The following is a 57,480-nucleotide window of genomic DNA, read 5'->3' as shown; positions in this document are numbered from 1 at the left end:
AAGGCTTTCCTCGAAAAGAGCGGCAAAGCTTTCTTCGAAGGCGGGGGTGGCGTTGGACATGAGGGATAAATCCGGGACCGCCGTGCGACGGCAAAAAAGTGAGATTAAGAAAAAAAGCGCCTGGGCTCACGCCCCTGCGCGCGGCACATCAACCGGCGGCCAGCCCCCGATCCCGCACGAGATCGAGCACGAAAGCCACGGCACCCTCGACGTCCAGTTCGGTCGTATCGAGCAGCACCGCATCCGGCAACTTCACGAGCGGCGCAACGGGCCGTGCCGCATCGCGCGCGTCACGTTCCCGAAGGTCGTCCAGAAGACTTTGCATGTTAGCAGGCAAACCCTTTTCGATCAACTGCTTATAACGGCGCTCGGCACGCGCCTCGGCCGTCGCGGTCAGGAAGACCTTGAGCTGCGCATCCGGGAATATCACCGAGCCCATGTCGCGGCCGTCGCCGACCAGCCCGGGCGCCACGCGATAATCGCGCTGACGGCCGAGCAAGGCTTCGCGCACCGCCGGCAGCACCGCGACCTTCGAGGCGCCCACCGAGCAGGCTTCGCTGCGGATGTCGGTGCTGATGTCGTCGCCGCCGAGCAGCACCCTGCCATCCTCGAAGCGCGCCGGCAGGCGGGCGGCGATCGCCGCGACGCCCGCTTCGTCGTCGAGCGCGACGCCGGCGCGCATCGCCGCCAGCGCGACGATGCGGTACAGCGAACCGCTGTCGAGCACCTTCCAGCCGAGCGCGGCGGCGACGCGCTCGGCCACCGTGCCCTTGCCCGATGCCGACGGACCGTCGATCGCGATCACCGGCACCGGCCGCGTCACCCCGCCGAAAGCATCGAAATAGCCGGGGAAAGTCTTGTTGACGCATTTCGGATCGTTGATCCGCACGCGGCAGCCGCCCAGGCTCACCAGCGAGAAGCACATCGCCATGCGGTGGTCGTCGTAAGTGTCGATCGCCGCCGGCAGCAGGCGCGTAGGCGGCGTCACACGCAGGTAGTCCGCGCCCTCCTCGATTTCGGCGCCGACCTTGCGCAATTCGATCGCCATCGCCGCGATGCGGTCGGTTTCCTTGACCCGCCAGCTGGCGATGTTGCGCAGCCGGCACGGACCGTCGGCGAACAGCGCGGCGACCGCCAGCGTCATCGCCGCATCCGGGATGTGGTTCAGATCGAGATCGAAAGCCTTCAGCACGCCGGACTCGGGCGCCGAAGCCTCGATCCAGTTGTCGCCCATCGTGATCCGCGCGCCGAGCTGCGCCAGCGCCTCGCTGAAGCGGACGTCGCCCTGGATGCTGCTGCGGCCGACGCCTTCGACCCTGACCGGCCCGCCGCCGATCGCGCCGGCGGCGAGGAAGTACGAAGCCGACGAGGCATCGCCTTCGACGAACACCGCGCCCGGGCTGCGATAGCGGGCCCCGCCCGGCACGATGAAGCGCTCCCAGCCCTGCTGCTCGACCTCGACGCCGAAGCGCGCCATCAGATCGAGCGTGATCGCGATGTAGGGCTTGGAGATCAACTCGCCGACGACTTCGACCGTGGTCTGCACCCCGGTCAGCGGCAAGGCCATCAGCAGCGCGGTGAGGAACTGACTGGAGACGTCGCCCCGCACGCTGACCACGCCGCCCGGACTGATCGACGCCGGCTTGATGTGCAGCGGCGGATAGCCTTCGTTCGCCGTGCAGCTGATGTCGGCACCGAGCTGGCGCAGCGCCTCGACCAGGTCGCCGATCGGACGCTCGTGCATCCGTGGCACGCCCGACAGCCGGTATTCGCCGCCGGACAGCGCCAGCGCCGCGGTCAGCGGCCGGAAGGCGGTACCGGCATTGCCGAGGAAAAGCTCCGCGGCCTTGACCGGAAACGGCCCACCGATACCATCGACGACGTAGTCGAGCGTGTCGCCCTTGCGCTGCCAGCGCACGCCGAGCGCCTGCAGCGCCTCCAGCATGCGTTCGACGTCGTCGGACGACAGCAGGTCGCGGATCTGGGTACGGCCTTCGGCCAGCGCGGCGAGCAGCAGCACGCGGTTGGAGATGCTCTTGGAGCCGGGCAGGCGCACGCTGCCGCTCGCGCCCAGCATCGGGGACAGGTCGAGGAATTCCATGTTTCGTCTCTTATTGACGCAGCCCTTGAACAGGCTGCTTTCGAAAAGCCGGGTAGGATGGGTAGAGCCGCCGGCGAAACCCATCGCCTCGATGACGACTCCGTTTTAGCCATTGATGGGTTTCGCTGCGCTCTACCCATCCAGGCCGGAAGTGGGGACACAGCCGCCCGATCATTCCGCCGTCTGCACCGGCAGGCCTTCGGCCCAGGCGTTGCGGGCACGCCGGGCGCGCTCGAAGACGGCTTCGAGCGCATCGCCATCGCCCGCCGCGAGCATCTGCCGCAGGCTGGCCAGTTCGCCGAGATAGGCATCCAGTTCAGTCAGTAGCGCCACTCTGTTGGCGACGCAGATGTCGCGCCACATTTCCGGGTGGCTGCCGGCGATGCGGGTGAAATCGCGGAAACCGCTGGCCGCATGCGAAAACAGCAGTTGCGCGTTGTCGCGCCGTGCCAGGTCGTCCACCAGGCCGAAGGCGAGCAGATGCGGCAGGTGGCTGACGGCGGCGAACACGCTGTCGTGGTCCTGCGGCGTCATGTCGACCACGCTGGCACCGCAGGCCTGCCAGGCCGCCCGCACGAGCTCGACCGCATCGGCCCGGCTGTCGGGCAACGGTGTCAGCACGACCTTGCGCTTGACGTAGAGATCGGCGAAGGCAGCATCCACGCCGCTCTTTTCCGCGCCCGCGATCGGGTGTGCCGGCACGATCTGCAGCAGCTGCGCACCGAGGTGGCGCTGGATGGCTTCGATCACGTCGCGCTTGGTGCTGCCGGCATCGGTGACAACCGTCCCGGCGTCCAGGTGCGGCGCCATCGCCGCCATGATGGTATCCATCTGCCCCACCGGCGCAGCCAGCAGCACCATGTCGGCACCGGCGAGCGCCGTGGCCCAGTCATCGGCGATTTCGTCGATGACGCCCAGCTCCAGCGCACGCTCCAGCGGCTCGCGCCGCCGGCCGATGCCGACGATGCGGCCGACCGCCCCCGCACGCCGCAGGCCGAGCGCGAACGAGCCGCCGATCAGGCCGACACCGCAGATGACGAGCTTGCCGATCAGCGGCGAGGTCTCGCGGCCTTCCATCAGGCCAGCGCCCGCTTCAGCGCGGCGATGAAGCGGGCGTTCTCTTCCGGCAGCCCGATCGACACCCGCAGCCAGTGCGGCATGCCGTAGCCGGCGATCGGGCGCACGATCACGCCCTGCTGCAGCAGTGCATGATTGACCCCGGCGGCGTCGCCGACCTTGAAGGTGACGAAGTTGCCGGCCGACGGAATCCACTCCAGCCCCAGCGCGACGAAGGCGTCGGTGAGTTGCTGCATGCCGCGCCGGTTCAGCTCGGCCGACTGCTCGATGAACTCCTCGTCGTCCAGCGCCGCTCCGGCTGCCGCCAGCGCGACGCTGGAAACGTTGAAGGGCTGGCGCACCCGGTTCATCAGGTCCGCCACTTCGGCATGCGCGACGCCGTAGCCCACCCGCAGACCGGCCAGGCCGTAGGCCTTGGAGAAGGTGCGCGACACCAGCAGGTTGGGAAAGCGCTCGATCCAGGCGATGGCATCGTAGCGCTGCGCCGGCGCCAGGTATTCGGTATAGGCCTCGTCGAGCACCACCAGCACGTCCTGCGGCACTTTGTGCAGGAAAGCCTCGATGTCCCTGCCCGACAGGAAAGTGCCGGTCGGATTGTTCGGGTTGGCGATGAAGACGATGCGGGTATCGGGCGAGATCGCCGCCGCCATCGCATCCAGGTCGTGGCCGAAGTTCCTCGCCGGTACTTCGACGCCGCGCGCACCGCGTGCCTGCGTCGCCAGCGGATAGACGGCAAAGGCATGCTGGGCATACACCGCCGAACAGCCGGGGCGAAGGAAAGCCTGGGTGGCGATCTCGAGGACGTCGTTGGAACCGTTGCCGATCACCAGTTGCTCGGGCTGCACGCCGAGCTTGCGGCACAGCGCCGCCTTCAATGCAAAGGCGCCGCCGTCCGGATAGCGCGCCAGATCGGTCAACGCCATGCGCGCGGCATCGCGGGCACGCGTGCTCATCCCCAGCGGATTCTCGTTCGATGCGAGCTTGACGATGCTCGATTCGGCAAGACCCATCTCCCGCGCCAGCTCGGAGATCGGCTTGCCCGGCTGGTAGGGCATGATGGCGCGGATATGGTCCGGGGCACGGCTTGCTACGCTCATGGCTGTCTCCTTGATGGCACGTGGCCTCGTTCGTCGAATGCTCGGGGCGGATTCAGGGTGTCAGATCGCGGCGATCGGGTAGGAGCCGAGCACCTTCAGGAAAGCGGCGCGATCGGCCAGCTCGGCGAGCGCGGCGGCGACCTCGGCATCTTCGCGGTGGCCGTTGATGTCGGCGTAGAACACGTATTCCCACAAGCCTGACTGTGCCGGGCGCGACTGCAGCTTGGTCATGTCCACACCGTGGCGCGCGAGCGGTTCCAGCAAGGCATGGATCGCCCCCGGACGGTTCGGCGCCGAGAACACCAGCGAGGTGCGGTCGCTGCCCGAAGGCCCCGCGTCGTGATTGGCAATGACGAGGAAGCGCGTGGTGTTGTTGGGATCGTCCTCGATGTTGGGCGCGAGGATGTTCAGGCCGTACAGCTTGGCCGCCGCCTCGCCCGCGATCGCGCAGGACTCGGCATCCTCCGCCGCCAGCCGCGCCGCCTCGGCGTTGCTCGCCACCGGGATGCGCGGCAGGTGAGGCAGGTTGCGGTTGAGCCACTCGTGGCATTGCGCCAGCGACTGCGCATGCGAATACAGGCGCTTGGCGGCGCCGATGCCGTCGGCACGCGACATCAGTTGCTGATGGATGCGCAGCCTGACTTCGCCGCAGACCTTGACCGGGCTCGCCAGCAGCAGGTCGAGCGTGATATTGACCGCGCCCTCGGTCGAATTCTCGACCGGCACGACGCCGTAATCGACGTTGCCGGCTTCGACCGCGCGGAACACGTCCTCGATCGTCGCCATCGGCATGAAACCCGGCGCGGAACCGAACTGCTTGCGGCTGGCGCTCTCGGAAAAAGTGCCGGCCGGGCCGAGATAGGCGACGCGCTGCGGATGCTCCAGCCCCAGGCAGGCCGACATGATCTCGCGGAAGATCGTCTTCACCGCGTCCGCCGGCAGCGGTCCGGGGTTCAGTTCGGCCAGGCGGCGCAGCACCTGGGCTTCGCGCTCGGGGCGATAGAACGGGGCATTGCCCTGCTTCACTTCGCCCACGCGCTGCGCGCAGCGCGCACGCTCGGACAGGCGGGCGAGGATTTCCTCGTCGAGGCGGTCGATTTCGTTGCGCAGCTTCAGCAGTTCGTCGCTCATGCTCGGTCCTTCGGTTCAAGCCTTGCGCGCGGCAAAATCGCGCATGAAGTCCACCAGCGCCTGCACCCCGGCCAGCGGCATCGCGTTGTAGATCGACGCGCGCATGCCGCCGACCGACTTGTGGCCCTTCAACTGCATCAGGCCCGCGGCCTTCGACTCGGCCAGGAAAGCGTCGTTGAGCGATTCGTCCTTCAGGAAGAAAGGCACGTTCATGCGCGAACGGCAGGCCGGATCGACGCGATTCTCATAAAAATCGCTGCCGTCGAGGAAGTCGTACAACAGCTTCGCCTTGGCGACGTTCTGCGCCTCCAGCGCAGCCACGCCGCCCTGGCGCTTGATCCACTGGAACACCAGGCCGGCGATGTAGATGCCGTAGGTCGGCGGCGTGTTGTACATCGAGGCGTTCTCGGCCACGGTCCTGAAATCGAAAGCGGCCGGGCAGTGCGGCATCGCGCGGCCGAGCAGGTCCTCGCGCACGATGACGATGGTCAGGCCGGCCGGGCCGATGTTCTTCTGCGCGCCGCCGAAGATCAGGCCGTATTTCGACACGTCGATGGCGCGCGACAGGATGTGCGAGGACATGTCGGCGACGACCGGCACTTCGCCACGACCGATCCGGGCCAGATCGGGCTCGAAGGGATATTCGACGCCGCCGATGGTTTCGTTGGTGCAGGTGAAGAGGTAGGCCGGATCGACCGACAGCTTCCAATCCGCCATCGGCGGCACGGTGGTGAAGCCGCTCGCTTCGGAAGTGGCGGCGATGTTCACCTCGGCGTACTTGCGCGCCTCCTTCTGCGATTTCTGCGACCAGGAGCCGGTGACGACGTAGTCGGCGACCCGCTTGTCGCCGATCAGGTTCATCGGGATGATCGCATTCGCCGCGATCGCCCCGCCCTGCATGAACAGGATGCGATAGTTGGCCGGCACGGCCAGCAGTTCACGCAGATCGGCCTCGGCCTGCACGGCGATCGAGGTGAACTCCTTGCCGCGATGGCTCATCTCCATCACGCCCATGCCCGAACCCTGCCAGTCGAGCATCTCCTCGGCGGCCTGGCGCAGCACTTCCTCGGGCAGCACGGCCGGGCCGGCGCTGAAGTTCCACACCCGGCTCATCAGGCGTCTCCCTGTTCGTCGGCCGCCGGCGCTTCGCCCTGGCCGTCGTTGCCGTCCCCGTCGGCAGGCTCCCCGGCTGCAGCAGCCTCGCCTTCGTCTTCCGCGCGCATGCTTTCGTCGGACTCCGACTCCGCCACTTTCTCGATGCTGGCGAGGAAAGTACCGTCGTCGAGGTTGATCAGGGTCACGCCCTGGGTCGAGCGGCCCATCTCGCGGATGCTCTCGACGCCGGTGCGGATCAGCACGCCGCCGGTCGAAATCAGCATCACCTCGTCGCCCGGCTCGACCAGCACCGCGCCCACCAGCTTGCCGTTGCGGTCGGAGGTCTGGATCGCGATCATGCCCTTGGTGCCGCGGCCGTGGCGAGTGTATTCGGCCACCGGCGTGCGCTTGCCGTAGCCGTTCTCGGTCGCGGTCAGCACCGACTGCGATTCGTCCTTGGCCACCAGCATCGCGATCACCGCCTGGCCGTCCTCCAGCATCATGCCGCGCACGCCGCGCGCTTCGCGGCCCATCGGCCGCACGTCGGTCTCGGCGAAGCGCACCGCCTTGCCGGCGTCGGAGAACAGCATCACATCGCATTGACCGTCGGTGATGGCGACGCCGATCAGGTGGTCGCCGTCATCCAGGTTGACCGCGATGATGCCGGCCTTGCGCGGGTTGGAGAAGGCGGTCAGCGCGGTCTTCTTGACCGTGCCTTCCGAAGTCGCCATGAACACGAAGTGCTCCTCGTCGAACTCCTTGATCGGCAGCACGGCGGTGATCTTCTCGCCTTCGACCAGCGGGAACAGATTGACGATCGGCTTGCCGCGCGAGTTGCGCGTCCCTTCGGGCACTTCGTACACCTTCAGCCAGTAGCAGCGGCCGCGGCTGGAGAAGCACAGCACGGTGTCGTGGGTGTTGGCGACGAAGAGATGGTCGATGAAGTCCTCGTCCTTCATCGAGGTCGCCTGCTTGCCGCGGCCGCCGCGGCGCTGGGCGCGGTAGTCGGCCAGCGGCTGGCGCTTGAAGTAGCCGGTGTGCGACAGGGTGACGACCATGTCTTCCGGCGTGATCAGGTCCTCGATGTTGATCTCGGCGGTGTTCATCACCAGTTCCGAGCGGCGCGGATCGCCGAACTGGTTGCGGATCGCGCTCAGCTCCTCGACGATGATCGCGGTGATGCGCTCGGGACGGGCGAGGATGTCGAGCAGGTCGGTGATGATGTCCATCACTTCGCGGTACTCGCCGACGATCTTGTCCTGCTCCAGCCCGGTCAGGCGCTGCAGGCGCAGTTCCAGGATGGCCTGGGCCTGGGCTTCGGACAGGCGATAGCCCTGCGCCGACAGGCCGAACTGCGGATCCAGCCCTTCCGGCCGGTAGCTGTCGGCCATCGCCCGCGACAGCATCTCCTCGACCAGCGGCGAACGCCAGGTGCGCTCCATCAGGCCGCGCTTGGCATCGGCCGGCGTCGGCGCGGCCTTGATCAGGGCGATGATCTCGTCGACGTTGGACAGCGCCACCGCCAGGCCTTCGAGGATGTGGCCGCGGTCGCGCGCCTTGCGCAGCTCGAAGATGGTGCGGCGGGTGACGACCTCGCGGCGGTGCTCGAGGAAGCACACCAGCATCTGCTTCAGGTTCAGCAGGCGCGGCTTGCCGTCGACCAGCGCCACCATGTTCATGCCGAAACTGTCCTGCAGCTGGGTGTGCTTGAACAGCTTGTTCAGCACCACCTCGGGCATCTCGCCGCGCTTGAGCTCGACCACCAGGCGCATGCCGGACTTGTCGGATTCGTCGCGGATCTCGCTGATGCCTTCGATCTTCTTTTCGTTGACCAGCTCGGCCATGCGCTCCTGCAGGGTGCGCTTGTTGACCTGGTAGGGCAGTTCATCGACGACGATGGCTTGGCGGTCGGTCTTGCCGATCGGCTCGAAGTGGGTGCGCGCGCGCATCACCACCCGGCCGCGGCCGGTGCGGTAGCCTTCATGCACGCCGTGCAGGCCGTAGATCAGGCCGGCAGTCGGGAAGTCGGGCGCCTTGACGATGTCGATCAGCGCTTCGATGTCGGTATCCGGCTCTTCCAGCAGCTTCAGGCAGGCATCGACGATCTCGCCCAGGTTGTGCGGTGGGATGTTGGTCGCCATGCCGACCGCGATGCCGCTCGAACCGTTGATCAGCAGGTTGGGGATGCGCGCCGGCATGACCAGCGGCTCCTTCTCCGAGCCGTCGTAGTTCGGGCCGAAGTCGACCGTTTCCTTGTCGATGTCGGCCAGCAGTTCGTGGCCGATGCGCGCCATGCGGATTTCGGTGTAGCGCATCGCCGCGGCATTGTCGCCGTCGACCGAACCGAAGTTGCCCTGGCCGTCGACCAGCATGTAGCGCAGCGAGAAATCCTGCGCCATGCGCACGATGGTGTCATACACCGCGGTGTCGCCGTGCGGATGGTATTTACCGATGACGTCGCCGACGATGCGCGCGGACTTCTTGTAGGCACGGTTCCAGTCGTTGGACAGCTCGTGCATCGCGAACAGCACTCGGCGGTGCACCGGCTTGAGGCCGTCGCGCGCATCGGGGAGTGCGCGGCCCACGATCACGCTCATCGCGTAGTCGAGGTAGGAGTGCCGCATCTCCTCTTCGAGGCTGATCGGCAGGGTTTCCTTGGCGAACTGGGTCATGCTCGAAGGCGGCGAAAGCCGCGTGAATCAAAACGGTCAATGCTACCACGAGCCCCTGCCCTACAGCCGCAGACGAGCCCAAAGGAAGCACACTTCCGTCAGGAGCACAACGAGCAGAGGCGCGAAGAACACGCACCGGAAGGTCATGCAGCCGTAGTCATCCATACAGCTGCGCACATGACAAATATATCCGTCACATGCATTGCAGAGCCAACAAGGAGGAGCGTTACCCACTCCCCCTCTTCCTGCGCAGCCACCGGAGCCCCTTCAGGCTCCAGTGGCCAAATGGGCGATCAGTTGAGCTTCAGTTCGCCCTTCATCACTGCCCAGTGGCCCGGGAAGGAGCAGAAATAGGTGTACTTCTCGCCGGCGGCGAGCTTGGAAACGTCGAACGTGACCGAATCGGTTTCGCCACCGCCAAGCAACTTGGTGTGGGCAACGATGCGGGCATCGCCATCGACGAGGTAGTCCTTGGCCGGACCGGCCTTGGCGCTGTCGGCAGCCAGATCCTTGACGTCGGCGTCCTTCGCCAGCACCCAGTTGTGGCCCATGGCAGCCTTGGCCAGCTTGCCGACGTGCTTCAGCGTGACGGTGAATTCCTTGCAGCTCTTGTCGACCACGATTTCCTTGGTGTTGAACTGCATCATGTCGTTGCCTTCGATGGTGGCCTCGCAGGCGGCCCAGGCCGGCGCGACGGCAGCGGACAGCAGAACGCAGGCGGCAACTTTCTTCAGTTTCATCGATATCTCCTATGGTTTCCTGGCGAGCAGGAAGGGACTCAACTGTAACAATGACACAGGCAAACGCCGGGTATCACGTGGAATTCCGGAATGGTGAAGGCCCGTCGAACCGACCGCCTTCAACTTGGAACGAGAACCAGTCCGGACGGGCTATTGTGCGCCAGCGCGCAGCCTGCCGCAATGGCTGCTTCTTCACCAAAGGTTTCCTCTTGAAATCGAATCGCCCGCCCCAACATGCCGGCCAGGAACAGCCATCAACAGGGAGCAAGAACCCATGCAGGACCCGAGCCAGAATCCGAATGCCATACCGGAAACCGAACAGCCGAGCGCTCCCGCAGCGGCCGCGCCGGACACCGCAGAAAATAAGCCGGACACCATGCCCAGCCTGGAGGAAAGCCTGCGCCAGGCCGAACTGAAGGCCGCCGAGCACCACGACGCCTGGCTGCGCGCCAAAGCCGAGACCGAGAACGTCCGACGCCGCGCGCAGGAGGACATCGTCAAGGCCGGCAAGTTCGCAGCCGAAAAGTTCGCCGGCGCGATGCTGCCGGTCAAGGACAGCCTCGAAGCCGCACTCGCGGTGGAGAACCAGACCCTCGAAAACCTGCGCGAAGGCGTCGAACTGACGCTCAAGCAGCTCGTCGCCGCCTTCGAAAGCGCCAACCTGACGGAAGAAAATCCGCTCGGCCAGAAGTTCGATCCGAACAAGCATCAAGCGATCAGCACCGTCGAAGCGGATGCCGAACCCAACACCGTCGTCACCGTGCTGCAGAAGGGCTACCTGCTCAACGAACGCGTCATCCGTCCGGCGCTGGTGATGGTCGCCAAGGCGAAAGGACAGTAAGAGCAGCCGCCCCCGCGGGCAATCTGCGCGCGGCGGCTTGAAACTCTGCCGCGCCACCCCATATTCGAACCAGACCGGACGGCGACGCCGCTCCATCACCTCATTCAGACACAAAGGAACTTTCATGGGCAAGATCATCGGCATCGACCTCGGCACCACCAACAGCTGCGTTTCCGTGATGGAAGGCGGCAAGCCGAAGGTCATCGAGAACTCCGAAGGCGCGCGCACCACCCCGTCGGTGGTCGCCTACGCTGAAGACGGCGAAATCCTGTGCGGTGCGCCGGCCAAGCGCCAGGCGGTCACCAACGCCAGGAACACCCTGTTCGCGATCAAGCGCCTGATCGGCCGCCGCTTCGAAGAGAAGGAAGTGCAGAAGGACATCGACCTGATGCCCTTCGCCATCACCAAGGCCGACAACGGCGACGCCTGGGTCGAAGTGCGCGGCAAGAAGATCGCGCCGCCGCAGGTGTCGGCCGAAGTGCTGCGCAAGATGAAGAAGACCGCCGAGGACTATCTCGGCGAGGAAGTGACCGAAGCCGTCATCACGGTGCCGGCCTACTTCAACGACAGCCAGCGCCAGGCCACCAAGGACGCCGGCCGCATCGCCGGGCTGGAAGTCAAGCGCATCATCAACGAGCCGACCGCGGCCGCGCTCGCCTTCGGCATGGACAAGAAGCCGGGCGACTCCAAGATCGCCGTCTATGACCTCGGCGGCGGCACCTTCGACATCTCGATCATCGAGATCGCCGACCTCGACGGCGAGCACCAGTTCGAAGTGCTGGCGACCAACGGCGACACCTTCCTTGGCGGCGAGGACTTCGATCAGCGCCTGATCGACTACATCGTCACCGAATTCAAGAAGGAACAGGGCGTCGACCTCAAGAACGACGTGCTCGCGCTGCAGCGCCTGAAGGAAGCAGCCGAGAAGGCCAAGATCGAGCTGTCCTCCGGCCAGCAGACCGAAGTCAACCTGCCCTACATCACCGCCGACGCCTCGGGACCGAAGCACCTGGCGGTCAAGATCACCCGCGCCAAGTTCGAGGCGCTGGTCGAGGATCTGGTCGAGCGCTCGATCGAGCCCTGCCGCGTCGCGCTGAAGGATGCCGGCCTGAAGGTATCCGACATCGACGACGTGATCCTGGTCGGCGGCCAGACCCGCATGCCGATGGTGCAGGAGAAGGTCAAGGAGTTCTTCGGCAAGGAGCCGCGCAAGGACGTGAACCCCGACGAAGCCGTGGCCGTCGGCGCCTCGATCCAGGGCGGCGTGCTGCAGGGCGAAGTCAAGGACGTGCTGCTGCTCGACGTCACCCCGCTGTCGCTCGGCATCGAGACCCTGGGCGGCGTGATGACCAAGCTGATCCAGAAGAACACCACGATCCCGACCAAGGCCTCGCAGGTGTTCTCCACCGCCGACGACAACCAGAGCGCGGTGACCATCCACGTGCTACAGGGCGAGCGCGAAATGGCTTCCGGCAACAAGAGCCTGGGCCAGTTCAACCTGTCCGACATCCCGCCGGCGCCGCGTGGCATGCCGCAGATCGAGGTCACCTTCGACATCGACGCCAACGGCATCCTGCACGTGTCGGCCAAGGACAAGGCCACCGGCAAGGAGAACAAGATCAAGATCCAGGCCAACTCCGGCCTGTCGGACGACGAAGTCGAGCGCATGGTGCGCGACGCCGAGGCGCACGCCGAGGAAGACAAGAAGGCGCACGAACTGGTCGATGCCCGCAACCAGTGTGACGCGCTGGTGCATTCGACGCGCAAGGCGCTGGGCGAATACGGCGACAAGCTGAGCGACGACGACAAGGCCAAGATCGAAGCCGCGATCAAAGATGCCGAAGAGGCGATCAAGGGCTCCGACAAGGACAGCATCGAAGCCAAGAGCCAGGCCCTGGCGATGGCCGCGCAGAAGCTCGGCGAACAGATGTATGCCCAGGCCCAGGCCGAGGGCGGTGATCAGGCCGGCGCCCAGTCGTCCGGCAGCAAGGCCGACGACGCCGACGTGGTGGATGCCGAATTCACCGAAGTGAAGGACAAGAAGTAATCGTCATTCTGGCGAATCCTTCGCGGCCGAGCCCCGCCGGAGCCCTGCTCCGGCGCCGGCTCGGCCTTTGCTTGAGACCAGACTGAGCGAAGCACCATGTCCAAAAGGGATTACTACGACGTTCTCGGCGTCAACCGCGATGCCGGCGACGACGAGATCAAGAAGGCCTACCGCAAGCTGGCCATGAAGTACCACCCGGACCGCAATCCGGACAACAAGGACGCCGAGGAGAAGTTCAAGGAGGCCAAGGAGGCCTACGAGATGCTCTCCGACCCGCAAAAGAAGGCCGCCTACGACCGCTACGGCCATGCCGGCGTCGACCAATCGATGGGTGGCGGCCAGGGCTTCGAAGGCGGCTTCGCCGATGCCTTCGGCGACATCTTCGGCGACCTGTTCGGCGGCGGCCGCGGCGGGCGCTCGAACGTCTATCGCGGCGCCGACCTGCGCTACAACCTCGAGATCACGCTCGAGGAGGCTGCGCGCGGCGCCGAGAAGACGATCCGCATCCCCACCGTCGAGGAATGCGGCACCTGTCACGGCAGCGGCGCCAAGCCCGGCACCCAGCCCAAGACCTGCCCCACCTGCAACGGCCACGGCCAGGTGCGGGTGCAGCAGGGCTTCTTCTCGATCCAGCAGACCTGCCCGAAGTGCCACGGCAGCGGCAAGATCATCCCCGACCCCTGCCGCGACTGCGGCGGCGCCGGCCGGGTCAAGAAGCACAAGACGCTGGAAGTGAAGATCCCCGCCGGCATCGACGAAGGCATGCGCCTGCGCCACGGCGGCCACGGCGAACCGGGTGTCAATGGCGGCCCGCCGGGCGATCTCTACGTCGAGATCCACATCCGCAAGCATGCGGTGTTCGAGCGCGACCACGACGACCTGCACTGCGAGATGCCGCTGAGCTTCACCACCGCGGCGCTCGGCGGCGAAATCGAGATCCCGACGCTGGAAGGCATGGCCCGGCTGAAGATTCCGGCCGAGACGCAGAGCGGCAAGGTCTTCCGCCTGCGCGGCAAGGGCATCAAGAACGTGCGCAGCCACGTGCATGGCGACCTGCTCTGCCACGTCGTGGTCGAGACGCCGGTCAAGCTCACCGAACGCCAGAAGGAACTGCTGCGCGAATTCGAGGAGATCTCCAGCGGCAACGCCGACCGCCACAACCCGAAAGCCAAGTCCTGGATGGACAAGGTGAAGGACTTCTTCGGCACCTGAGCGGCAGCCGCGACGATGGGCCTTGTCGGCCCATCCGCCCGCACGACTCTTCCGGCGGCGCCCGTTCAGGCATGAAAATGGCCTGCCATCTTCCGGATGGCAGGCCATTCTTTCGTCATCGGGGCTGCTCCGCCCCGACAGTACCCCGCTCAGGCGCGACGCCAGGTCGTGCCGCCGGCACCGTCCTCCAGCACGATGCCCGCTTCGGCCAGTTCGGCACGGATGCGGTCGGCTTCGGCGTAGTCCTTGTTCTTCTTGGCCGCCGCACGCGCGGCAATGCGCGCTTCGATCGCCGCCGCATCCAGCCCGCCGGCATCCGGTGCTCCCGCCTGCAGGAAAGCCACCGGATCGCGCTGCAGCAGGCCGAGCACCGCACCCAGTGCCTTCAGCTGCCGCGCCAGCCCCGGCGATACGCTGCGATTGACCTCGTTGGCCAGTTCGAACAGTACCGCCATCGCTTCGGCCGTGTTGAAGTCGTCGTCCATCGCCGCGCGGAAGCGCCTCGCATGAGCTTCGTTCCAATCGACTTCGCCCTCGCCTTCGGCCGGCACGTTCTTCAAGGCCGTGTAGAGCCGCGTCAGCGCACTGCGCGCATCCTCGAGATGCGCATCCGAGTAGTTCAGCGCGCTGCGGTAGTGGGCGCGCAGGATGAAGAAGCGCACCACTTCGGCGTCGTACTTCTGCAGCACCTCGCGGATGGTGAAGAAGTTGCCGAGCGACTTCGACATCTTCTCGTCATCGACACGCACGAAGCCGTTGTGCATCCAGTAATTGACGAAGGCGTGGCCGTGCGCGCCTTCGGACTGGGCGATCTCGTTCTCGTGGTGCGGGAACTGCAGGTCCATGCCGCCACCGTGGATGTCGAAATGGTCGCCGAGCAGTTCGGAGCTCATCGCCGAGCATTCGATGTGCCAGCCCGGACGGCCGGCACCCCAGGGCGAATCCCACTTCACCTCGCCCGGTTCCTCGACCTTCGCATGCTTCCACAGCACGAAGTCGAGCGGATCGTTCTTGTCCTGGGCGACATCCACCCGCTCGCCGGCACGCAGCTCGTCGAGCGACTTGCCCGACAGCTTGCCGTAGCCGTCGAACTTGCGCACCGCGTAGCAGACGTCGCGGTTGGCGGCGACGTAGGCCAGGCCTTTCTGCTCGAGGCGCGAGATCAGGCTCTGCATCTGGACGACGTAGTCGGTGGCGCGCGGCTCGTGGTCCGGGCGCAGCACGCCGAGGGCATCGGCGTCCTCGTGCATCGCGGTAATGAAGCGGTCGGTCAACTGGCGGATCGACTCGCCGTTCTCCTGCGCGCGGCGGATGATCTTGTCGTCGATGTCGGTGATGTTGCGCACGTAGTTCACATCCAGCCCGCTGGCCCGCAGCCAGCGCGCCACCATGTCGAACACCACCATCACGCGCGCATGGCCGAGGTGACAGAAGTCATACACCGTCATGCCGCACACGTACATGCGGACCTTGCCGGGCTCGATCGGGGTGAAGACTTCCTTGCTGCGCGTCAGGGTGTTGTAGATGGAAAGCATCGGCGAATGGAAAAACGGTGGGGAGGATCGGTTGAAAACCGGTTCGCCGGCGGCGCAATTGTGAGGGGGGGTGCTTGTTGCTAGAATCCCGCGTCACCCAGGCGCCGGGCCGGCAGTCGAAGGCCGCAAATATACCACGGCCGCAATGCCTGCCATTTTCCCGGCCGCCACGACGTCCGCCGCCCATCCGGCCCCATGGCCGCGCACCGGAGATTCCATGAAAAAGCAGCTGATCGCCTTTGCCGCGCTGGCATCGACCGCCCTGACCAGCCTCGGCGCCCTCGCCGCCAACCCGATGGTCGAACTCAAGACCAGCCAGGGTGCAATCGTCGTCGAAGTCTTCGCCGACAAGGCGCCCAAGTCCGCCGAAAACTTCGTCCAGTACGTCAAGGACGGCTTCTACGACGGCACCGTGTTCCACCGCGTCATCGACGGCTTCATGGTCCAGGGCGGCGGCTTCGATGCCGACATGAAGCAGAAGAGCACCCGCGCGCCGATCGAGAACGAAGCCAGGAACGGCCTCAAGAACGAACGCGGCACGCTGGCGATGGCCCGCACCGCCGATCCGCATTCGGCCAGCGCGCAGTTCTTCATCAACCTGGTGCCCAACACCTTCCTCGACTATCCCTCGCGCGACGGCTGGGGCTACGCGGTGTTCGGCAAGGTCGTCAAGGGCATGGACGTGGTCGACAAGATCGCCAAGGTGCAGACCGCCAACCGCGGTTTCCACCAGAACGTGCCGGTCGAGGCGGTCGTCATCGAGAACGCCAGCGTGCTCGAGAACGCAGCGCCGAAGAAAGTGGGCAAGTAAGCGAGCCCGCATCCCCAACAGCTTTCCCCAGGAGAACAGCACATGGCAGTCAAGCTGCACACCAACCACGGCGTCATCACCCTCGAACTCGACGCCGATAAGGCGCCGCAGACCGTGGCCAACTTCATCGCCTACGTCGAGGCCGGCCACTACGACAACACCATCTTCCACCGCGTCATCGACGGCTTCATGATCCAGGGCGGCGGCTTCACCCCGGGCATGGACCAGAAGCCGACCGGCGAGCAGATCAAGAACGAAGCCGACAACGGCCTCAAGAACGAGCGCGGCACCATCGCCATGGCCCGCACCCAGGCGCCGCACTCGGCCACCGCCCAGTTCTTCATCAACGTCGCCGACAACGACTTCCTGAACTTCCGCTCGCCCGACCTGCAGGGCTGGGGCTACTGCGTGTTCGGCAAGGTCAGCGACGGCATGGACGTGGTCGACGCGATCCGCAAGGTCAAGACCGGCTCCAGCGGTTTCCACCAGGACGTGCCGAAGGAAGACGTGATCATCGAGCGCGCCGAAGTTGTCTGACAGCCAGGCCGATCAGCGGGTCCCCGGGGACTCGCTGGCCCGCATGCCGGCAGCCTTCCATGCGGGGCTGCCGGCATTGTTCATTTCGGACCTGCACCTGGCCGAGGACGCGCCCGACACTGCCGCAGCCTTCATCGAGTTCCTGCAGGGGCCGGCACTCGAGGCCGCCAGCCTGTTCATCCTCGGTGACCTGTTCGAATACTGGGCGGGCGACGACGATCTCGACGACGGTTTCAATCAACGGATGTGCGCCGCCCTCCGGGCCGTGTCGGACGCGGGTGTCGCGGTATTCTTCATCCGCGGCAATCGCGACCTGCTGGCCGGCGAAGGTTTCGCCCGGGCCGCCGGCCTCACGCTGCTGCCCGATCCCTGCCTGCTCCGCTTCGACCGGGCCGTCGACGCACCCGCCCTGCTGCTGAGCCACGGCGACGTGCTATGCACCGATGATCTCGCCTATCAGGCCTATCGCCGCCAGGTCCACGACCCCGCGTGGCAGCGCGACTTCCTCGCCCAGCCGCTGGCCGCGCGCAAGGCCTTCATCGAAAGCCTGCGCCGGAAGAGCGAGGCCGCCAAACAGACGAAAGCCATGGAGATCATGGACGTCAATGCCGACGCGGTCGCCGCCCTGTTCCGCACGACTGCGGACGCAGTGCTGGTGCACGGCCACACCCATCGTCCCGCACGCCATGTCCATGTCGTCGATGGCCGGCAGCGCATCCGCTGGGTGCTTGCCGACTGGCACGGCGAAGCACGCTGGCTCGCCTTCGACGGCCGGCGGTTCACCACTGAAGCCGGCACGCCGGACTGAGCAGATGCTGCTGCGCTAGTTCCGCTGCGTCGGCCCGGATTCCGGGGCCGAAAACGGCGAACGGGGCATTCGCCCCGTTCCTGTCAGTTGCCCGTCACGTCCCGGCCGTCAGGCGCCCGCTGCTCAGCGCCACCCGCACGACGCCACCGCATGGGGCGCCACCCGGCTCAGGCTTGCAGCCCGCGGGCGAGATCCGCCTTCAGGTCCTCGACGGCCTCCAGCCCCACCGCGACGCGCAACAGGCCGTCGCCGATGCCGGCCGCGGCGCGCGCTTCCGCTGTGATGCGGCCGTGCGTGGTCGTCGCCGGATGGGTGATCGTCGTCTTGGTATCGCCGAGGTTGGCGGTGATCGACATCAGGCGCGTCGAATCGACCACTCTCCATGCCGCCTCGCGCCCGCCCCTGACGTCGAAGCTGACGATGGCGCCGCCCGATTTCTGCTGGCGCATCGCCAACTCGTGCTGCGGGTGCGACGGCAGGCCGGGGTAATAGACGCGGGCCACGCCGGGCTGGGTCTCGAGCCAGCGGGCCAGTTCCAGCGCCGCGGCCGACTGCGCTTCCATGCGGATGCGCAGGGTCTCCATGCCCTTGAAGATCACCCAGGCATTGAACGGCGACAGCGTCGGCCCGGCCGTGCGCAGGAAGCGGAACACCTCTTCGGTGATCGCCTTCCTGCCCGCCACTGCGCCGCCCAGCACGCGGCCCTGGCCGTCCAGGTACTTGGTCGCCGAATGCACGACCACGTCCGCGCCGAGTTCCAGCGGACGCTGCAGCGCCGGCGTGCAGAAGCAGTTGTCCACCGCCAGCAATGCGCCGGCTTGGTGGGCGATCTCCGCCACCGCGGCGATGTCGACCACTTCGGTCAGCGGATTGGACGGCGTCTCGATGAAGAACAGCCGGGTGCGCGGCGTCACTGCCTTGCGGTAGGCATCGAGGTCGGTCGCCGGTACGAAAGTGGTTTCGATGCCGAACTTCGACAGGATGCCGCCGAACAACTGCTGGGTGGCGCCGAACAGGCCGTTGGAGGCAACGATGTGATCACCGGCCTGCAAGGTCGCCATGACCAGCGACAGGATCGCCGACATGCCGGACGCCGTCGCCACGCAGGCTTCGGCGCCTTCGAGCGCGGCAAGCCGCGTCTGCATCGCGGTGACGGTCGGGTTCGAGAAGCGGGCGTAGACGTTGCCTTCCTCCTCGCCGGAGAAACGCGCCGCCGCCTGCGCCGCATTCTCGAACACGAAGCTCGAGGTCAGGTACATCGCTTCGCCGTGTTCGCCGAACTGGCTGCGTTCGATGCCGGAGCGGATCGCCAGCGTATCCGGATGAAGGGGAAGGTCTTCAGGGAGCGTCATTGCAGTTATATCGGTTCAGTTGTCGGAGCCGGAAGCGAGATTGAGGTCGAGCTGGCCGCCCTCGTCGTCGTGGAAGTCGCCCTTGGAAGGCTTGCCCTCGCCGCGCTGGCTCTCGACGCCGTTCAGGTATTCGGCGGTGATGTCACCGGTCACGTAGCAGCCGTCGAAGCAGGACGTCTCGAAAAAACTGAGCGCGGGATTCAACGCCCGCACCGACGCCTTCAGATCGTCCAGATCCTGGTAGATCAGACCGTCGGCGCCGATTTCGCGGCAGATTTCCTCTTCGGTGCGATCCGATGCGATCAGTTCGCCGCGCGTCGGCATGTCGATGCCATAGACGTTGGCATGGCGTACCGGCGGCGCCGCCGAGGCGAGATAAACCTTCCGCGCGCCGGCTTCCCGCGCCATGTTGACGATCTCCTTGCTGGTCGTGCCGCGCACGATGGAGTCGTCGACCAGCAGCACGCTCTTGCCCCTGAACTCCTGGTGGATGGTGTTCAGCTTCTGGCGCACCGACTTCTTGCGCGTCGCCTGGCCCGGCATGATGAAGGTCCGGCCGATGTAGCGATTCTTGACGAAGCCTTCGCGGAACGGCAAGCCCAGGCGCTCGGCCATCTGCAGCGCCGACGGCCGGCTGGAGTCCGGGATCGGGATCACGACGTCGATCTCGACGTGCGGCATCGTGCGCTTCATCTTGTCGGCGAGGTATTCGCCCATCTTCATGCGCGACTCGTACACCGACACGCCGTCGATGATCGAATCGGGCCGCGCGAGATAGACGAATTCGAACATGCACGGCGCCTGCACGGTCTGCTCGGCGCACTGGCGGCTGTGGAAGTTGCCATCGGTGTCGATCAGCACCGCCTCGCCCGGCGCGACGTCGCGCAGCAGCTTGAAGCCGAGCACGTCGAGCGCCACCGACTCGGACGCCACCAGCCATTCGGTGCCGGCCTCGGCCTCGTTGCGGCCGATGACCAGCGGACGGATGCCGTAGGGGTCGCGGAAGGCGAGCAGGCCGTAGCCGGCGATCATCACCACCACGCCATAGGCGCCGCGGCAGCGGCGATGGACGCCGGCGACGGCACGGAACACCGCCTCCTCGTCGAGCTTCAGGCCGTTACAGGCCGCCTGCAGCTCGTGCGCCAGCACGTTCAGCAGCACTTCGGAATCGCTGCTGGTGTTGATGTGGCGCAGGTCGGACAGGAAGATCTCGCGCTTGAGCGCGTCGGAATTCGTCAGGTTGCCGTTGTGCGCCAGCAGCAGGCCGAAGGGCGAATTAACGTAGAAGGGCTGCGCCTCCGAGGCGTTGTAGGCCGAGCCCGCAGTCGGATAACGGACGTGGCCGATGCCCCAGTTGCCTTCGAGGTTGCGCATGTTGCGCGTACGGAACACGTCGCGCACCAGGCCCGAGCCCTTGTGCATGTGGAAGCGCCCGCCTTCGGCGGTGGCGATGCCTGCCGCATCCTGTCCGCGGTGCTGCAGCACCTGGAGGCCATCGTACAGAAGCTGGTTGACCGGAGAGGTCGCGACGACCCCGAGAATTCCGCACATGAGGATTTCGCCTATCTGAATCGAATCTTGTCGGCCACCACGTCGGGCAGCCAGGGTTTGGCGGCAAGAACCGCCGTTTCCAAGGGTGGCGAGAACAAAGCCTGCGTCCACCAGGGTTCGCGGGACAGGCCGGCGAGGCCACCGATCAGCACGACCACCAGCGCCACCAGCAGGCCGCGCGCGATGCCGAACAGCGCGCCGAAGAAGCGATCGGTCGCGCCCAGGCCCGCAGCACGCAGCAGCTCGCGCAGCAGGTAGCGGACGAGCGCGGTCAGGACCAGCACTCCGACGACGACCAGCGCGCCGCCGGCCACCTGCCGCCACAAGGGTTCGGCGATGAGTCCGGCGAAGACCTGGGCCGCCTGTTCGTTATAGCGCCAGGCGGCGAAAAGCGCGAGCACCCAGGCCAGCACGGCCATGACCTCGCTGACCAGGCCGCGCCACATGCCCACTGCCGCGGACAAGGCCAGGATGCCGAGGAACACGTAGTCGAATACCGTCATGCGGAAACCGTCAGCGCGGCGTGATCACGGTACTGAAGCCCAGCGCCCGCAGTTGCTCGGCCGTCTTGTCGGCGGCGCTCCTGCCGGTGATGGGGCCGACGCGCACGCGGGTGACGTTGCCTGCCTTCTCGGTATAGGCGGCGAAACCCTGCTTCTTGAGATCGGCAGCAATGCGCGAGGCCCTGGCGGCATCGCCGAAGGCACCGATCTGCAGGATGAAGGTTTCGCCTTTCGGCGCCTGGGCCTTCGGCACTTCACGGCCTTCGATCGCGGCGCGCGCGCGCGCGGCTTCGGCCGCTTCATCGGCAGCGGGCCGTGCCGGTGCAGGCTTGGGCGTTTCGGGCTTCGGTGCCGCGGGCTTCGTGGCCGGGGCGGCCGGCGATCCGGTGGCCGGCACTCCGGTGGCCGGCGCCTCTGCCCTGCTTTCGGGTTTCGCCGGCGCAGGCGACGGCGCTTCGACGACCGGCGGCGGGGACGGCGGAGCCTGTTCCTCCGGCGCGGGCGTGGCTGCAGCCGCGGGCGACGGATCTTCCGCAGCCGCATTCGGGCGGACCTGGCCGGCAGGTGCGTCGCGGTCCGGAATCGTGATCTGGATGTCGCCGCTGACCGGATGCGGCTCCTGCTCCATCATCATCGGCAGGATGATCGCCGCCAGCAGTGCAAGTGCGATCGCACCCACCAGCCGGCGCCGGGCGCGTTTCTTGATGTCGAGGTTTTCTGCGTCGCTCACGAAACGATCTCGTCAGTGTCTGCCCGCTTTCACCGCGTCGAGCACTTCGGCAACGGTCAGGAAGGAGCCGAAGACTGCGATTCTATCACCCTCCCCCGCCTCCTGCTGCGCCGCAGCATAGGCATCTTTCGGCGAAGGAAAGCAGCGGATGCCGGCTTCGACGCCCGCCATGTGCAGGCGCAGCGCCAGCTCCTCGGCCTTGAGGCCGCGCGGGCCGGGCAGATCGGCAAGCAGCCAGTGGTCGATCCGGCCCTTGAGCCGCGCCACGACGCCTTCGACGTCCTTGTCGCCGAGCATGCCGAGCACCGCCCAGGTTTCCGCATGGAAACCCATGCTCCCCAGGTTCTCGGCCAGCACGCCGGCCGCCTGCGGGTTGTGGGCGACGTCCAGCACCACCGCCGGACGGCCGGGCAGGACCTGGAAGCGGCCCGGCACCTCGACCAGCATCAGGCCCTGGCGAATGGCCTGCATCGATACCGGCATGCGGTCGCGCACGGCGTCGAGCACCGTCATCACCGCAGCGGCGTTGAGCAGCTGATTGGCGCCACGCAGCGCCGGATAGGCAAGGCCGCCGCGCTTGACCAGCGCGCCCCGTGCAGGCGGAGCCTGGTAGCGCCAGTAGCCCCACTGCTGGCGGTCGCCGCCGAAGCCGAAATCGCGGCCGCTGATCCACAACTGTGCGCCGATCGCCTCGGCATGCTCGAGCAGGCTGGCCGGCGGCTGCGGATCGCCGCACACGGCGGGCCGGCCGGCACGGAAGATGCCGGCCTTCTCGAAGCCGATCGCTTCCCGGGTGTCGCCGAGGTAATCCATGTGGTCGAGCGCGATGCCGGTCACCAGCGCGCAGTCGGCGTCGAACACATTCACCGCGTCCAGCCGGCCGCCCAGGCCGACTTCGAGGATGACGACGTCCGGCGCCTGCCTGCGGAACACTTCCCAGGCGGCCAGCGTGCCATGCTCGAAATAAGTCAGCGGCGTATCGCCGCGGGCGGCTTCGACCGCGTCGAAAGCCTCGACCAGGGCCTCGTCGGCGACGTCCTTGCCATCGACGCGGACACGTTCGTTGTAGCGCAGCAGATGCGGCGAGGTATAGCAGCCGACGCGGTAACCTTCCGCCAGCAGGATGGCCTCCAGCATCGCGCAGCACGATCCCTTGCCGTTGGTGCCGCCCACCGTGATCACCAGCGCATCGGGATCGGCTCCGAGCGCGGCACGCACCTGCGCGACACGCTCCAGGCCGAGCTGGATGGCCTGCGCATGGCGCTGCTCGAGCAGTTGCAGCCAGCCGGCCAGCGTGCGCGGCGAAACGGCAGTGGACGAAGAAACCATCAGGCAGCCGAGGCGGCGGGCTGGCGCAGCAACAGGCAGAGCAGGCGCGCCAGCTCCTGCCGCATCTCGCGGCGATCGACGATCAGGTCGATGGCGCCCTTCTCCAGCAGGAACTCGGCGCGCTGGAAGCCTTCCGGCAGCTTCTCGCGCACCGTCTGCTCGATCACGCGCGGGCCGGCAAAGCCGATCAGCGCGCCCGGCTCGGCGATGACGACGTCGCCCATGAAGGCGAAGCTCGCCGACACGCCGCCCATGGTCGGATCGGTCAGCACGGTGACGAAAGGCAGCCTGCGCTCGGCCAGGCGCGTGATCGCCGCCGTGGTCTTGGACATCTGCATCAGCGAGAACAGGCCTTCCTGCATGCGCGCGCCGCCCGAGGCGGTGATGCAGATGAAAGGCAGGCGCTGCTCATAGGCGGCCTTGGCGCCGCGAACGAAGCGTTCGCCGACCACCGAACCCATCGAGCCGCCGAGGAACTCGAACTCGAAACAGGCCACCACCACCGGCACGCCGCCGATCAGCCCCTGCATCACGACCATCGCATCGGCCTCGCCGGTCTCCGATCCCGCTGCCGACAGGCGCTCGGGATACTTGCGCGAGTCCTTGAACTTCAGCGCATCGACCGGCCGCACTTCGGCACCGATCTCGACGCGACCTTCGATGTCGAGCAGCATGTCGAGACGCTGGCGCGCGCGCAGCCGGTTGTGGTGCCCGCACTTCGGGCATACGCCCTGGTTGCTGTCGAGGTCGGAGCGATAGAGCACGGCTTCGCATGCGCTGCACTTGCTCCACAGTCCTTCCGGAATCGTCGACTTGCCGCGCCCTGCGCTGTCGCTGCGCTTGATCTTCGGCGGCAGCAGCTTTTCCAACCAACTCATGATTTCACTCCTGTTGCCGGCTCGATGGCATCGAGCGCTTCGCGGATGCCGCGCATGAAGGCGTGCACGCGTGCGACGGCTTCGCCTGCCGGGGCCTGCTCGATTTCCTCGATGATCCGGCTGCCGATGACGACCGCGTCGGCAACGGCGCCGATGCGCCGGGCACTCTCGGCATCGCGGATGCCGAAGCCGACGCCGACCGGCATGCCGACCGCGGCGCGGATCTGCGGAATGCGGCGCGCGACCTCGTCGATGTCGAGCTTGCCGCTGCCGGTCACGCCTTTCAGCGAGACGTAGTAGATGTAGCCGCTGCCCGCCGCGGCGACGTCGGCAAAACGCTGCTCGGTCGAGGTCGGCGCCAGCAGGAAGATCGGATCCAGGCCGGCGGCCTTGGCCGCGCGGGTGAAGCCGGTGCATTCCTCGGGCGGATAATCGACCACCAGCACGCCATCCACGCCCGCTTCGCTGGCCGCGGCGACGAAGTTTTCGACGCCCATGGCTTCGATCGGGTTGGCGTAGCCCATCAGCACCACCGGCGTCTCGGCGTTCCCGGCGCGGAAGGCGCGGACGGTGTCGAGCACCTTGCGCAGGCTCATGCCCTGCTCCAGCGCGCGTTCCGAAGCACGCTGGATGGTGGGGCCGTCGGCCATCGGATCGGAGAAGGGCACGCCCAGCTCGACGATGTCGGCGCCGCCTTCGACCAGCGCACGCATCAGGGGCAGGGTCAGCGCGGGCTCGGGAAAGCCGGCGGTGACGAAAGGAATCAGCGCCTTGCGGCCTTCGGCCTGCAAATGCTGGAAAACGGTCTGGATTCTTGACATGTCACGTCTCGATCACGCAGCGGGCCGCAAGGCGGCCCGGGGGAGGTTCAGAACTGGATGCCGGAACGTTCGGCGACGGTGTGCATGTCCTTGTCGCCGCGGCCCGACAGATTGACCAGCAGGATCTTGTCGCGCGGCAGCGTCGGCGCCAGTTTGGCCGCATGGGCCAGCGCGTGCGAGGACTCCAGCGCCGGGATGATGCCTTCGTAGCGGCACAGGTCGTGGAAGGCCTGCAGCGCTTCGGCATCGGTCGCGGCGACGTACTCGGCGCGCTTCGAATCCTTCAGCCAGGCGTGCTCGGGGCCGACGCCGGGGTAGTCCAGGCCGGCGGAAATCGAATGCGTCTCGATGATCTGGCCGTCCTCGTCCTGCATCAGGTAGGTACGGTTGCCGTGCAGCACGCCGACGGGCGCATCGGTGGTCAGCGGCGCCGCGTGGCGGCCGGTTTCCAGGCCGTCACCCGCCGCCTCGACGCCGACCAGGCGGACGCCTTCGGCACCGATGTAGGGGTGGAAGATGCCGATCGCGTTGGAGCCGCCACCGACGCAGGCGATCACGTAGTCGGGCTGGCGCCCGGCCATCTCCGGCATCTGCACCAGGCATTCCTTGCCGATCACGGTCTGGAAGTCGCGCACCAGCAGCGGATAGGGATGCGGCCCGGCCACGGTGCCGATGATGTAGAAGGTGTCGGCGACATTGGTGACCCAGTCGCGCATCGCTTCGTTCAGCGCATCCTTCAGCGTCTTCGAGCCGGACTCGACCGGCACCACGGTGGCGCCGAGCAGCTTCATGCGATAGACGTTGGCGGCCTGGCGCTTGACGTCCTCGGAGCCCATATACACCACGCACTTCAGGCCGTAGCGCGCGGCGATGGTCGCGGTGGCGACGCCATGCTGCCCCGCGCCGGTTTCGGCGATCACCCGCGGCTTGCCCATGCGGCGGGCCAGCAGCGCCTGGCCGATGCAGTTATTGACCTTGTGCGCGCCGGTGTGGTTGAGATCTTCGCGCTTCAGGTAGATCTGCGCGCCGCCGAGCGTCTCCGACCAGCGCTTGGCGTGGTAGATCGGGCTGGGACGGCCGACGTAGTGCTTGAGCTCGTATTCGAACTCGGCCATGAAGGTGGGGTCGGCCTGGCTCGCGGCATAGGCCTCGCGCAGCTCGGCCAGCGCCGGCATCAGGGTCTCGGCGACGAAGATGCCGCCGTGAGGGCCGAAATGCCCGCTTGCGTCGGGAAACTGGTAAGGCATGTCAGCCATCTGCTTGTCGAACTCCATCGATGAATGCGGCGATCCGGGCCGCATCCTTGATTCCCTTGCCGCTTTCGACTCCGCTCGAGACGTCGACCGCCCACGGCCGGAGGCGCCGCACCGCTTCGGCGACGTTGTCCGCGTCGAGCCCGCCGGAAAGCACGAGCGGCCGCCCGAAGCCCTCAGGAATCAGCGACCAGTCGAAAGTTTTCCCCCCGCCGCCATAGCCCTCGACGAATGCGTCGACGAGAATCCCGCTGGCGCGCGGATACGAAGCCGAGAATTCTACCAGATCGACCCCCGGCCGCATCCTCGCAGCCTTAATCCAAGGCCGGCCATGGGCGGCGCAATCGGCCTCGCGCTCGTCGCCGTGGAACTGCAGCAGTTGCAGCGGAACCTTGTCGAGCACGGCGCGAACATCGTCGCCCGAAGGGTTCACGAACAGGCCGACGCCAGTGACGAAAGGCGGCAGCAAGGCCGCGAGCTCGGCAGCCTGATCGATGCTCAGCGCGCGCGGGCTGGGCGGATAGAAGACGAAACCGATCGCATCGGCGCCGAGTTCGACGGCGGCACGCACATCCTGCGGACGCGTCAGGCCGCAGATCTTGATTCGGGTACGAGGCATTCAGATGAGGGGGAGCTGAGGCAGCGCGATGATACGCCCATCGCCGGGCAGCGGCCAGCGCGGCGGATAGGCCACACCGCACAGATACAGGCCGTCCGCCGAGAACATCGGTGCGGCGCCACTGCGGTCGCGTGCATCGAGCTGGGCGCGCAGCCACTCTGGCGGGTAGCGCCCCTTGCCGACATAGACCAGCGCGCCGACCAGGTTGCGGATCATGTGATGCAGGAAGCCATTGGCGCGGAAATCGAACAGCAGGTACTCGCCCTGGCGGACGACGCGGACTTCACGCATGACGCGCACCGGCGTCTTCGACTGGCAGCCAGCGGCGCGGAAAGAGGAAAAGTCGTGCGTGCCGACCAGGCATTCGGCAGCCTCGGCCATCTTCAGTTCGTCCAGCGGCGCATGGAACCAACCGACGCGCCCGGCCAGCATCGCCGGACGGGTCGGGCTGTTGTGCAGGATGTAGCGATACTGCCGCTCATAAGCGAGAAAGCGGGCGTGGAAATCCTCGTTCACCGCCACCGCCCAGCGCACGACGACTGCAGGCGGCAGCAAGGCATTGACGCCGCGCACCCAGGCCGTCATCGGCCGCAGGGCCGCGGTGTCGAAATGGGCGACCTGGGCGCTGGCATGGACGCCGGTATCGGTGCGCCCGGCGCAATGCAGGCGCACCGGCGCGGCGGCGATTTCCGCCAGAGCCCGCTCCAGCACATCCTGCACCGTGCGGCCGTGCGCCTGGCTCTGCCAGCCGCAGAAGGCATCGCCGGCATATTCGATACCGAGCGCTATGCGGCCCATGGCAGTCCCCACGACAACGCCGCCAGCCCCAGCAGCCCCAGTGCTGCGGCAATGGCGACATCCAGCGGTCCCAGGCGTTCGCGGACGAGCCTGACCGGCTGCAGCTCGCCATCGTCACCAGCGTCGCGCAGCCAGTCCTTCCAGTGCGTCGCGCTGCCGCGCGGCGAAGCCTCGACGAAGCGCAGCACCAGCATCAGCCGCAGGGCCAGATCGCCGGCACGCAGGCCGATCACGGAAAAGGGGCGGCTCAGGCAGTAGAGCCCGCCGACCAGGCGCTCGACCGGCAGGCGTTCGAGCAGCAGCGCCACGGCGCACACCACCGCGATCAGGCGCCCGCCATGGACCAGGGCTAGCATCATCCCCTCGCGGCTGGGCGAAAGCCGCGGCCAGGAGGCGAACATCGCTTCGCCCGGCGTGAACCAGCCGAACAGCAGCACGATGGCGAACATCAGCACCCGTACCCGGCGCAGCAGGCGCAGCGCCCTGTCACGGGCGAAGCCGAGCGCGAGCGCCAGGCTGGCGGCGACCACCCAGGCCAGCACTCCGGGGGCGAGAAACTGCACCGACGCCACGCCGGCGAACCACAACGACAGCAGAAGTCCTGAATGCATGCCTGCAATGAAGAAGCCCCCGGCGGGGGCGAAGAGTAAGCAATGTGCCTAGGGCGCATCAGCCTGGGGCGCATTTTGCCTGCAGGCGCTTCCTGCGGCAATTAGAAGCGAGCACCGGCCCAAACGGCTCCACCCGCCTCAGGCCTCCAGTTTCCTGCCGCGCCGTCCGCGTTTCATCACGCAAGACTTCGGGCTTGGCCCCACCCCGCCCTTCCGTTTCGCGCTCAGCCTGAGCGGACTTCCAATGCATTGCACATCCGAGCGACACGCGGCCCTTCCTCGCAGGCCTCCAGCCTCGTCGGCCCTGCGTTCCCCGGGCAGCATGGATTTCGTCTGATCTGCCCTAATTTCTGCGGCGGGTGCAAAAGAATTTCGGCCGAAAACCGAAATACCGCTCAAACGCCGTGCTGAAATTGGCCGGGTGGGCATACCCCACGGCATAAGCAGCCTGGGCGACTTGCGAACCCGCTTCCAATAGCTGCCTCGCACGTTGCATTCGCATGTCCAGTAGCGCCTGATACGGTGTCGTGCCATAGATTTCGCGGAATCCCCGCTTGAGCTTGAATTCGTTGACTCCCACCGAGATGCACAGATAGGGAATGGTCAGCGCACGATCCATTTGGCTGTACATCAGGTCGTGCGCCTGCCTGAGCTTCTCCATATCGGTTGGAGTCCATCGCGCCGAAGACGAAGGGCTTCCGGCCAGCGGCCCCAGGACGCGGAGGTGTTCGCCAACCAGACTGAGCGCGGCAATATGCGCATCCAGGTGCGAAACGGCCCCCGGGTCGGCCAAGGAACGCACGAGCGGCAGACACCACGGGGAGATGGCGCGCTCACCCAGTGCGCACACCCCCATACGTTGAGGCAGTAGTGCGTCGGGTGTGCCCAGGTAGCGCCGCAGCGCGGTTTCACCGACGGCCAGCCGTAATTGGCGTACCGGGGTGTTGGCGGCAAATTGGCGCTCGCCTTGGCAGGAGGCAAAGACCGAAAGCGTCGTACGGCCTTGACGAAAACGCAGACGCGTACCCCCACGCTCCACGTAAACGGACTCTCCGGCAAGCCCGAAGGTGATGACCAGCGTCGGGCGAGCATCAGTCTGATCGGTTTTCTCGGTCAGATCCTTGGCAGGACAACAAAACGAGCGCACCAGGGTCAGCCCGTCATCCAGTGGCAGGCGTTCGATGCGGCATTCCTCGATGAATCGAGGCATCGATCGGCCTTTCGTACCACCAGCGCCCAAGCCCTGGTCAGTGGCATCTGGTCGAGCTGCCATCACGAGCGCTCCTCTTCCCTCCGTCCTGCATACGTATTGCTCCCGAATCCAGATAATTCTATATGAGAATCATTTTCAATTGAAGATAGGATTTCCCAAATGTAGATGTAGAACTTTTGGAGGGAAACAATGGAATCACTCGCATTGCATCGAGTGACGGCCGCGGTACTGGTGCTGTGGCTCGGCAGTTCATCGACTTGCGCCCAGGATATGGTCGAACTGCCCACCGTCACGGTCACCGTCGACAAGCGAGCCCAGTCGCTTGAAAGTGTCCCTGCCAGCGTTTCGGCATTCGAGGGCGAGGATCTGGAGGCGGCCGGCATCGACAGTCTCGAAGGCGTGGCGCGGATGACGCCCGGTTTCACCTTCCAGGCATCGGGGCAGTCCGGCCTGCAGCCACCTGTGATGCGTGGCTTGACGGCCAACATCATGGGGTTTTCGTCCTCGGTCGCGCTGGTGGTCGATGGTGTTCCGACCTTGCGAGGCCAGGGTTTCGACGACAACCTGCTGGGCATCGAACGCGTAGAGGTGCTGCGCGGGCCGCAGTCCACGCTGTACGGGCGCAATGCCGAGGCCGGTGTGGTCAACATCGTCACGCGCAAGCCGGGCAACGATCCTCATGCCGTCGTTTCCGCCGAGATCGGAAGTCGGGAAAAACGCGCGCTGCGCTTCGATGCGAGCCGCGCGTTGGTGAAGGACACCCTCTACATCGGCGTCGCCGGCGAGTTCTTCGCGCAGGACGGCTTCATCGATAACACCTTCAATGGGGGCAAGGAGGACGATCGCGAGCGCCGCAATGGCCGCCTGGCGTTGCGCTGGACGCCCAGCGAGCGAACCGATGCCACCCTCCGCTATGCCCGGCGGGAATACCGCGACGCAGGCTCGCTATGGGGATCGGTCACCGCGCCGCGGACGACGGTTCGATCCGGAACCGACAGTTGGAATGAATCGACGGCACGCACCGTGTCGCTCGACGTATCGCACGAACTGGCGCCCGACCTGCGCCTGCGCTCGATCTCGGCCAACAATGAATTCATCGACCGCATCCTGCAGGACATCGACTATATGCCGGTGGACATGCTGCAGGTGGGGCGCAACCACCATTTCCGAACCTTGTCGCAGGAGTTTCGTCTCGAAGGCCGGCTTGGCCAGGCGCAATGGCTGGCTGGATTCTACGCAGACCGCGATGACCATGATCTGAGCTTCGGGCAGAAGATCCCGCTGGGTTCGACCACGACCTCCGCCACGCAGAAAGGCAACTCGGCTGCGTTGTTCACTCACTGGACCGTCCCGTTGAAGGAGCGGTGGACGGTCACGGCGGGCGGCCGTTTCGAGCGCGACGAAGTGCGCTTCTCCCTGGAGGGCGGCCGCGAGCAATCACGTGCATGGAGCCGTTTCTCTCCCAAGCTCGCCCTGCAATACCAATGGCACGAGGACGGACAGGTCTATGCCAGCATCGCCGAAGGCTTTCGCGCAGGCGGCTTCAATGCCTTTGCGCCCGAGGCCTACCGGCGTTATCAGCCAGAACGAGTACGCTCTTTCGAACTCGGCGCCAAGGGACGGCTGCTGAACCGGCGGCTTCGCTACAGTGTTTCAGCCTACCTCATGAACGTGAGCGACATGCAGGTCCAGCAGATCGGACTGCCTGGCCAGATGTTTCTTACCAATGCCGCATCGGCACGCCCTGCAGGCATCGATGCGGAGCTTCAGTACCTGCTTGGCTCCGGCTGGCAGATCCAGGCCGCCCTCGGGCTGAACCGTACCCGCTTCCGTGAGTACCGGGACGGCGCCAACGACTACAAGGGCAAGCACAACCCGCTCGCACCGGATGTCACCGGACATCTCGGGGTGCGCTACGACGCCACACGAGGCTGGTACGTCCAGGCCCACATCAACGGTGCCAGCAGAATCTATCTCGATGCCGCGAACATGTATGGCCGTGCCGGATACGGCGTCATCGACCTGATGGCAGGCTACACCTACGGCCGCACCGAGCTGTCCGCCTATGTTCGCAACGCCGGGGACAAGAAGTACGACACCATCGGATTTCTCAACGGCACCACCACCATCTACAGCCCTCCCCGCGAGCTTGGCCTGCGGGTGACCTGGCGCATGTAGGCATCATTTTTCAGCGGCGCTCACGGCAGCACGGCGAATGCCGAAACAAGGAGTTGGAAATGGAATCACTGCAGGACACTGCGGCGCAATTGCGCTGCCCCAGCGGCGGGCAGGCCCTTGAGATGGCACAGAAGATGAACGAGATCCATGGCACGCTCAATCGAAAGTGCATCGAGCTCATGCACATCAGGCCTGGAGATTGCGTCTTGGAAACCGGACCCGGTAATGGAGCATTCGCCGGCGAAATCGTCGGAGATCTGGAAAACGTCTTCTATACCGGCATCGACTGGTCGAGCGACATGGTGATGCAAGCGCGAACACTCCATGCAGATCTCATCGAAAGTGGGCGTGTCGAGTTCCTTTTGGGCGACTCCAGCGCCATCCCGTTCGAAGCGCAATGCTTCGACAAGGCACTGACGGTGCACACAATTTACTTCTGGGACGACCCGGCCGGACACTTGGTCGAACTCGAACGCGTTCTCAAACCGGGAGGACTGCTTTGCATTGCCTTTGCTGACCGTACATTCACCGAAAAGATGCCCTTCGCCCAGTTGGGGTTCAAGCTTTACCACGCGCAGGACGTAAGGGCGCTGCTGGAAGATTCAGGTTTTCTTGTCCAGGACGTCCGGCAGATCGCTGAAACCAGCACAACAGAGACGGGCGAAATCGTCGACAAGCTCTTCAACGTCATCTTGGCGACAACCCGGCCGATGAAGCCGGCAACGCACGATTCGTCTACCGGCGCCTCCCGATGCGAGGCGAACTGACCGTGTCTCGCCCCGTCATGCGTCATGCGCTGTTCGGCCTGATCAATTTCGCGCTGACGGCACCCGGCATCTATTTGTGGATCGGCCTGCCACTGGTCATGCGCCAGCATGGTTGGTCAGGCGCGGAAATCGGCGTCTTCCAATTGGCCGGCCTGCCGGCCGTGTTCAAGCTTTTTCTGGCCTTGCCGGTGCAGAACTGGCGTCCCAAACGGCGCCCGCACGTCCGCTGGGCATGGCTGACGGGTGGAGGCTACCTCATATCGCTCTTGGCGCTGGCAGCGCTGAATGTCGATTCCAGCAAGATTGCCCTGTTCGCGTTGACGCTGAGCGCATCCCTGTTTTCCACTTGGGCCGACATACCGGTCAATGCACTGGCAATCCAGTTGTTTCCGCCCGCCGAGCGGCCGCTTGCCGGCAGCATACGTTCGGCGGTCACCTTTGCTGGAGCGATCGTCGGCGGTGGCGTGATGCTGCTGATGGAGCAGGCACTCGGCTGGTCCGCCCCTTTTTTCCTGTTGGCAGGCTGCCTCGTCTTCGCGCTCGCGTTGCTCGGGTTCGTCGATGAAGACCATGGCGCCCCGGCTCTTGAACGAATGAGCCCATTCGCTGGCTGGAGCGGTTTTTTCAGACAAACGGACGCCAAGATGTGGGCCATCCTGTTGATCGCCTACTATCCCCCCGTGGCTGCGGCCTGGATTTATCTGAAGCCTCTTTTGCTCGACCATGGCTTTCCGGCGGCCGACGTGGCGTGGATCGCCGGCATCGGCGGCAGCGCTCTCGGGGCGCTGACCAGTCTGGCAGCCGGATTTCTGCCACGCAAATGGCTGGCAGCTGCCTTGCCCTGGTCTGCAGCGGTCAATGCCCTGGCAGTTGCGCTACTGGCCTTCGCGGCTTCACAGACGTCGGGAGCCTTCTTGCTTGCCGCTGCCGCGCTGCTCGCCATTGCGATGGGAGTGGCCTCCTCGCTGGCCTTTGCCTTGATGATGGAGTTCGCCCGCAGCGGACGACACGCGGCCGACTATGGCCTGCAGTCCAGCATTTTCACGCTCGGCCGCGTCGTCGCCGCCGCATTGGCGGGCTTGTTGATCGATCACCATGGATACCCGGGGATGCTCGGAATGTTTGCTGCTCTGGCACTGTTGGTCTGCCTGCTGATCCGCTCGCAGCCCAGATTCGGTTTTGTACTTCTGGCAGATCGCAAATACGCATCCAATTCGATCTCCTGAGCGAAGTATGAAGTAGCCAAGCATATTGCGGCATGTCAGACAGAAGCTGGGCACACAAAAAGACATGCCGCCGCAGGGCCTCGGCTCTGCGGCGGCATGTGCGGGTCCAGACTCAGGAAAGGCGTGCAATCATCTCGCGCGCTGCCGCCTGCTGCGCTTCGGAGCCTTCGCGCAGCACTTCGTCCAGCAGTTCGAGCGCACCTTCCTTGTCACCCATGTCGTCATAGGCGCGCGCCAGTTCGAGCTTGGTTTCCACTTCGTCGCCGGATGCAGCGAGATCGGCGTCGAGCATGTCGGCCGCAGCGAAATCCACCTGTGACTGGCCGAGCTGGGTCGCTTCGATCGAGATCGGAACGGTCGTCCCATCCTCGGCCGGTGAGGTGTCGAAGTTGTCCAGATCGAGATCGATCGAGGTCAGGTCGAGGCTCGCGGCGCCGGCTGCCGGAGGCGGGACCGGTGTATCGATGTCGAAATCGAAATCCAGCAAGCTGCTGTCGAAGCTGGTCTGTTCGATGTCGACGACCGGCGTCGGTACATCGTTGTTGGCCCCGGGCTGAGGCTCGGCGGGCGTCAGATCGAGGTCGGGCAGTTCGAAATCGAGCGCGGACGCCAGGCCCACATCCGCAGTTGCCGCCGCTTGCGGGCTCTCTTCGGCTGCACTCGCTTCGGACTCTGCCACCCCATCGGCGCTGTCCGGCTCGTCGATCTCGAGATCGAAAGCAAGGCCCGCATCCTCGGCCGCCTGCGTTGCGACCGCCGCTGCCGGCGTCTCGTCGCCCAGGTCGAGTTCGAAATCGATCACCCCGGCGTCGAGCGTTCCGTCGATTCCGGCTTCCGGAGCAGCCGCTTCCGCAGCGGCATCGATTGCAGCCGGAGGCTGCACGGCATCGGCCCCTTCTCCGTCACTTTCCTTGTCACCGCCGAGCTGGCTCAGTTCGCCCGGCACCATCCAGGTGTCGCGCATCTGCGACTGGCTCGGCCCCATGGGCAGGGAGCTGGTGAAATCGAGATCGGCCAGCGAGGCCGGCTCGGACGCCGGTACGGAAGCCCGCGCCGGCGCCGCTGCGGGCGCGACTTCGACGCTGGAATTGTCCGCCGGCGCCTCGGCTGCAGCCGGCGCGGCTGCGCTCGCTACCGCAGCAGTTGCCGCCGCGCCTGCCGCGACGCCCAGCGGCATCTCGGTCGGGACTTCGTTCTCGCTCGGCTTTTCGGCATAAAGGGGGTTGTCTGCATCCAGCTTGCGGCCCATCGCCGCTGCCTTCTCCCAGTCGTTGCCCTGACCGCCGGACTGTGCGAACAGTTCGGAGGCGACGGTCTCGAACTGGCGCGGATCCTTGCGCTGGGCATAGATTTCCAGCAGTTTGAGGTGGATCGCGGTACGCGCCGGATCAGCCTTCAGCGCATCCTGCAGAATCTCCTCCGCCTGCGCGTCGCGGCCATACGCCATGTAGACATCGGCTTCCGCAACCGGATCGACCCCTTCGTCGGCGTCGATCGCCGACAGCCCGGTCTGGCTGAAATCGGTCTGCATGATGCTGCTGGCAGCGGTATCGACACTCTGCCCGCCCGTCGCGGCGAACACGCTCTGTCCGCCCGGCGCCAGCTCGCTCAGGGCTTCCGGTGCAGGAGCGGCGGTGGCCGCCTTGCGCCGATTCCGCAGCTTGAGACCGGCATAGCCGAGCAGCAAGGCCAGGATGCCGCCGCCGCCCGCAATGACGGAAGGATCTTCCATCATCGACTCCATGAAACTCGGCTCGGGTGGAGGCGGTGGCGGCGGAGCCCTGCGCACTGGCCGCTTCGGCGGCGGCGCGGCGGCTTCCTCGGCAACCGCAGGCGGCGCGTCCTTCACCGCAGCCGCCTCGGCCACTTCGGTGGGTTCCGGCGCGGCGGCTTCCGCACCGGCGGCTTCGGTCGGCGCCTCCGCACGCTGGGCAGGCTCGGTCCGGCCTGCCTCGTCTGCGGGGGCAAGCGCATCCGATGCAGCCGCTGGCGCCTCGGTCACGGCTGGCGTGTCCACCGCGGCTGCCGACAACAGCGGCTCGGCCGCGGCTTCACCGGCAACCGGCGACAACGGCGGTTCGGCTGCCGGCGGCACGCCTTCCGCTTCCTGCTGCAATTGGGCGAGCGGCGCGCTGCGCAGCTCGAGCAGCTTCTTCATGTCGTTGATGCTCGCTTCGAGCTGCGCCAGCCTGGCATTGGCCTCCTCCAGCGCCCGCTCGCGTGCGGCCAGTTCTTCCTCGAGCGCCTGCAGGCGGCTGTTTGCATCGGCGGAGCCTTCCGCCGGCTGGCTACGGGAAACCCTCAACTGGTCGCCGCTGTCTGCGGGCGCCTGCGGCTCCTCGACACGCGGCACGATCCTGCCCGCGCTTTCCTGCCCAGCCTCGGCCTGCTGTGCCGGTGCGCGGCGGGCCGCAGCGGCTGCCAGGCCGCGGCGGTAGGCATCGAAATCGGCGGAATGGACCCGGATCTCGCGTCGGGCCTCGGCAGGCGCGATGCTGCGGGCTGCATCGGCAGCGGGAATGGCAAGCACTTCACCGGCACGCAGGCGGTTGATGTTGCCGCCATCGAAGGCATTGCGGTTGGCGCGGTACAAGGCGACCAGCATCTGGTCGAGCGTCACGCCCGGCTGTGCATTGGCGGTTGCGATCCGGTTCAGGGTATCGCCGCGGCGGACCGTATAGGCGTCGGCGGGAACCCGCGCAGCAGGTGGCGGCGCCGACCGTGCCGGCGCCTGGCTGCTTGCGGCGGGCGCGGCCGGCCTATCGACGGCCGCCGCCAGCGGCTGGGGCGCAGTGAGATCGACCGGATCGAGCAGGAAAGTGTATTCCCGCGCGACACGGCCGTTGGCCCAATCGAGCTCGACCAGCAGGTCGACGAAGGGATCGTTGATCGGCCGGTCGCTGGACAGGCGGACGACGGGACGGGATGAGCGCGCATCGACGCTGACCCGAATCGCCGCGGCAGCAGCCGAATACGCGATGCTCGCCCGCTGGAAAGCTTCGGGCGATGCGATTCTGGCCGTCAGCGACTGTAGTTCCTGCGCGGTGGCATTGACCTGGATCTCCGCACGCAGTGGCTGGCCCAGGCCGCTGAAGACGTTGATCTGCCCGAGGCCCGCGGCCTGTGAGCCGAGCGGAATCGAAGCGATGGCCAGCGCAATCAGGGATGCCTTGAGCGAGGTTTTCATCATGGTCTTCAAACTGCGTTTCCCCCGAAAGCCGAGCTTTCCTGTCGAAAAGCGTCGTGGTTTGGGCTAGAAATCTAGCATCTTCCCCAATGAGCCGCAGCAATCCATATCAATTCACGGATGCTCGGTGTGAATTAGTACCGCGAACGCAGCCCCCGGAAAAAGCAAAGGGGGCCGCAGCCCCCTCTGATTACGGCACGGAATGCCGATTCTTGACGCTCGATCAGCGCTCGACCAGGATGCGCAGCATGCGGCGCAGCGGCTCGGCCGCGCCCCACAGCAACTGATCGCCGACCGTGAAGGCACCGAGATAGTCCGACCCCATCGCCATCTTGTGCAGACGGCCGACCGGCACCGACAGCGTGCCGGTGACGGCGGTCGGCGTCAGTTCGCGCTCGGTGATCTCACGCTCGTTGGGCACGACCTTCACCCACTGGTTGGCGCCGGCGATGATGTCGCTGATCTCGTCGAGCGGCACGTCCTTCTTCAGCTTGATGGTCAGCGCCTGCGAATGGCAGCGCATCGCGCCGATGCGCACGCACAGGCCGTCGATCGGGATCGAGCCCGGGGTGCGGAACGCCGGATTGCCGAGGATCTTGTTGCATTCGGCACCGCCCTTCCACTCTTCCTTGCTCTGGCCGTGCTCGACCGGCACGTCGATCCACGGGATCAGGCTGCCGGCCAGCGGCGTGTTGCGGAAGTTCTTCTTCGGGAAGCCGTCCGAACGCATGGTCTCGGCGACCTTGCGGTCGATCTCGAGGATGGCCGAGGCCGGATCGGCGAGCAGGTCCTTGACCGAGTCGTGGATCGTGCCCATCTGGCTGATCAGTTCGCGCATGTTCTGCGCGCCGGCGCCCGAGGCCGCCTGGTAGGTCATCGCCGAGATCCACTCGACCAGGCCGTGCCGGAACAGGCCGCCGAGGCCCATCAGCATCAGCGACACGGTGCAGTTGCCGCCGATCCAGTTGCGGCCGCCCTTGCCCAGCGCGGCATCGATGACGTCGCGGTTGACCGGGTCGAGGATGATCACGGCGTCGTCGTTCATGCGCAGCGCGGACGCGGCGTCGATCCAGTGGCCGTTCCAGCCGGTGGCGCGCAGCTTGGGGAAGACTTCCTTGGTGTAGTCGCCGCCCTGGCAGGTCACGACGATGTCGCAGCTCTTCAGCGCGTCGATGTCCGTCGCGTCCTGCAAGGGCGCGGAGGCTTCCTTGCCGCCGAAGGACGGCGCCTTGCCGCCGGCGTTGGAAGTGGAGAAATACACCGGCTCGATGAAGGCGAAGTCGCCTTCTTCGACCATGCGCTGCATCAGCACGGAACCGACCATGCCACGCCAGCCAACCAGACCGACTCGATTCATGTTCATCACTCTCAGCAAAAACGTTTTTCGAAGAATCCGTTCGGACCCGACAGCTTACAGGGCTGCGAGCACCGCGTCGCCCATCTCGCGGGTGCCGACCTTGCGCGTGCCCGGCTCGTAGATGTCGCCGGTACGCAAGCCTTGCGCGAGCACCTTCTTGACCGCGTTCTCGATGCGCTGCGCGGCCTCTTCCTGATTGAAGGTGTAGCGCAGCATCATCGCCGCCGACAGGATGGTGGCGAGCGGGTTGGCGACGCCCTTGCCGGCGATGTCCGGTGCCGAGCCGTGCGAAGGCTCGTACAGGCCCTTGTTGTTGGCGTCGAGCGATGCCGACGGCAGCATGCCGATGGAGCCGGTCAGCATCGAGGCTTCGTCCGACAGGATGTCGCCGAACATGTTGCCGGTGACCATGACGTCGAACTGCTTGGGCGCACGCACCAGCTGCATCGCGGCGTTGTCGACCAGCATGTGGCTCAGTTCGACGTCCGGGTAGTCCTTGGCCACTTCCTCGGCGATGTCGCGCCACAGCTGGGTGCATTCGAGCACGTTCATCTTGTCGACCGAGCACAGCTTCTTGCCGCGCTTCTGCGCCGCCTCGAAGGCCACCTTGAGGATGCGGCGGATTTCGTATTCGGCGTAGATCATCGTGTTCCAGCCCACGCGCTGCTGCGTGCCGTCCACTTCGCGAGTCTCGATGCCGCGCGGCTGGCCGAAGTAGATGTCGCCGGTCAGTTCGCGCACGATCAGGATGTCGAGGCCGGCAACCACTTCCGGCTTCAGCGAGGAGGCGTTGGCCAGTTCGGGATACAGGATCGCCGGGCGCAGGTTGGCAAACAGGTTCAGATCCTTGCGGATGCCGAGCAGGCCGCGTTCCGGGCGCTGCTCGCGCGGCAGGTTGTCCCACTGCGGGCCGCCGACGGCACCGAGCAGCACCGCATCGGCTTCGCGCGCGAGCCTCTGCGTGGCTTCCGGATAGGGCGTGCCGGTCGCATCCACGGCGCAGCCGCCGAGCAATGCTTCTTCCATTTCCAGCCCGAGATCGAGCGCGTTCAGCACACGCACGGCCTCCGCCATGATTTCCGGACCGATGCCGTCGCCCGGCAGCACGCAAATCTTCATTCCGTCTTTTCTCCTGTTGGCCCGCGCCGCAGCGGCTCAGGCAAAGTAATAGGGGTGCTCGGCGCGCCGGCGCTCTTCGTACGCCTTGATCTTGTCGGCATGGCGCAGGGTCAGGCCGATGTCGTCCCAGCCGTTGAGCAGGCATTCCTTGCGGAAGGGATCGATGTCGAAGCCGATCGTCCTGCCGTCCGGGCGGGTAATGGTCTGCGCCGCCAGGTCGACGACCAGGCGGTAGCCTTCGTTCGCCTCGCACTGGCGGAAGAGTTCGTCGACTTCAGCCGCATCCAGCTTGATCGGCAGCAGGCCGTTCTTGAAGCTGTTGTTGAAGAAGATGTCGGCAAAGCTCGGCCCGATCAGCACACGGAAGCCGTAGTCTTCTAGTGCCCAGGGCGCATGCTCGCGCGAGCTGCCACAGCCGAAGTTGTCACGCGTCAGCAAAACCTGTGCGCCCTGGTAGCGCGGCTGGTTGAGCACGAAGTCCGGGTTCAGCGGACGCTTGCTGTTGTCCTGGCCCGGCTGGCCGACGTCGAGATAGCGCCATTCGTCGAAGGCATTGGGGCCGAAGCCGCTGCGCTTGATCGATTTCAGGAACTGCTTGGGGATGATGGCGTCGGTGTCGACGTTGGCGCGGTCGAGCGGTGCGACCAGGCCGTCGAGCTTGGTAAACGGATTCATTATTTCACTGCCCTCTGAATGGCTTCGCCACCCTTTTCGATATCCTTGCCAATGCCATGCACGGTGTTGCAGGCGCCGAGCGACAGCCCGGCGAGCACGGCGGCGAGGACCATTGCTGCTCCTCTCATCGCGACACTCCTGGCGAACGCGCGGCTCAGCCGAGCTGGCGCACGTCGGTGAAGTGGCCGGTCACCGCGGCGGCCGCGGCCATCGCCGGACTGACGAGATGCGTGCGGCCGCCGGCGCCCTGCCTGCCTTCGAAGTTGCGGTTCGAAGTCGAGGCGCAGCGTTCGCCCGGCTCCAGCCGGTCGGCGTTCATCGCCAGACACATCGAACAGCCCGGCTCGCGCCATTCGAAGCCGGCGGCGACGAAGATCTCGTGCAGGCCTTCCTCTTCGGCCTGGCGCTTGACCAGCCCGGAGCCCGGCACCACCAGCACGCGCTTGACGCTGTCCGCCTTGCGCCGGCCCTTGGCCACCGCAGCCGCTTCGCGCAGATCCTCGATGCGCGAATTGGTGCATGAGCCGATGAAGACCTGGTCGACGGCGATCTCGGTGATCGGCGTGTTCGGCTCCAGCCCCATGTACTTCAGCGCCCGCTCGATGCCCTCGCGGCGTACCGGATCGGCCACCGCGGCCGGATCGGGCACGCGGCCATCGACCGTGGTGACCATTTCCGGCGAGGTGCCCCAGGTGACCTGCGGCAGGATGTCCTCGGCCTTCAGTTCGACGACCTTGTCGAACTGCGCGCCTTCGTCGCTCTTCAGCGTGCGCCAGTAGGCTGCCGCCTGCTCCCAGGCCTCGCCCTTGGGCGAGAACGGGCGATCCTCGAGGTATTCGATGGTGGTTTCATCGACGCCGACCATGCCGGCTCGCGCGCCCGCTTCGATCGCCATGTTGCAGATCGTCATGCGGCCTTCCATCGACAGCGAACGGATCGCGCTGCCGCCGAACTCCATCGCGTAGCCGGTACCGCCGGCCGTGCCGATTTTGCCGATGATCGCGAGCACGACGTCCTTGGCGGTGACGCCCTGGCCGAGTTGCCCATCGACCCTGATCAGCATGGTCTTGGACTTCTTCTGCAGCAGGCACTGCGTCGCCATCACGTGCTCGACTTCGGAGGTGCCGATGCCGTGCGCCAGACAGGCGAAGGCGCCGTGCGTCGAGGTGTGGGAGTCGCCGCAGACGACGGTCATGCCCGGCAGCGTGGCGCCGTTCTCCGGGCCGATGACGTGCACGATGCCCTGGCGCTCGTCCTTGAACGGGAAGTAGGCCAGCGAGCCCACTTCGCGGATGTTGGCATCCAGGGTCTCGACCTGCTGGCGCGACACCGGGTCGAGGATGCCCTGCTCCCAGTGATCGGTCGGCGTGTTGTGGTCGGCGGTGGCGACGATCGAGCTGATCCGCCACGGCTTGCGCCCGGCCAGCTTCAGTCCTTCGAAAGCCTGCGGACTGGTGACTTCGTGCACCAGGTGGCGATCGATGTAGATCAGGGCCGTGCCGTCGGCCTCTTCATGGACGACGTGGCTGGACCAGAGCTTTTCGTACAGGGTTTGCGCTGCCATCCCGTGTATTCCGTACAAAAGAGATTGATTATTTCACAAAGCGGCCGGCGCAGGCCATAGCCGCCCTCGCCCACGAACCCTCAGCGCCGCGCCGCCTGGTACAAGGGCATGACCCGCGCCGCGTATTCGCTCAGGTCGCGCTGGCGCGTGCTGTGCGACGGGTGGGTGGACAGCCACTGCGGCGGCGAACCGGCCGACTGCGAAGCCATCTTGTCCCACAGCGTGACCGCGGCGCGCGGATCGTAGCCTGCACGCGCAGCCAGCTCCACGCCCATGCGATCGGCCTCGGTTTCGTGCTCGCGCGAATTCGGCAGCTCGAAGGTGACCTGCGCCACCTTGCCCATCAGGTCCTGGCCCACCTGCCCCACGCCGAGCACCGCGCCCGCCACCGACAGACCGATGCCGGTCGCCATCGATTTCGAGATGCGCTCGCGGGCATGTTCACGCAGGGCATGGGCAATCTCGTGGCCCATCACCGCAGCGATCTCGTCGTCACTGAGCTTCAGCCGATCGATCAATCCAGTGTAGATCGCCATCTTGCCGCCCGCCATGCACCAGGCGTTGAGCTCGTCGGAGGACAGGACATTGACCTCCCAGTGCCAGGCCGGCGCATCCTTGCGGAACACGCCGGTATGCGGCGTCAGCCGGCCGACGATGCGCCGCACGCGCTGCACCGTAGCGGCATCGCGGTTCAGCGCGTTCTTGCTGCGCGCCTCGTTCATCATCTCCTGGTACTGCTTGCTCGAGGCCTGCTCGACCTCCTGCGCCGACACCATCATCATCTGTGAACGCTGCACCCCGACCGCGCCGCCCTGCGTGGTCTGCACCGTCTGGCAGGCGACCGTGATCGTCGCTGCCAGCACGGCCGGCAGCAGGCTTCCGTAAATGAGCTTCATGTCTTTCCCCCCGATTCAAGGATTCCGCACCTCGTCCTGCGCGGATGCGGGCCAGCCGCGCACCAGCCAGACGAGTCCCAGCAGCGCGAACACGGAGCCGAAGGTGAAAGTCCATTCCGGCCCCGGAGCGTCCCAAGTGTAACCACTGAGCAAGGCGCCCAGCATGCCGCCGGCGCCGAAGGAAATGCTGCCGTACAGCGCCTGTCCACGCGATTGGAGTCGGCCGGTGAACCATCGGTTCACCATTGCGATCGCGGCCGCATGATAAGCGCCGAAAGTCACGCCGTGCAGCACCTGGGCGAACAGCAGCACCGGCAGGCTGGCTGCGCCCCAGCCGATCAGCGCGAAGCGGAGCACCGCGCAGGCGAAGGAGAACACCAGGATGCTGCGCAGGCCGAAGCGCCGCGTGATGCGCGGCATCAGCATGAAGACGATGATCTCAGCCACCACGCCGAGTGTCCACATCCAGCCGACCAGCGCCTTGTCGTAGCCCGCAGCGACCAGGTAGATCGAATAGAAGACGTAGAACGCGCCATGGGCGGCCGACATCAGGAAGCAGGCGCCCAGCAGCGCCCTCACCTCGCGCCGCCGCAGCACCTCGCTCAGGTTCGCCGCCGCACGCCCCGCCTGCGCCGGCGCCGCGTCTGGGACGAAGAAGGAACACAGCAGCACGCCGGCGAGGATGGCGGCGGTGACCCACAGCACCGAGTCGATGGCGACGTGGTCCAGCGCCTGGCCGAGCACCAGCACTGCGACGATGAAACTGACCGAACCCCATACCCGCACGCTGCCGTAGCGGTGCCCTTCCTCCCCCAGATGAGAGAAGGTCAGCCCTTCGATCAGCGGCAGCGCCGCACTCCAGAAGAAGGCCATCAGCGCCATCGCCGCGAACAGGCCGCCGAACTCGGTGGTCATGAAGAAACCTGTGAAACCGGCCAGGGTCATCAGCGCGGACAGCCGCAGGATCGCCACCCGCTTGCCGAAGTGCTCGGCAAGCCAGCTCCACATGTAGGGCGCGACGATGCGCATCAACTGCATCATCGACATCAGCAAGCCGATCTGCGCCGCACTCAGGGAGATCGACTGCAGGTAGAGCGCGAAATACGGCGAGAAGGCGCCGACAAAACCGAAATAGAAGAAGTAATAGGCCGACAGGCGCCAGTAGGGAAACATGGAAGATACCGTCTTGCGCATCCTGAACCGCCGCAAATACTTTACTTGAGCGGCTTCAGCCCGGGGGTGCCGGGCCGAGAAGACAGCGTTCGGGGGAGGCAACATGGCCGTGTTCGCGGCCCGGCGTCCCCGGCTATGGCCCGGGCCACCAGTCGACCGTTCACGCGATCATTCGAAGAACACCGACAACCGAGACGACAGCTACCCGGCGGCCCCTGCAAGCAGGTTTTTTCGCTCCGGCCAGCCCGATCTCAGCGCGGCGACGGCAGGCGCTGCTGCCCTCCGGGCGCCAGCGCGGCGATCTTCGGCGTCGCCGTCGTCACGTCCGCGCACTGGGCGCGATGGCGCAGTGCGTGGTCGATCAGCACCAGCGCCAGCATGGCCTCGGCGATCGGCGTCGCGCGGATGCCGACGCAGGGGTCGTGCCGGCCATGGGTATTGACGGTCACCGGCTCGCCGCGGCGGTCGATCGAGCAGCGGTCGAGACGGATGCTGGAAGTCGGCTTGATCGCGATGCTGGCGATGATGTCCTGCCCGCTGGAAATGCCGCCCAGCACGCCGCCGGCGTTGTTCGACAGGAAGCCCTGCGGCGTCATCTCGTCGCCGTGCTCGGTGCCGCGCTGGGCGACGGAAGCGAAACCGGCGCCGATCTCGACGCCCTTGACCGCGTTGATGCTCATCATCGCGTAGGCAATGTCGGCATCCAGCCGGTCATAGACCGGTTCGCCCCAACCCACCGGCACACCGCTGGCAACCACGTCGATGCGCGCGCCGATCGAGTCGCCCGACTTGCGCAACTCGTCCATGTAGGCTTCGAGCTGCGGCACGATGCCGGCATTGGGCACGAAGAAGGGGTTGCGCTCGACTTCGTCCCAGCTCACGAACGGAATGTCGATCGGGCCGAGCGCGGTCATGCAGGCACGGATGACGATGCCGTGGCGTTCCTTCAGCCATTTCTTCGCGATCGCGCCGGCAGCGACGCGCACCGCGGTTTCACGCGCCGACGAGCGGCCGCCGCCGCGGTAGTCGCGGATGCCGTATTTCTGCCAGTAGGGATAGTCGGCATGGCCGGGACGGAAGGTGTCGGCGATGTTGCCGTAGTCGCGCGAGCGCTGGTCCTGGTTGCGGATCAGCAGGCCGATCGGCGTACCGGTGGTAAGGCCTTCGAACACGCCCGACAGGATCTCGACTTCGTCCGGCTCACGACGCTGGGTCACGTGCCGCGAGGTTCCGGGCTTGCGGCGATCGAGTTCGGCCTGGATGTCGGCCGCGCTCAGTGCCAGTCCCGGCGGGCAGCCATCGACGACACAGCCGATCGCCGGGCCGTGGGATTCGCCGAAGGAGGTGACGGTGAAGAGGGTACCGAGCGTGTTTCCGGACATGAACTTCCTGCCTGATCAGCACAAAAAAACGAAAAGGGGATGGGACGCGAGTCTAGCACGCACCCCATCCCCGCCGGCCGCCGTGCCCCTGCGGGCACGCGGAAATCAGTGGAAGAAGCCTTCCAGCCGCTCGAACACCTCGTGCTCGGCGCCATGGCGGCGAACGTTGAGCACGTCCTCCAGCTTCTCGACCTGGCGCACCATCTGCTCCAGCCGGTGATCGTCGAACACCAGCAGCCAGATGCGCGAGCGCTTGCCGTCGGACACCGGCATGCACAGGATGCCTTCGACATTGAAGGCGCGGCGCGCGAAGAGATTGCAGATGTGGCTCATCACGCCTGGATGGTTGTTCACATCCAGCTCGAGGACGACCTTGGCAAAAGTATTGGCTTGCGGCAGCGGGTCGGCAACCTGTTCGATCATCATCAGCCTCCGATCATTTCGGTGTTGGCGGCACCCGGCGGCACCATGGGATAGACGAATTGTTCGCGATCGATCGTCGCGTGGATCAGGCACGGCCCGGGTTCGCTGAGCGCCTTGGCCAGCGCCGCGCGCGGATCGTCCGCCTGGTCGAGATCGAGGGCCGGCACGCCGAAGCCTTCGGCGATCTTGACGAAATCCGGCTCGACCCGGTAACGGGAGGCGAACTGGCGCTTGCCGTAGAACAGCGCCTGCTGCTGGTACACCAGGCCGAGCGCGTTGTTGTTCATCAGCACGATCTTCAGGTTGAGCCCCTCCTCGGCCAGCGTGGCGAGTTCCTGGATGTTCATCTTGAAGCTGCCGTCACCGGTGAAGCACACCACCGTGCGCTCGGGTTCGGCCAGCGCCGCGCCCATCGCCGTCGGCAGGCCGAAGCCCATCGTCCCCAGCCCACCCGAGGTCAGCCACTGGCGCGGACGGCGGAAGGGGTAGGCCTGGGCGACCCACATCTGGTGCTGGCCGACATCGGTGGCGATCACCGCCTCGTCGTCGAGGGCATCGGCCACCGCCCTGATCAGGCCGTAGTGGCTGCGCGGATCGTCGATGTCGGGGAACTGCATCGGAAAGCGCTGCTTCAAGTCCGCGACCTGGGCCAGCCAGTCCGTGCGCAGCGCTGCCTTGACGCGCGGCAGCAGGGCTTCGAGCGCTTCGGTGACGTCGGCATGGATGGCGACGTGGGCGTTCTTGATCTTGTGCAGCTCCGAACGGTCGACGTCGATATGCACGATCTTCGCGTTCGGGCAGAACTGCGCCGCGCGGCCGATCGCGCGGTCGTCGAAGCGGGCGCCGACACAGATCAGCAGGTCCGCCTCCTCGAGCACGAAGTTGGTGTAGCGGGCGCCGTGCATGCCGAGCATGCCGACCGACAGCGGGTGATCGACCGGCATCGCGCCGAGCGCCATCAGCGTCATCGTCGTCGGCAGCCCGCCCTGCTCCGCCAGTTGCACGGCCAGCGGCGACGCGCCGGAATGGATCACGCCGCCACCCAGATAAAGCACCGGACGCACGGCCTCGTTGATCATCCGCGCGGCGTCCTCGACCGCCGTCATGTCGAGTTGCGGCGGCAGGTCGGCGACGGCCGGCGGCGGCAGCTCCTGCACTTCGACGAGCTGGTTCTGCACGTCCTTCGGCACGTCGATCAGCACCGGGCCGGGCCGGCCGGACATGGCGATGCGGAAGGCGTCGGGCACGACTTCGAGCAGTTCCTCGGCGGAGCGGACGAGGAAGTTGTGTTTGGTGATCGGCACCGTGATGCCGTAGATGTCGACTTCCTGGAAGGCATCCGTGCCGATCATCGATTGCGGCACCTGGCCGGTGATGACCACCATCGGGATCGAGTCCAGGCAGGCATCGGCAATCGCGGTGACGAGGTTGGTCGCGCCGGGGCCGCTGGAGGCGATGCACACCTGCGGCACGCCGGACACGCGCGACATGCCCTGGGCCATGAAGCCCGCACCCTGTTCGTGGCGTGCCAAAACATGGTGGATGCTGCTGGCCGACAAGGCGTCATAGACCGGCAGGATGGCGCCGCCGGGCAGGCCGGCGATGGTCTGCACGCCCTGGCGTTCGAGCAGGCGCACGATCAGTTGCGCGCCGGTGAGTTGAGTCATGATGTTCTCCTTCTTGGTTTCAGCGACATCACCGGCGAGGTTCCAGAATGCAAAAACCCCCGCCGGGCTTGCGCGCCGACGGGGGTTTGGAATCCTGCAGTTCGAGTGTTCTGTCCCGTTACGACGCGCGCATGCCTACGCTTACTACGCGTACGGCTACGACCACGACGGAGAAGAAACGGGAAACGGAACGCATGATGGCTCGAAATGAATTGCGCTTCGAATGAAACCACGAATGCGCCACCAATACAAGCGCTTTATGAGCAAAAAAACGCCATCGGTCTCGATCTGCCGAACTGGCCGTACCGAACCGCAGGGCTTGCACGTCACGCGTTCCCGTCGCGCAGCTCCCGGCGCAGGATCTTGCCGACGTTGCTCTTGGGCAGTTCGTCGCGGAACTCGATCCGGTGAGGCACCTTGTAGCCGGTCAGGTTCTGCTGGCAGTAGGCGATCAGTTCCTTTTCGGTCAGGTTCGGATCCTTGCGCACGACGAAGACCTTGACCGTCTCGCCGCTGCGTTCGTCAGGAACCCCGACCGCAGCCACTTCCATCACTCCCGGATGGCTGGCGACGACGTCCTCGACTTCGTTCGGATAGACGTTGAAACCCGATACCAGGATCATGTCCTTCTTGCGATCGACGATCGAGATAAAGCCCTTGTCGTCGATCACCGCGATGTCGCCGGTGCGCAGGAAGCCATCCGGCGTGAAAGCGCGCGCGGTCTCCTCGGGAAGCTGCCAGTAGCCTCGCATCACCTGCGGCCCGCGCACGCACAGCTCGCCGCGCTGACCGACCGGCTGCTCGATGTCGGCATCGTCGCGGATGCTGATTTCGGTCGAAGGCACGGGCAGGCCGATGGCATGGTTGAACTCGGGCAGATCGAGCGGATTGATCGTGACCGCAGGCGAGGTTTCGGTCAGGCCATAGGCCTCGACCAGCGGAATCCCGGTCACCTTGCGCCACTTTTCGGCAACGACCTGCTGCACGGCCATGCCGCCCCCGAGGGAAACACGCAGGTTCGAGAAGTCGAGCCTGGCGAAATCGGGGTTGTTCAACAAGGCGTTGAACAAGGTATTGACCCCGGTGATGACGGTGAACCTGTGCTTGCCCAGTTCCTTGACGAAACCGGGGATGTCGCGCGGATTGGTGATCAGCACGTTGACTGCGCCGATCTTGAAGAAGGTCAGGCAATTCGCCGTCAGCGAGAAGATGTGATACAGCGGCAGCGCAGTGATGATCACTTCCTCGCCCTCCTTCACGAAGGGGCCGATCCAGGCGTGGGCCTGCTGAAGGTTGGCGACGATGTTGCCGTGGGTCAGGATCGCGCCCTTGGCCTTGCCGGTCGTCCCCCCGGTGTACTGGAGGAAGGCGATGTCTTCATGTCCCAGTTCCACTGTCTGCAGGCGATGGCGCCCGCCTTTCGCCAGGGCATCGCTGAAGCGCACCGCGCCGTCGAGGCGCCAGGGCGGAACCATCTTCTTCACCCGGCGGACGACGAAATCGACCAGCATCGACTTCGGGAAGCCCAGCATCTCCCCGAGGCTGGTGACCACCACGTGCTTCACCGCTACCTTCGCGCGCACCTGCTCGAGCGTATGGGCGAAATTCTCGACGATGACGATGGCGTCCGCGCCCGCGTCCTGCAACTGGTGTTCGAGTTCCCGCGCGGTGTACAGCGGATTGACGTTGACGACGGTATAACCCGCGCGCAGGGTGCCGAACAGGGCGACGGGATACTGCAGCAGATTGGGCATCATCAGTGCCACGCGGGCACCGGCAGGCAGCTTCAGTTCCCCCTGCAGGTAGCCGGCAAACTGTGCCGACAGGTGATCGAGCTCGGCGTAGGTGATGCCCTTGCCCATGCAGATGTAGGCCGTGCGCGACGCGAAGCGGCGCACACCCTGCTCGAAGAGATCGACCAGCGAGCGGAACTCGTTGATGTCGATTTCGGCAGGCACGCCGACGGGGTAGCTTTTCAGCCAGATCTTGTCCACGGTATCTCCTCCTTTTGTTGGAAAAAAGCGGGTCGAACCAGGTTCGACCTGCCGCCCTCCCAAGGCATCGGGCGGGAGCCCGTGGCCCCGCCTTCCATTCCAACTGCCATCCCGCTCCTGTTATGTGTCGCGGAGCGTGGATGCTGCGTGCCTCGCACGGCACGCACAGGAGGGGCGGCGACACGAGGCCGCCGCCGCTCTGGGCCTTTCAGCCCCTCGCCTGTTTCAGCCCTCCTCTTCCTGTGAAGGCCAATTGCGGATGTAGTTCTTCAACATCCGGTTCTCGAAGCTCTGTTCCTCGAGCACCGCCTTGGCGACGTCGTGGAAGCTGACGACGCCGAGCAAGGTATGCCCATCCATCACCGGCAGATAACGCTGGTGATGCTCGACCATCATGCGCCGCAGTTCGTCCATCTCCATGTTCGGCGACGCGGTCTGCGGATCGGCGATCATGACGTCCTCGACGGCGAGCGACTGCCAGTCCGCCGCGCCGCGCCGGACCCCCTGCAGGACTTCGCGGAAGGTCAGCATGCCGACCATCTGGCCACGCGAGAAGACCACGAGCGAGCCGACGTCCTGCTCGTCCATGATGTCCACCGCTTCAGCGACACTCTTGTTCGGCGCAATGGTGAACAGCACCTTGCCCTTGATCGCGAGAATTTCGCTAACCAGCATCTCGTCTCCCTGAGGATCATTCGCGTCATCGATGCGCCATCTTAGAGCATCGGCCGATGACCGGGAAGGCACCCGGCCGCCTGCCACTGCGGCGAATCAGCGCTTCAGTTCGCCCAGCTTGCCCTTGACCTGCGCCCACTCCTCGGCATCCGGCAAGGAATCCTTGCGCTCGACGATCGGCTTCCACTGCTTCGAAAGCTCGGCATTCAGCGCGATGAACTGCTGCTGGTCCGCCGGCACGTCGTCCTCGGCGTAGATCGCCTCCACCGGGCATTCGGCCACGCACAGTGTGCAGTCGATGCACTCCTCGGGATCGATGACGAGGAAGTTGGGGCCTTCACGGAAGCAGTCCACCGGGCAGACATCGACGCAGTCGGTGTATTTGCAACGGATACAGGATTCGGTCACTACGTAAGCCATCGTTCTCTCCAACCAGATCGGGGCTCGGGCCCCTGCAGACGACAATATAGTGCAGCCGTTTGCGTTTTCACCACGCTTCGCGCGCGAAACATCGTTTTCGGCACATCGATTCTCTTGACGCGCGCCGCGTCATAGCATAAGTTTCGCCGAAATTCTTCGAGAGAAGGCTCTCTGCTTCTCTCCAGGCCGGGCGACTCTGCCTGCCCTGACCCCTCCATACCCGCAGCACCCCCACGAGGCGCCTCTGCCTCGTCCATACCCGCCACCCTGATGTGAGGAATCATGAGCGAGCATATCCACTATGTGACCGACGGCAACTTCGACTCCGAAGTGCTTCAGTCCCAGACCCCCGTTCTGGTCGATTACTGGGCCGAATGGTGCGGTCCGTGCAAGATGATCGCGCCGATCCTCGATGACGTCGCCAAGGACTATGCCGGCAAGCTCAAGGTCGCCAAGCTCAACATCGACGAAAACCAGGACACCCCCGCCAAGTACGGCATCCGCGGCATTCCGACGCTGATGCTGTTCAAGAACGGCAACATCGAGGCGACCAAAGTGGGCGCCCTTTCCAAATCTCAACTGACCGCCTTCATTGACAGCAACATCTAAGCCGGACCAGTCTCCGGCCCGTTCTCGCGGGGCTTCGCGCGCTCGTCGCCGCGGCGCGCGCAACCGCGACGGTAATTCCCCCCAGAATCCGCAGATCGAAGACGACCTGTTCGACGTCGAGAACGCCGGCGAGGAAAACTCCACGCCGCGCGACGCCAGCGTCCCCGCGCTTCACCTGTCCGAACTCAAGGCCCTGCACGTCAGCGAACTGCTGCAGATGGCCATGGAGAGCGGCGTCGAAGGCGCGAACAGGCTGCGCAAGCAGGAACTCGTCTTCGCGCTGCTGAAGAACCGTGCACGCAAGGGCGAACCGATCTGTGGCGATGGCGCACTCGAAGTGCTGCCTGACGGCTTCGGCTTCCTGCGCTCCCCCGACACCTCGTATCTCGCCGGCACCGACGACATCTACGTCTCGCCATCGCAGATCCGGCGCTTCAACCTGCGCACCGGCGACACGATCGAAGGCGAGATCCGCACGCCGAAGGACGGCGAGCGCTACTTCGCGCTGACCAAGCTCGACCGCATCAACGGCCGCCCGCCGGAAGAGTGCAAGAGCAAGATCCTGTTCGAGAACCTCACGCCCCTGCACCCGCAGGAATGCCTGAAGCTCGAACGCGACATCCGCGGCGAGGAGAACATCACCAGCCGCGTGATCGACATGATCGCACCGATCGGCAAGGGCCAGCGCGGCCTGCTCGTCGCCCCGCCCAAGAGCGGCAAGACGGTGATGCTGCAACACATCGCCCATGCGATCACGTCCAACCATCCCGACGTCAAGCTGATCGTGCTGCTGATCGACGAGCGCCCGGAAGAAGTGACGGAGATGCAGCGTTCGGTGAAGGGCGAAGTCGTGGCTTCGACTTTCGACGAACCCGCCACCCGCCACGTCCAGGTCGCCGAGATGGTGATCGAGAAGGCCAAGCGCCTGACCGAGCACAAGTACGACGTGGTGATCCTGCTCGACTCGCTGACCCGCCTCGCACGCGCCTACAACACCGTGGTGCCGGCATCGGGCAAGGTGCTGACCGGCGGCGTCGATGCCAACGCGCTGCAGAAGCCCAAGCGCTTCTTCGGCGCCGCGCGCAACATCGAGGAAGGCGGCTCGCTGACCATCATCGCCAGCGCGCTGATCGACACCGGCAGCCGCATGGACGACGTGATCTACGAGGAGTTCAAGGGCACCGGCAACATGGAGCTCCACCTCGACCGGCGCATGGCGGAAAAGCGCGTCTATCCGGCGATCAACGTCAACCGCTCGGGCACCCGCCGCGAAGAGCTGCTGCTCAAGCCGGACGTGCTGCAGAAGGTCTGGATCCTGCGCAAGCTGCTGTACGGCATGGACGACATCGATGCGATGGAATTCCTGCTCGACAAGATCAAGGCCACCAAGGGCAACGCCGAGTTCTTCGACGCCATGCGCTCCGGCCGCGGCTGATCGGCACTCTCCCGCCCCACCAGGCACGAACGCCACCCCTCGGGTGGCGTTCGCTTTTCTGCACGGCGATCGTGGCGCCCTTGTGACGCCGGCGCCACACCGGCCCGATCAGGAATAGTCGAAGAAGCCCTTGCCGCTCTTGCGGCCCAGGTAGCCGGCCTCCACCATTTCCACCAGCAGCGGCGCCGGGCGATACTTCGGGTCCTTGAAACCTTCGAACAGCACCTGCATCACCGCCAGCTCCACGTCGAGGCCGATCAGGTCGCACAGCGCCAGCGGGCCGATCGGATGGTTGCAGCCCAGCTTCATCGCCTCGTCGATCTCGGCTGCCGTCGCCAGGCCTTCGCCGAGCGCGAAGATTGCTTCGTTGATCATCGGGCACAGCATGCGATTGACGACGAAGCCCGGGCTGTTGCGCACCTTGACCGGCGTCTTGCCCAGGACTCCGGCGAAGGCCTCGACCTTGTCATAGGTTTCAGAACTGGTCTGCAGGCCGCTGATCAGTTCGACCAGCGCCATCATCGGCACCGGATTGAAGAAATGCATGCCGATCACCTGGCTCGGCCGCCGAGTCGCCGCCGCCAGCTTGGTGATCGAGATCGACGAGGTATTGCTCGCCAGGATGGCATCGGGCCGCATGGCGGCATCGAGCCTGGCGAAGAGGTCGAGTTTCAGTTGCAGGTTCTCGGTCGCCGCCTCGATGACCAGATCGCAGTCTCCGAGCGCATCCACCGAGGTCGCCGTGGCGATGCGCGCCATCGCCGCATCCTTCTGCCCGGCGCTCAGCTTGTCCTTCTTGATCAGACGGTCGAGGCTCGAAACGACCGTCGCCAGACCGCGCCGCACCTGCGCTTCGCCGATATCCATCATCACCACGTCCAGGCCCGAGACCGCGCAGGCCTGAGCAATGCCGTTGCCCATCGTTCCGGCGCCCACCACACCGATCTTGCCGATACTCATCGTTTTCATTCTCCAGTCAGGACTTCGATTCATGCAGCCGCCGCCGGGGAACGAATCCATACCGCGGCGTATGGATAACGACTCTAGCGGATAAATCGCACCGGCACCAGCCTGCCCTGTCGCAATGCGCTCATGCACACCGTATTGCCGCCGCGTCCGTTACACTGCACATGCAGCCTGGATCTCACCGATACCGCAGATCCTCATTCCATAAGGCATATGCACGCCCAGCCTCGTGATGGCCAGACAGAACCGATCCTTCGCAAGAGCGCTGCTGCTCGACATCGTCGGCCTGGTCTTGGCGCTCGGCTTCGCCCTGCTTGCCATCCTGGTCTGGCAAGGCGCCGCCAGCACCGAAGAAGCGGCGCAGCAGAAGATCGATGAATCGCTCGACCGGGCGATCGAGCGCCTGCGGCTTCTTGCCGCCGCGGCGGAAATGACGGTGGATTCGGCTGCGCGCGCCTTGTACGTGTCCGGAACGACCGGTGCCGGCTTGCGCCCGGCCCTGGAAAGCTCCTTGTCCGCATTCGAACAGCGGCCCGAATTGAGCTATCTCGGCATCGTCCTGCCCGCGGCCGGCGAATACGGCACCCTGGAGCGCACCAGTACCGACGAAATCCTGCTCTGGCTCTTTCCGGGCACGCGCCCCGACGACAGGTTCACGCGCAACTTCAGGCTGACCGAGAGCGGCTTCTCCCTGCACGAGGAACGTCCCAGCAACGATTACGATGCACGAACCCGCCCGTTCTATCTCGCGGGCCTGACGGCTCCGGCCGATGGCGGATGGATTGCGTCGTACAGATGGATCATCCATTTCGAAGAAGCAGACACCGCCCCCCTCTGGGGTTTCAGCTATGTCAAAGCACTCAGGGACAACGACGGCAGGCTGCTCGGCGTGCTGGATGCGGATTTCGATATCCCCGCGCTGAATCGCTTCCTGGCCGGTATCGCCGAGGAATACGACGCCCGCCTCCAGATCGTCGAGTTGGGGGATGCGCCGCGTCTGGTGGGCGGCCCACAGGTGGGCCGCGTACCCTTGCCAGTGCCGGAAGAACTGGCGCCGCTGATTGCATCCGCCGCCCATTCCTTCACGGGGAAAATCCAGGCGGGCGAGGAGCGCCGCTGGGCCGCCGCACACCGCTTCGAGCTCAAGGGCGGCTCGTCCTGGATGGTGATTGCATCGCGCGAAGCATCGCTGATCGAAGCCCCGCTGCGCCGCCAGTTGTATCAGGTGAGCGGCATGGGGCTCGCGATGGTGCTGGGCCTCGTGCTGATCTCGGTGCGCCTGGCACGCCGCTTCGGACAGCCACTGACCGCACTGGAACGCAGCGTGACCGCCATCGGCCGCAGCGATGTGGAGAACACTCCGAGCATCACCCCGGCCTCCGGGGGCTTCCGGGAAACGCAACTGCTGGAAGAAGCGCTCAACCGCATGGCCGCGGCCATCCGGGACCGGGAAGGCAAGCTCGCAGCGAACACCGCCAAGCTGCTGCAGGCCCAGGAGCAGCAGATGGCCTCGCTGGCATTGAAAGGCGCGATATTCGACTCCACGAACACGACGATCTTCAGTCTCGACGACGGCCTCGCCATCATCGAATGGAACACTGCAGCCGAGAACCTTTTTGGCCTGGAACGGAGGCAGGTGCTCGGACGCGCCATCCTGGAAGTGCTGTCTTCTCCCGACGGCCCCGCCGACTGGGCGGCGATCCTGGCCACCACGGGCACCGGCCTGTTCCGCTTTCTCGGCGCCCGCGGTGCATTCGATGCAGAGTTGCGCATCATCGCCCTGAATCAGGATGGTCAGGCGATACGTACGCTGATCATCAACGACGTCTCGGCACGCAAGATGGCCGAGCGGCGGCTGCAGCAGGAGCGCGATTATGCCGATGCCGTGCTCAACAGCCTGCCCGGCGTCTTCTATCACTGCGACGAGAACGCACGGCTGCAGCGCTGGAATCGCAACCTCGAACTGATCACCGGCGCCACGGCCGACGACCTGGCGGGTATCGATCCCCTGGATTTCTTTCCCGAAGACGAAAGAGCGCTGGTCAAGGACAGGATCGCCGAGATCTTCGACAAGGGAGAAGCCCATTTCGAGGCAAGCTACCGGCTGCCGAACGGGCAACGGGTTCCCTGCCTGTTCACCGGCCTGCGCTTCGAGCACGATGGTGCCCGGGGTTTCGTCGGCGTCGGTACCGACATTTCGGAGCGCAAGCGGGCCGAGCGGGCGGTGCGGGACAGCCTCGCACGATTCCATGCTGTCGCACGCGCCACCGGAGACGTGGTGTGGAACTGGGATCTCGAAAGCGACACGATCTGGTGGAACGAGAACTTCCAGCGCCAGTTCGGCTACGACGCGGAGGAGATCGAACCCGCGATCATGTCGTGGACGTCCCGGATTCATCCCGACGACCACGATCGAGTGAGCGCCCGCATCCGCTCCGTCATCACCGGCAGCGGCGATACATGGACCGATGAATTCCGCTTCCGCCGCAAGGACGGCAGCTACGCGGACGTGTTCGACCGCGGCTACGTACTGCGCAATGCCGCGGGCCGTGGCGTGTGCATGGTGGGCGCGATCCAGGACATCACCGAGCGCAAGAAGGCCGAGCAGCGCCTGCGCTACCTGGCCACGCACGACGAGCTCACCGACCTGCCGAACCGCAACCTGCTCCAGGACCACCTGGAGCAGGCCATCGCGCATGCCGGCCGCACGGGCCGGCCGCTCGCGCTGCTGCTCCTGGATCTCGACCGTTTCAAGGTCGTCAACGACGCCTACGGCCATCCTTTCGGCGACGCCGTACTCAAGGCGGCCGGACAACAGCTCGCGACGCTGGTGCGCAAAGGCGATACCGTCGCCCGCCACGGCGGCGACGAATTCCTGATCCTGCTGACCGACCTGCATACGCCTGCCGACGCCGACGCCGTGGCACGAGCCATCACCGAGAAGCTGCGGCAGCCGCTCGTCGTGCAGGGCCGTGAAATCCACCTTTCCGGCAGCGTCGGCCTGAGCATGTTTCCGCACGACGGCACAACGGCCGAGGCGCTGATCAGCAGTTCCGACATCGCCATGTACCGCGCGAAAAATCTGGGGCGCAACATGTACCAGGGATTCACGCACGAAATGAGGGAGGAAACCCAGCAGCGCGTCAAGCTCGAGACTTCGCTGCGCGGCGCCGCGGCCGCCGGCCAGTTGCAACTGGTCTATCAGCCAAAGCTGAGCCTGGCGAACGGCACGATCATCGGCTGCGAGGCACTGCTGCGCTGGCAGCATCCCGAGTTCGGCATGGTGCCGCCCAGCCGCTTCATTCCGGTCGCCGAGGATTCGGGCCTGATCATGCCGATCAGCGACTGGGTACTGCGAACGGCCTGCCTGCAGGCCAAGGCGTGGTCCGCCGCAGGCCTGCCGGCCACCACGGTGGCGGTGAACATCTCCGCGCGCCAGATCCTGCAACATGACGTGGCCGAATGGACGCTCGGTATTCTCGGCGAGACCGGGCTCGCACCGGGCTTGCTCGAACTGGAACTGACCGAGAGCCTGATCGCCCAGGACGTCGACAAGGTGACCACAACCTTCGGCCGATTGAAGGATGCCGGCGTGAAGCTGTCCATCGACGACTTCGGCACCGGTTACTCCAGCCTCAGCTACCTGAAGCACTTCCCGGTGGATACGCTGAAGATCGATCAGTCCTTCGTACGCAACATGCTCACCGAACCCGCCGACGACGCCATCGTGCGCGCCGTGATAATGCTGGCCCATAATCTCAGGTTCAAGGTGATCGCGGAGGGCGTCGAGACTGCGGAACACTGCCGGCTGCTGCGCGAGCACCGGTGCGACGAGATCCAGGGCTATTACATCAGCAAGCCAGTGCCAGCGGACGAATTCGAAGCCATGCTGCGCAATGGGGTGCAGCTTCCCGTCTGCCGGGCATGACGGCCAGGCACGCGAGGCAAAGGCGTCACCAGGACACCGGGTCCGGCCGATCGCGCAGCAGTGCTTTCTTCTTTGCAGCGTCGTTGCGCCGGAACGGCGTGCAATGGGCACAAAAAAAGGCTGCACACGCTGTGCAGCCTTTTTTTGACGACATGAGATGGCGGAGTGGACGGGACTCGAACCCGCGACCCCCGGCGTGACAGGCCGGTATTCTAACCGACTGAACTACCACTCCGCACTGACCTGAAACCGGCATTCCTGCCGGCCCTGCCTTCCAGCCACTCGGGCTGAAACGCCTTGTATGGCGTCCCCACGGGGATTCGAACCCCGGTTATCGCCGTGAAAGGGCGGTGTCCTAGGCCTCTAGACGATGGGGACTACGGTGCTGCAAAACTACTCTACTTCGTTTGGTGGAGGTAAGCGGGATCGAACCGCTGACCTCTTGCATGCCATGCAAGCGCTCTCCCAGCTGAGCTA

48 protein-coding genes and 2 tRNA genes (1 of these 50 cut by a window edge) are annotated in these 57,480 nt (G+C 65.6%); 12 read left to right on the top strand and 38 right to left on the bottom strand.

The genetic code is table 11. The annotated features are described in order from the left end of the window. The 8 genes from rpsA to azu all read right to left on the bottom strand — a co-directional run. Window positions 1-60, bottom strand: the start of a protein-coding gene (rpsA, locus tag NX068_RS11520) for a 30S ribosomal protein S1 (protein WP_263461414.1). Its footprint begins 1,644 nt before the window's first position; 60 of the gene's 1,704 nt are visible here — the first part of the coding sequence; it begins with the start codon at window positions 58-60; its stop codon lies off the left edge, out of view. 88 nt (window positions 61-148) lie between these two features. Continuing rightward, entirely contained in the window at window positions 149-2,101 is a 1,953-nt protein-coding gene (locus NX068_RS11515; RefSeq protein WP_263461413.1) for a bifunctional 3-phosphoshikimate 1-carboxyvinyltransferase/cytidylate kinase, read from the bottom strand. Between the two features lie 171 nt (window positions 2,102-2,272). Beyond that, a complete protein-coding gene (locus tag NX068_RS11510) occupies window positions 2,273-3,178 on the bottom strand; it encodes a prephenate dehydrogenase (RefSeq protein WP_263461412.1) in 906 nt (301 codons plus the stop codon). After that, complete coding sequence (gene hisC / locus NX068_RS11505) at window positions 3,178-4,275, bottom strand: histidinol-phosphate transaminase (protein WP_263461411.1); 1,098 nt, start codon at window positions 4,273-4,275, stop codon at window positions 3,178-3,180. The genes NX068_RS11510 and hisC overlap by 1 nt, the downstream gene beginning before the upstream one ends. Window positions 4,276-4,335: 60 nt before the next feature. Next, the gene (gene pheA, locus NX068_RS11500) at window positions 4,336-5,406 is read right to left on the bottom strand and encodes a prephenate dehydratase (protein WP_263461410.1); all 1,071 of its coding nucleotides are present in this window, start codon (window positions 5,404-5,406) and stop codon (window positions 4,336-4,338) included. 15 nt (window positions 5,407-5,421) lie between these two features. Then, the gene (gene serC / locus NX068_RS11495) at window positions 5,422-6,519 is read right to left on the bottom strand and encodes a 3-phosphoserine/phosphohydroxythreonine transaminase (protein ID WP_263461409.1); all 1,098 of its coding nucleotides are present in this window, start codon (window positions 6,517-6,519) and stop codon (window positions 5,422-5,424) included. After that, window positions 6,519-9,173, bottom strand: a complete 2,655-nt coding sequence (gene gyrA, locus NX068_RS11490; RefSeq protein WP_263461408.1) for a DNA gyrase subunit A — start codon at window positions 9,171-9,173, stop codon at window positions 6,519-6,521. The genes serC and gyrA overlap by 1 nt, the downstream gene beginning before the upstream one ends. Before the next feature lie 293 nt (window positions 9,174-9,466). Beyond that, window positions 9,467-9,913 (bottom strand): azurin, encoded by a 447-nt coding sequence (gene azu / locus NX068_RS11485; RefSeq protein ID WP_263461407.1) that lies wholly within the window; start codon window positions 9,911-9,913, stop codon window positions 9,467-9,469. 274 nt (window positions 9,914-10,187) lie between these two features. On the opposite strand from azu, the gene grpE reads away from it, so the two are divergent. The 3 genes from grpE to dnaJ all read left to right on the top strand — a co-directional run bounded on the left by grpE (window position 10,188) and on the right by dnaJ (window position 14,013). After that, window positions 10,188-10,754: a nucleotide exchange factor GrpE gene (grpE, locus tag NX068_RS11480; RefSeq protein ID WP_263461406.1), complete on the top strand. Its 567-nt coding sequence runs from the start codon at window positions 10,188-10,190 to the stop codon at window positions 10,752-10,754. Between the two features lie 124 nt (window positions 10,755-10,878). Beyond that, window positions 10,879-12,801 carry a molecular chaperone DnaK gene (gene dnaK, locus NX068_RS11475; protein WP_263461405.1) on the top strand — a complete coding sequence of 641 codons (1,923 nt, stop codon included), beginning with the start codon at window positions 10,879-10,881 and terminating at the stop codon, window positions 12,799-12,801. Window positions 12,802-12,897: 96 nt separating this feature from the next. Next, entirely contained in the window at window positions 12,898-14,013 is a 1,116-nt protein-coding gene (dnaJ, locus tag NX068_RS11470; protein WP_263461404.1) for a molecular chaperone DnaJ, read from the top strand. 149 nt (window positions 14,014-14,162) lie between these two features. On the opposite strand, the gene cysS is transcribed toward dnaJ, so the two are convergent. Beyond that, window positions 14,163-15,548, bottom strand: a complete 1,386-nt coding sequence (gene cysS, locus NX068_RS11465) for a cysteine--tRNA ligase (protein WP_263461403.1) — start codon at window positions 15,546-15,548, stop codon at window positions 14,163-14,165. A 217-nt stretch (window positions 15,549-15,765) separates the two neighbouring features. Between cysS and NX068_RS11460 the strand changes: the two genes are divergently transcribed. From NX068_RS11460 to NX068_RS11450, 3 genes are read left to right on the top strand one after another with little or no spacing between them, the layout of a single operon-like run. Further along, window positions 15,766-16,359 (top strand): peptidylprolyl isomerase, encoded by a 594-nt coding sequence (locus NX068_RS11460; RefSeq protein WP_263461402.1) that lies wholly within the window; start codon window positions 15,766-15,768, stop codon window positions 16,357-16,359. A 42-nt stretch (window positions 16,360-16,401) separates the two neighbouring features. Continuing rightward, on the top strand, window positions 16,402-16,896 hold the full coding sequence (locus NX068_RS11455; RefSeq protein WP_263461401.1) for a peptidylprolyl isomerase: 495 nt from the start codon (window positions 16,402-16,404) through the stop codon (window positions 16,894-16,896). 43 nt (window positions 16,897-16,939) lie between these two features. After that, window positions 16,940-17,704 carry a UDP-2,3-diacylglucosamine diphosphatase gene (locus NX068_RS11450; protein WP_263461442.1) on the top strand — a complete coding sequence of 255 codons (765 nt, stop codon included), beginning with the start codon at window positions 16,940-16,942 and terminating at the stop codon, window positions 17,702-17,704. Between the two features lie 167 nt (window positions 17,705-17,871). Here NX068_RS11450 and NX068_RS11445 read toward each other — a convergent pair whose 3' ends face one another. The 12 genes from NX068_RS11445 to NX068_RS11390 all read right to left on the bottom strand — a co-directional run bounded on the left by NX068_RS11445 (window position 17,872) and on the right by NX068_RS11390 (window position 29,359). Further along, window positions 17,872-19,056: an O-succinylhomoserine sulfhydrylase gene (locus NX068_RS11445; RefSeq protein ID WP_263461400.1), complete on the bottom strand. Its 1,185-nt coding sequence runs from the start codon at window positions 19,054-19,056 to the stop codon at window positions 17,872-17,874. Between the two features lie 15 nt (window positions 19,057-19,071). Next, a complete protein-coding gene (gene purF, locus NX068_RS11440; RefSeq protein ID WP_263461399.1) occupies window positions 19,072-20,607 on the bottom strand; it encodes an amidophosphoribosyltransferase in 1,536 nt (511 codons plus the stop codon). Window positions 20,608-20,618: 11 nt separating this feature from the next. Next, complete coding sequence (locus NX068_RS11435) at window positions 20,619-21,110, bottom strand: CvpA family protein (RefSeq protein ID WP_263461398.1); 492 nt, start codon at window positions 21,108-21,110, stop codon at window positions 20,619-20,621. Window positions 21,111-21,120: 10 nt separating this feature from the next. After that, window positions 21,121-21,840: an SPOR domain-containing protein gene (locus tag NX068_RS11430; protein WP_263461397.1), complete on the bottom strand. Its 720-nt coding sequence runs from the start codon at window positions 21,838-21,840 to the stop codon at window positions 21,121-21,123. Window positions 21,841-21,852: 12 nt separating this feature from the next. Further along, complete coding sequence (gene folC, locus NX068_RS11425) at window positions 21,853-23,169, bottom strand: bifunctional tetrahydrofolate synthase/dihydrofolate synthase (RefSeq protein WP_263461396.1); 1,317 nt, start codon at window positions 23,167-23,169, stop codon at window positions 21,853-21,855. Next, window positions 23,169-24,047, bottom strand: a complete 879-nt coding sequence (gene accD, locus NX068_RS11420) for an acetyl-CoA carboxylase, carboxyltransferase subunit beta (protein ID WP_263461395.1) — start codon at window positions 24,045-24,047, stop codon at window positions 23,169-23,171. Before accD ends, folC begins: the two co-directional genes overlap by 1 nt. Continuing rightward, a complete protein-coding gene (trpA, locus tag NX068_RS11415) occupies window positions 24,044-24,868 on the bottom strand; it encodes a tryptophan synthase subunit alpha (RefSeq protein ID WP_263461394.1) in 825 nt (274 codons plus the stop codon). Before trpA ends, accD begins: the two co-directional genes overlap by 4 nt. Window positions 24,869-24,915: 47 nt before the next feature. Continuing rightward, window positions 24,916-26,124, bottom strand: a complete 1,209-nt coding sequence (gene trpB, locus NX068_RS11410) for a tryptophan synthase subunit beta (protein WP_263461393.1) — start codon at window positions 26,122-26,124, stop codon at window positions 24,916-24,918. Further along, window positions 26,117-26,740 (bottom strand): phosphoribosylanthranilate isomerase, encoded by a 624-nt coding sequence (locus NX068_RS11405; RefSeq protein ID WP_263461392.1) that lies wholly within the window; start codon window positions 26,738-26,740, stop codon window positions 26,117-26,119. Before NX068_RS11405 ends, trpB begins: the two co-directional genes overlap by 8 nt. Next, window positions 26,741-27,538, bottom strand: a complete 798-nt coding sequence (gene truA / locus NX068_RS11400) for a tRNA pseudouridine(38-40) synthase TruA (RefSeq protein WP_263461391.1) — start codon at window positions 27,536-27,538, stop codon at window positions 26,741-26,743. Further along, window positions 27,526-28,149, bottom strand: coding sequence for a CbiQ family ECF transporter T component (locus NX068_RS11395; RefSeq protein ID WP_263461390.1), 624 nt, complete (start codon window positions 28,147-28,149; stop codon window positions 27,526-27,528). The genes truA and NX068_RS11395 overlap by 13 nt, the downstream gene beginning before the upstream one ends. A 343-nt stretch (window positions 28,150-28,492) precedes the next feature. Further along, entirely contained in the window at window positions 28,493-29,359 is an 867-nt protein-coding gene (locus tag NX068_RS11390; RefSeq protein ID WP_263461389.1) for a helix-turn-helix transcriptional regulator, read from the bottom strand. Window positions 29,360-29,551: 192 nt separating this feature from the next. On the opposite strand from NX068_RS11390, the gene NX068_RS11385 reads away from it, so the two are divergent. From NX068_RS11385 to NX068_RS11375, 3 genes are read left to right on the top strand one after another with little or no spacing between them, the layout of a single operon-like run. Further along, window positions 29,552-31,540, top strand: a complete 1,989-nt coding sequence (locus tag NX068_RS11385) for a TonB-dependent receptor (protein ID WP_263461388.1) — start codon at window positions 29,552-29,554, stop codon at window positions 31,538-31,540. Between the two features lie 59 nt (window positions 31,541-31,599). Next, on the top strand, window positions 31,600-32,307 hold the full coding sequence (locus NX068_RS11380; protein ID WP_263461387.1) for a class I SAM-dependent methyltransferase: 708 nt from the start codon (window positions 31,600-31,602) through the stop codon (window positions 32,305-32,307). Beyond that, window positions 32,292-33,533, top strand: coding sequence for an MFS transporter (locus tag NX068_RS11375; protein ID WP_263461386.1), 1,242 nt, complete (start codon window positions 32,292-32,294; stop codon window positions 33,531-33,533). Before NX068_RS11380 ends, NX068_RS11375 begins: the two co-directional genes overlap by 16 nt. A 112-nt stretch (window positions 33,534-33,645) precedes the next feature. Here the strand turns inward: NX068_RS11375 and NX068_RS11370 are convergent, their stop codons facing one another. The 14 genes from NX068_RS11370 to fdxA all read right to left on the bottom strand — a co-directional run bounded on the left by NX068_RS11370 (window position 33,646) and on the right by fdxA (window position 50,065). Next, entirely contained in the window at window positions 33,646-36,723 is a 3,078-nt protein-coding gene (locus NX068_RS11370) for a motility hub landmark protein FimV (protein ID WP_263461385.1), read from the bottom strand. 220 nt (window positions 36,724-36,943) lie between these two features. After that, on the bottom strand, window positions 36,944-38,077 hold the full coding sequence (asd, locus tag NX068_RS11365) for an aspartate-semialdehyde dehydrogenase (RefSeq protein ID WP_263461384.1): 1,134 nt from the start codon (window positions 38,075-38,077) through the stop codon (window positions 36,944-36,946). Window positions 38,078-38,131: 54 nt separating this feature from the next. Further along, entirely contained in the window at window positions 38,132-39,196 is a 1,065-nt protein-coding gene (gene leuB, locus NX068_RS11360; RefSeq protein ID WP_263461383.1) for a 3-isopropylmalate dehydrogenase, read from the bottom strand. Between the two features lie 36 nt (window positions 39,197-39,232). Beyond that, entirely contained in the window at window positions 39,233-39,871 is a 639-nt protein-coding gene (gene leuD, locus NX068_RS11355; RefSeq protein WP_263461382.1) for a 3-isopropylmalate dehydratase small subunit, read from the bottom strand. Then, the gene (locus NX068_RS11350) at window positions 39,871-39,984 is read right to left on the bottom strand and encodes an entericidin A/B family lipoprotein (RefSeq protein WP_263461381.1); all 114 of its coding nucleotides are present in this window, start codon (window positions 39,982-39,984) and stop codon (window positions 39,871-39,873) included. Before NX068_RS11350 ends, leuD begins: the two co-directional genes overlap by 1 nt. Window positions 39,985-40,025: 41 nt before the next feature. Beyond that, a complete protein-coding gene (gene leuC / locus NX068_RS11345) occupies window positions 40,026-41,435 on the bottom strand; it encodes a 3-isopropylmalate dehydratase large subunit (RefSeq protein ID WP_263461380.1) in 1,410 nt (469 codons plus the stop codon). 80 nt (window positions 41,436-41,515) lie between these two features. Next, complete coding sequence (locus NX068_RS11340; RefSeq protein ID WP_263461379.1) at window positions 41,516-42,331, bottom strand: M48 family metallopeptidase; 816 nt, start codon at window positions 42,329-42,331, stop codon at window positions 41,516-41,518. 15 nt (window positions 42,332-42,346) lie between these two features. Then, window positions 42,347-43,504 carry an MFS transporter gene (locus tag NX068_RS11335; RefSeq protein ID WP_263461378.1) on the bottom strand — a complete coding sequence of 386 codons (1,158 nt, stop codon included), beginning with the start codon at window positions 43,502-43,504 and terminating at the stop codon, window positions 42,347-42,349. 251 nt (window positions 43,505-43,755) lie between these two features. Next, window positions 43,756-44,886 (bottom strand): chorismate synthase, encoded by a 1,131-nt coding sequence (gene aroC, locus NX068_RS11330; protein WP_263461377.1) that lies wholly within the window; start codon window positions 44,884-44,886, stop codon window positions 43,756-43,758. Window positions 44,887-44,991: 105 nt separating this feature from the next. Then, a complete protein-coding gene (ilvN, locus tag NX068_RS11325) occupies window positions 44,992-45,312 on the bottom strand; it encodes an acetolactate synthase small subunit (RefSeq protein WP_263461376.1) in 321 nt (106 codons plus the stop codon). Next, window positions 45,312-46,976: an acetolactate synthase large subunit gene (gene ilvB, locus NX068_RS11320; RefSeq protein ID WP_263461375.1), complete on the bottom strand. Its 1,665-nt coding sequence runs from the start codon at window positions 46,974-46,976 to the stop codon at window positions 45,312-45,314. Before ilvB ends, ilvN begins: the two co-directional genes overlap by 1 nt. A gap of 326 nt (window positions 46,977-47,302) precedes the next feature. Continuing rightward, a complete protein-coding gene (locus NX068_RS11315) occupies window positions 47,303-48,970 on the bottom strand; it encodes a long-chain-fatty-acid--CoA ligase (protein WP_263461374.1) in 1,668 nt (555 codons plus the stop codon). A 225-nt stretch (window positions 48,971-49,195) separates the two neighbouring features. Next, complete coding sequence (locus tag NX068_RS11310) at window positions 49,196-49,645, bottom strand: CBS domain-containing protein (protein WP_263461373.1); 450 nt, start codon at window positions 49,643-49,645, stop codon at window positions 49,196-49,198. Between the two features lie 96 nt (window positions 49,646-49,741). After that, window positions 49,742-50,065, bottom strand: a complete 324-nt coding sequence (gene fdxA / locus NX068_RS11305; RefSeq protein WP_263461372.1) for a ferredoxin FdxA — start codon at window positions 50,063-50,065, stop codon at window positions 49,742-49,744. Between the two features lie 282 nt (window positions 50,066-50,347). On the opposite strand from fdxA, the gene trxA reads away from it, so the two are divergent. Then, a complete protein-coding gene (gene trxA / locus NX068_RS11300) occupies window positions 50,348-50,674 on the top strand; it encodes a thioredoxin TrxA (RefSeq protein WP_068637016.1) in 327 nt (108 codons plus the stop codon). A 175-nt stretch (window positions 50,675-50,849) separates the two neighbouring features. Next, entirely contained in the window at window positions 50,850-52,109 is a 1,260-nt protein-coding gene (gene rho, locus NX068_RS11295) for a transcription termination factor Rho (RefSeq protein WP_263461441.1), read from the top strand. A 108-nt stretch (window positions 52,110-52,217) separates the two neighbouring features. Here rho and NX068_RS11290 read toward each other — a convergent pair whose 3' ends face one another. Next, window positions 52,218-53,069, bottom strand: a complete 852-nt coding sequence (locus NX068_RS11290; RefSeq protein ID WP_263461371.1) for a 3-hydroxybutyryl-CoA dehydrogenase — start codon at window positions 53,067-53,069, stop codon at window positions 52,218-52,220. Between the two features lie 238 nt (window positions 53,070-53,307). On the opposite strand from NX068_RS11290, the gene NX068_RS11285 reads away from it, so the two are divergent. Then, complete coding sequence (locus tag NX068_RS11285) at window positions 53,308-57,003, top strand: bifunctional diguanylate cyclase/phosphodiesterase (RefSeq protein WP_263461370.1); 3,696 nt, start codon at window positions 53,308-53,310, stop codon at window positions 57,001-57,003. A 158-nt stretch (window positions 57,004-57,161) separates the two neighbouring features. Here the strand turns inward: NX068_RS11285 and NX068_RS11280 are convergent. Both NX068_RS11280 and NX068_RS11275 read right to left on the bottom strand, forming a co-directional pair. After that, window positions 57,162-57,238, bottom strand: a tRNA-Asp gene (locus NX068_RS11280). A gap of 67 nt (window positions 57,239-57,305) precedes the next feature. Further along, window positions 57,306-57,381: transfer RNA gene (locus NX068_RS11275), tRNA-Glu, on the bottom strand. Between the last annotated feature and the right edge of the window lie 99 nt (window positions 57,382-57,480).

This window comes from Thauera carbonicopians, assembly GCF_025699485.1.
Taxonomy (GTDB): Bacteria; Pseudomonadota; Gammaproteobacteria; order Burkholderiales; family Rhodocyclaceae; genus Thauera.
Note: the sequence above shows the minus strand (reverse complement) of the source record. Positions and strands in the feature narration are given on the sequence as shown.

What these genes read in the sequence shown, in the direction of transcription:
- NX068_RS11515 (WP_263461413.1), bottom strand. Translation starts at nt 2,101, where the DNA reads ATGGAATTCCTCGACCTGTCCCCGATGCTGGGCGCGAGCGGCAGCGTG.
- NX068_RS11510 (WP_263461412.1), bottom strand. Translation starts at nt 3,178, where the DNA reads ATGGAAGGCCGCGAGACCTCGCCGCTGATCGGCAAGCTCGTCATCTGC.
- hisC (WP_263461411.1), bottom strand. Translation starts at nt 4,275, where the DNA reads ATGAGCGTAGCAAGCCGTGCCCCGGACCATATCCGCGCCATCATGCCC.
- pheA (WP_263461410.1), bottom strand. Translation starts at nt 5,406, where the DNA reads ATGAGCGACGAACTGCTGAAGCTGCGCAACGAAATCGACCGCCTCGAC.
- serC (WP_263461409.1), bottom strand. Translation starts at nt 6,519, where the DNA reads ATGAGCCGGGTGTGGAACTTCAGCGCCGGCCCGGCCGTGCTGCCCGAG.
- gyrA (WP_263461408.1), bottom strand. Translation starts at nt 9,173, where the DNA reads ATGACCCAGTTCGCCAAGGAAACCCTGCCGATCAGCCTCGAAGAGGAG.
- azu (WP_263461407.1), bottom strand. Translation starts at nt 9,913, where the DNA reads ATGAAACTGAAGAAAGTTGCCGCCTGCGTTCTGCTGTCCGCTGCCGTC.
- grpE (WP_263461406.1), top strand. Translation starts at nt 10,188, where the DNA reads ATGCAGGACCCGAGCCAGAATCCGAATGCCATACCGGAAACCGAACAG.
- dnaK (WP_263461405.1), top strand. Translation starts at nt 10,879, where the DNA reads ATGGGCAAGATCATCGGCATCGACCTCGGCACCACCAACAGCTGCGTT.
- dnaJ (WP_263461404.1), top strand. Translation starts at nt 12,898, where the DNA reads ATGTCCAAAAGGGATTACTACGACGTTCTCGGCGTCAACCGCGATGCC.
- cysS (WP_263461403.1), bottom strand. Translation starts at nt 15,548, where the DNA reads ATGCTTTCCATCTACAACACCCTGACGCGCAGCAAGGAAGTCTTCACC.
- NX068_RS11460 (WP_263461402.1), top strand. Translation starts at nt 15,766, where the DNA reads ATGAAAAAGCAGCTGATCGCCTTTGCCGCGCTGGCATCGACCGCCCTG.
- NX068_RS11455 (WP_263461401.1), top strand. Translation starts at nt 16,402, where the DNA reads ATGGCAGTCAAGCTGCACACCAACCACGGCGTCATCACCCTCGAACTC.
- NX068_RS11450 (WP_263461442.1), top strand. Translation starts at nt 16,940, where the DNA reads ATGCCGGCAGCCTTCCATGCGGGGCTGCCGGCATTGTTCATTTCGGAC.
- NX068_RS11445 (WP_263461400.1), bottom strand. Translation starts at nt 19,056, where the DNA reads ATGACGCTCCCTGAAGACCTTCCCCTTCATCCGGATACGCTGGCGATC.
- purF (WP_263461399.1), bottom strand. Translation starts at nt 20,607, where the DNA reads ATGTGCGGAATTCTCGGGGTCGTCGCGACCTCTCCGGTCAACCAGCTT.
- NX068_RS11435 (WP_263461398.1), bottom strand. Translation starts at nt 21,110, where the DNA reads ATGACGGTATTCGACTACGTGTTCCTCGGCATCCTGGCCTTGTCCGCG.
- folC (WP_263461396.1), bottom strand. Translation starts at nt 23,169, where the DNA reads ATGGTTTCTTCGTCCACTGCCGTTTCGCCGCGCACGCTGGCCGGCTGG.
- accD (WP_263461395.1), bottom strand. Translation starts at nt 24,047, where the DNA reads ATGAGTTGGTTGGAAAAGCTGCTGCCGCCGAAGATCAAGCGCAGCGAC.
- trpA (WP_263461394.1), bottom strand. Translation starts at nt 24,868, where the DNA reads ATGTCAAGAATCCAGACCGTTTTCCAGCATTTGCAGGCCGAAGGCCGC.
- trpB (WP_263461393.1), bottom strand. Translation starts at nt 26,124, where the DNA reads ATGGCTGACATGCCTTACCAGTTTCCCGACGCAAGCGGGCATTTCGGC.
- NX068_RS11405 (WP_263461392.1), bottom strand. Translation starts at nt 26,740, where the DNA reads ATGCCTCGTACCCGAATCAAGATCTGCGGCCTGACGCGTCCGCAGGAT.
- truA (WP_263461391.1), bottom strand. Translation starts at nt 27,538, where the DNA reads ATGGGCCGCATAGCGCTCGGTATCGAATATGCCGGCGATGCCTTCTGC.
- NX068_RS11395 (WP_263461390.1), bottom strand. Translation starts at nt 28,149, where the DNA reads ATGCATTCAGGACTTCTGCTGTCGTTGTGGTTCGCCGGCGTGGCGTCG.
- NX068_RS11390 (WP_263461389.1), bottom strand. Translation starts at nt 29,359, where the DNA reads ATGCCTCGATTCATCGAGGAATGCCGCATCGAACGCCTGCCACTGGAT.
- NX068_RS11385 (WP_263461388.1), top strand. Translation starts at nt 29,552, where the DNA reads ATGGAATCACTCGCATTGCATCGAGTGACGGCCGCGGTACTGGTGCTG.
- NX068_RS11380 (WP_263461387.1), top strand. Translation starts at nt 31,600, where the DNA reads ATGGAATCACTGCAGGACACTGCGGCGCAATTGCGCTGCCCCAGCGGC.
- NX068_RS11375 (WP_263461386.1), top strand. Translation starts at nt 32,292, where the DNA reads ATGCGAGGCGAACTGACCGTGTCTCGCCCCGTCATGCGTCATGCGCTG.
- NX068_RS11370 (WP_263461385.1), bottom strand. Translation starts at nt 36,723, where the DNA reads ATGATGAAAACCTCGCTCAAGGCATCCCTGATTGCGCTGGCCATCGCT.
- asd (WP_263461384.1), bottom strand. Translation starts at nt 38,077, where the DNA reads ATGAATCGAGTCGGTCTGGTTGGCTGGCGTGGCATGGTCGGTTCCGTG.
- leuB (WP_263461383.1), bottom strand. Translation starts at nt 39,196, where the DNA reads ATGAAGATTTGCGTGCTGCCGGGCGACGGCATCGGTCCGGAAATCATG.
- leuD (WP_263461382.1), bottom strand. Translation starts at nt 39,871, where the DNA reads ATGAATCCGTTTACCAAGCTCGACGGCCTGGTCGCACCGCTCGACCGC.
- NX068_RS11350 (WP_263461381.1), bottom strand. Translation starts at nt 39,984, where the DNA reads ATGGTCCTCGCCGCCGTGCTCGCCGGGCTGTCGCTCGGCGCCTGCAAC.
- leuC (WP_263461380.1), bottom strand. Translation starts at nt 41,435, where the DNA reads ATGGCAGCGCAAACCCTGTACGAAAAGCTCTGGTCCAGCCACGTCGTC.
- NX068_RS11340 (WP_263461379.1), bottom strand. Translation starts at nt 42,331, where the DNA reads ATGAAGCTCATTTACGGAAGCCTGCTGCCGGCCGTGCTGGCAGCGACG.
- NX068_RS11335 (WP_263461378.1), bottom strand. Translation starts at nt 43,504, where the DNA reads ATGTTTCCCTACTGGCGCCTGTCGGCCTATTACTTCTTCTATTTCGGT.
- aroC (WP_263461377.1), bottom strand. Translation starts at nt 44,886, where the DNA reads ATGTCCGGAAACACGCTCGGTACCCTCTTCACCGTCACCTCCTTCGGC.
- ilvN (WP_263461376.1), bottom strand. Translation starts at nt 45,312, where the DNA reads ATGATGATCGAACAGGTTGCCGACCCGCTGCCGCAAGCCAATACTTTT.
- ilvB (WP_263461375.1), bottom strand. Translation starts at nt 46,976, where the DNA reads ATGACTCAACTCACCGGCGCGCAACTGATCGTGCGCCTGCTCGAACGC.
- NX068_RS11310 (WP_263461373.1), bottom strand. Translation starts at nt 49,645, where the DNA reads ATGCTGGTTAGCGAAATTCTCGCGATCAAGGGCAAGGTGCTGTTCACC.
- fdxA (WP_263461372.1), bottom strand. Translation starts at nt 50,065, where the DNA reads ATGGCTTACGTAGTGACCGAATCCTGTATCCGTTGCAAATACACCGAC.
- trxA (WP_068637016.1), top strand. Translation starts at nt 50,348, where the DNA reads ATGAGCGAGCATATCCACTATGTGACCGACGGCAACTTCGACTCCGAA.
- NX068_RS11290 (WP_263461371.1), bottom strand. Translation starts at nt 53,069, where the DNA reads ATGAGTATCGGCAAGATCGGTGTGGTGGGCGCCGGAACGATGGGCAAC.
- NX068_RS11285 (WP_263461370.1), top strand. Translation starts at nt 53,308, where the DNA reads ATGGCCAGACAGAACCGATCCTTCGCAAGAGCGCTGCTGCTCGACATC.